This window comes from Pseudomonas sp. GW822-FHT01E03, assembly GCF_058802985.1.
In genome coordinates, this window is record NZ_JBXAOQ010000001.1 from 172,515 (window position 1) to 230,185 (window position 57,671).

Sequence of the window (57,671 nt, forward strand, 5' to 3'; positions counted from 1 at the left end):
GCCGGTGATCAGCAATGAGGTCAACGAGTCGACGGAAGTAGACGTCAGCGAACTGGTGTTTTCGGTGCTCGACTCGATCAAGGACCCGAACACCGTGCCCTTCGGCTCGGCGTTCCCCAGCCCGACGTTGTTTCCCCTGCAACGTTTGTCCCGCTCCCTGGCCAGCGCCAGCCGCGACATGGACCCGCGCATGGTGGTCACCGACATGTCGCCGGGCAACCCGCAACTGCGCCGGCAAATCGCCCTGCGCTATATGGTCGGCGGGCTGATGTTGCCCATGGAGGAACTGCTGATCACCAACGGCGCCCTCGAAGCCCTGAACCTTTGCCTGCAAGCGGTGACCGAACCTGGCGATCTGGTGGCCATCGAAGCCCCGGCGTTCTACGCCTGTCTGCAAGTACTCGAACGCCTGAAACTCAAGGCCGTGGAAATTCCCGTGCACCCGCGCGATGGCATCGACCTCGGCGTACTCGAGCAAACCCTGGAACGGCATCCGATCAAGGCCTGCTGGTGCATGACCAGTTTCCAGAACCCCATGGGCGCGACTCTGCCCGAGGCCAAGAAACAGCAGCTTGTGGAATTGTTGCGGCGCCACCAGGTGCCGCTGATCGAAGACGATGTCTACGCCGAACTCTATTACGGCCAGCAAGCACCGAAACCGGCCAAGGCCTTTGATACCGAAGGCCTGGTGATGCACTGTGGTTCATTCGCCAAGAGCCTGGCCCCTGGCTACCGCATCGGCTGGGTGGCTGCCGGGCGTTACGCACAGAAAATCGAACGGCTGAAACTCATGACCTCGCTGTGCGCCTCGATGCCGGCCCAGGCGGCAATCGCCGATTACCTGCAACACGGCGGCTACGACCGGCACCTGCGTAAATTGCGCCACGCCCTGGAAGACCAGCAAAGCGCCATGCTCGCCGCCATAGCCCGCTATTTCCCGGCGCAGACGCGGGTCAGTCAACCGGCCGGCGGGTACTTTCTGTGGCTGGAATTGCCACAGCAGATGGATTCGTTGAAGTTGTTCCAGATGGCATTGGCGCAAGGCATCAGCATTGCACCGGGGCCGATCTTTTCACCGACCCAGCGCTTCAGGAATTGTATTCGGTTGAATTACGGCAGCCCGTGGACCGAGGACTCGGAGAAGGCGATGGAGACGTTGGGGCGGATTGTGCGGTCGTTCTGACAGCGCCATGTCGTTTTATAAATTGCTATCGCGAGCAAGCTCGCTCCCACAGGTTTCTCTGTACACACAAGATTTGTGAGCACTTGAGATCCACTGTGGGAGCGAGCTTGCTCGCGATGAGGCCAGCGCAGACAACGCTTGTCTCAGGAACTAACGCCCACCACCAAGATCAACAAAAGTCCCCGTCGCATAAGAAGCCTTGTCCGACAACAACCAGACAATCGCCTCCGCCACTTCATCCGGACGCCCGCCCCGCGCCATCGGAATCGCCGATTCCAGCTTGCTGACCCGATCCGGATCGCCGCTCAAGGCATGGAAATCGGTGTAGATGTAACCCGGACGCACGGCGTTGACCCGAATCCCCTCACCCGCCACTTCCTTGGACAGGCCGATGGTGAAGGTGTCCAGCGCGCCTTTGGACGCTGCGTAATCCACGTACTCGTTGGGCGATCCCAAACGCGAGGCGACCGACGATACGTTGACGATGCTGCCGCCCTGCCCGCCGTGCCTGGGCGACATGCGCAGGATCGCGTGCTTGGCACAGAGCATCGGCGCCAGGACGTTGGTTTTCATGATTTTGAGAATGCGGAACTCGGACATCTCGTCGACCCGGGACTTCTGCCCGACGGTGCCGGCGTTGTTCACCAGCGCGGTGACCCGCCCCAGTTCACTGTCCACCCGATTGAACAGCGCGATCACTTCGTCTTCGATGCTGACGTCGGCCCGTACCGCAATGGCTTGCGCACCGAGGGCGCGGACTTGCTCCAGCACGCCGAATGCAGACTGTTCGTCCGCCTGATAGTTGATGCAGATCCGATAGCCCTGCGCGGCGGCCAACAGAGCGGTGGCGGCACCGATGCCGCGGCTACCGCCGGTGATGACGATGACTTTGTCCATGCGAGCTTTCCCCCAATCAAAGCTTAAGCGGTCGGGGGCAAGAATAACCGCCATTGGCGGTTTTTGCATGGCTTCACATCAGCTGTCATGTCATCGACATCTCGCGCCTGGCACTGGCTTTCAACTGCTCGACCAACTGCTCCCCGCGATGGATTTCCACCATGAAGCCTGCGGCCGGCAGCGGATGCCCCAGCAGGTAACCCTGCAACGAATCGCAGCCGAGCTGAGTCAGGAAGTCCTGCTGCACACCGGTTTCCACACCTTCGGCGACGATGCGCAACCCCAGCGCCTGACCGAGGGCGACGATGGCCGAAACGATGGCGGCGTCATCGCTGTCGCGCTCCAGGTCCCGGACAAAACCGCGGTCGATCTTCAGCTCGTTGGCCGGCAGGCGCTTGAGGTACATCAAGCTCGAATAGCCGGTACCAAAATCGTCGATGGACAGGTCGACACCCATTTCCGACAGTTCCTGCAGCACCGTCATGCTCGCATCGGCATCGCTCATGGCGGTGGTTTCGGTGATTTCCAGGGTCAGGCTGTTGGGTGGCAGATGGTGCGTCGCCAGCGCCTTGGCAACGCTCTGGACCAGCCCGGCATGGCAAAACTGAATGGCCGAAAGGTTCACCGCGATGCGCCAGTCGGTGTAGCCCAGCACGTACCACTCGCGCATCTGACGGCAGGCTTCGTTGAGCACCCACTCGCCGATCGGAATGATCAGCCCGGTTTTTTCCGCCAGCTCGATGAATTTGTCCGGCAACAGCATTCCTTGAGTCGGGTGTTCCCAGCGCAACAAGGCCTCGGCGCCCACTGGCCGGCCATTGGCGGCGTCGAACTTGGGCTGGTAATGCAGGCTGAATTCCTGCTGTTCCACGGCATTGCGCAGATCCTGCAGCAATTGCAGCTGCTTGCGGGCGTTGTTGTTCATCGAGACATCGAAAAAGCTGTAGCCGTTTTTACCCGCGCCCTTGGCGTGGTACATCGCCGCGTCGGCGTTCATCAGCAACTCGTGGGCGGACTGCCCGTTACCCGGGTAGAGCGCGATGCCGACACTGGCGGAAATGTGCAAATCATGTTCGGCAACCCGGAACGCGCGCGCGATCAACCCGACCTGACGGGCCGCCAGGTTCAAGGCGTCGTTCTGTTCGCTCAATTGCACCAGCAACACGAACTCATCGCCGCCGATCCGTGCCAGGGTGTCCTGGCTGCGCAAGTCTTCGCGCAGGCGCAGGGCCACTTCGCGCAACAACAGATCACCCATGTGGTGGCCGAAGGCATCGTTGACCGGTTTGAAGCCGTCCAGATCGATGAACATCAGGGCAAAGCACCCCCCTTCTTCCCGGACCCGCGACATGGCCTGATCGATTCGATCGGCGAGCAACGTCCGGTTCGGCAATCCGGTGAGGGTGTCATGCAAGGCCAATTGGGTCAGTTCACGGTTGGCCTCGGTCAGCGACTGGGCCAGGCTCGCGGTGCGAGCCTCCAGGCGTGCATCGAGGATCGAGGTCAGCAGGGCAATGCTCAGCACCGCCAACGTGGTGATCAGCACCAGGTTGTCCAGGCCATTGCCGCTCAATCCATTGACCGCCGCGCCACAAAAACTGCCGTCGGCAAAGCGTGCGGCGGCCATCCCGGTGTAGTGCATGCCGACGATGGCGATACCCATGATCACGGCGGCACCACCACGGATCAGACGGACATAAGGCGTGTGCTGGCGCAGATGGAAAGCGATCCACAATGCTGCGCCCGAAGCACCGACAGCGATCAGCAGCGAGGCGCCGAACAGCGTCGGGTCATAGTCGATGCCCGGTTGCATGCGCATGGCAGCCATGCCGGTGTAGTGCATCGCGCTGATGCCGGCGCCCATGACCAACGCGCCAAAGGCCAGTTGCCAGGCCGGCAATTGCGGCTGGCTGACCAGCCACAGCGCAAAACCGCTGGAGAGCACGCCGATCAGCAACGACAACAGGGTGATGGTGCCGTCGTACCCCAGGTCGATCGGCAACTTGAACGCGAGCATGCCGATAAAGTGCATCGACCAGATGCCGATGCCCATGGCAACGGCCCCGCCCGCAGTCCACAAATGCACGGCGCGGCCTTTGGCGGTGGCAATGCGTCCGGTCAGGTCGAGTGCGGTGTATGAGGCGAGAATCGCTACACAGAGCGAAATGATGACCAGGGTGGGGGAATAGCTGCCGATGAGCATGGAGACTTCTCGCGAAAGCCCCCTTGTTAATGGCTTTCATTCTCGGGCGGGGGCAAATGCGGCGATTGTACTGATTCCAAATGAGAACGCACTCACAAAATGAGCAAAGGGCCATCAGTCCGATGAAACGCTTGTTTTAAGGTTTTACATTAACTTGCTTCAAGCTGCTGGCACCTGACAAAACCTGTGGAAGCGAGCTTGCTCGCGATAGCGGTGGGTCAGGCAACATCCATGCTGAATGTGACGCAGCCATCGCGAGCAAGCTCGCTCCCACAGGGATTGCAGCTACGCTATCGGTTTTCGCTCACCTCAAGCTGCCCGTCCCAGCCACCCCCCAACGCGGCAATCAACTGCACACTGGCTATCAGGCGGCTTTGCAACAGGTCCAGGTTGCTGCGTTCATTGTTCAGCGCCGCCGCCTGGGTCACCACCACATCGATGTACGCGATCAAACCGGCCTTGTACTGGTTCTGGGTCAGGCGCAATGATTCACGGGCGGCATCCAGTGCCTGTTGGCGCACGACGGCTTCATCCTCAAGCACCTTGAGCTGCACCAGGTAGTTTTCCACTTCGCGGAATCCGTCCAGTACGGTCTGGCGGTACTTGGCCACCGTTTCGTCATAGGCCGCTTCACTGCGGTCGACTTCCGCCGAGCGCTGGCCACCGTCGAACAGGGTCATGGCCAATTGCGGTCCGACCGACCAGAAGCGGTTCGGCAGGCTGAACAAGTCTTTCGAGGTACTGCTGCTGTAACCACCGTTCAAGCTCAGGGTCAGGTCCGGGTAATAGGCAGCCTTGGCCACACCTATGTTGGCGTTGGCGGCCATCACCGAGCGCTCGGCCGAAGCGATGTCCGGGCGACGCTCCAGCAACTGCGAAGGTAGCGCCAGCGGTACTTGCGGCAATTGCGGGATGTCCTGGCTTTGCGCCAGGCTGAACTCGGCCGGCGGCAGGCCGATCAGCACAGCGATGGCGTTCTCCAACTGGGCGCGTTGCCAGATCAGGTCGATCATATCGGCTTCGGTGCTTTTGAGCTGTGTCTGGGCCTGGGCCACCGCGTCCTTGCCCGATACGCCTGCGCGGTACTGGTTTTCGGTCATCTTCAACGAACGCTGATATGCCTCGACCGTGTCCTGGAGCAAGCGTTTCTGGCCATCGATCACGCGCAGTTGCAGGTAATTCTGCACCAGCTCCGACTGTTGACTCAGGCGCATGGCCGCCAGATCGGCAAAGCTTGCCTGGGCATTGGCGGTATCGGCTTCGAGGCCTCGGCGCAGCTTGCCCCATACGTCCGCTTCCCAACTGACGCCCGCCTGGGCCGAGTACGTGTCACGAATACCGCTGGACGAACTGCTCAGGCTGGAGCTGCTGCTGCCGGTGCCCTGGCTTGAACGGTTCTTGCTGACGTTCAGGTCCACTGTCGGGAAAAACGCCCCGCGTGCACTGCGCACCAAGGCCTGGGCCTGGCGGTACTGCGCTTCGGACTGGGCGACGGTCTGGTTGGCGCTGTTGAGTTTTTCGATCAGGTCGTTGAGCTGCCGGTCGCCATACAACTCCCACCACGCGCCACGTGCCAGGGCATCGCTCGGGTTGGCCTGACGCCAGCCCTCCGCTGCCTTGTACTGCGCAGGCTCCGCGGTTTGCGGGCGCTGGTAATCCGGGCCGACGGCGCAGGCACTGAGCATCGCCACGCACAGTGACAGGCTCAACAGGCGCGAGCCTCGAGCCGTGATCAGCGGTGCAGCCAGGTTGAAAAGCGAACGGTCAGTCATAGCGGAGTTTCCAGAGCAACATCAGTACGCACCCCGCGCCATTTATTGAAGCGATGGCGCAGGTTGTCGAGATAGAGGTAAACCACCGGGGTGGTGTAAAGCGTCAGTACCTGGCTGAAGATCAGCCCGCCGATGATGGTCAGGCCCAGCGGCTGGCGCATTTCCGCCCCTTCGGCGCGGCTCAACAGCAACGGCAAGGCACCGAGGATCGCCGCCAGGGTGGTCATCAGGATAGGTCGCAAACGTTGCAGGCAGGCGCTGCGGATCGATTCCAGCGGTGCCATGCCCTGGTTTCGTTCCAGTTGCAACGCCAGGTCGATCATCAGGATCGCGTTTTTCTTCACCACGCCGATCAGCAGAAACAGCCCCAGCAACGAAATCAGGCTGAACTCGCCGCCCAACGCATAGATCGACAGCAACGCGCCGACCCCGGCCGACGGCAGGGTCGAGAGAATCGTCAGCGGGTGAATGTAGCTTTCGTACAGCACACCCAAGACCAGATACACCGCCACCAGCGCCCCCAGAATCATCCACGGCTGACTTTTTTGGGTCGCCGCGAAAGCGTTGGCTGTGCCGGCCATTTTCGCGATCACGTCTTCCGGCAGGCCGACCTTGGCAATCGCCCGCTCGATGGCGGCACCGCCCTGCTCCACGGTCACGCCTTCGGCCATGTCGAAGGCAATGCTCTCCGAAGCAAACTGGCCTTCGTGGCTGACCCGGTCGTTTTCCAGGCTGTTTTCGTAATGGGCGATGGTCGACAGCGGGATTCGCGCGCCGTCAGCGGTGATCACCTGGACTTGCGTGAGGGTGATCGGGTCCTGGGCGTATTTCGGATTGACCTCCATCACCACCTGGTACTGGTTAAGACTGTCGTAGATGGTCGAAATCTGCCGCTGACTGTAGGCGTTGTTCAGCACCGCCGTGACCATGTCCATGTCGACACCCAGGCGCTTGGCCTGGTCACGGTCGACGATCAGGGTCACTTGGCGGGCGCCCCGGCCTTCCCGCGCATCGATCGCCGTCAGCTCCGGCAAGGCCCTGAGCGCGGTGACGACTTTCGGATACCACTCGCGCAATGCCCCCAGATCCCCGCTCTGCAGGATGTACGAGTATTGCGAGGTGGTCTGCTCACGGCCACCACCGAATTGCAGGTCCTGGTCCGCCATGAGCATCAGTTGTGCCCCGGGAACCTTGGGCATTTCCTTGCGCAGGCGTTCGATGACTTTCTGCGCGGAAATGCTGCGCTCCTTGATCGGCTTGAGGCGCACCAGCATGAAGGCGTTGTTGGTGCCGTTATTGCCGCCAATGAACCCGGCGACGCTTTCTACCGCCTCATCCTTCAACACCGCCCGACGGAAAATCTCCATCTTCGGCTGCATCACACTGAACGACAGGCCGTCGTCGCCGCGCACGAAACCGATCAGCTGACCGGTATCTTGCTGTGGTAAAAATGTTTTAGGAACAACAACATACAACGCAATGTTCACGCCGATTGTCACGAACAGGCTGAGCAAGGTCAGGCGCTTGTGGCGCAGCACCCAGTCGAGACTGGTGGCGTATTTGCCGACCATCCAGTCGTTGGTCCGCCGGCTCCAGCGTTGCAGGCGGTTCTCCTGCCCCGGCGTGTGCGGCTTGAGCCAGCGAGCGCAGAGCATCGGGGTCAGGGTCAACGACACCACCAGCGAGACCACGATGGCCGCCGCCAGGGTGATGGAGAATTCGCGGAACAGGCTTTCGATGATCCCGCCCATGAACAGGATCGACAGGAACACCGCCACCAGCGACACGTTCATCGACAGCAAGGTAAAACCGACTTCCTGGGCGCCGAGGTACGCGGCCCTCATCGGCCGCACGCCTTCGTCGATGTGCCGGGAAATGTTCTCCAGCACCACGATGGCATCGTCCACCACCAGCCCGGTGGCCAGGATCAGCGCCATCAGCGACAGGTTGTTCAGCGAAAAACCGTAGAGGTACATCACGGCAAAGGTACCGACCAGCGACACCGGCACCGCCAGGGTCGGGATCAGCGAGGCACGGAAGTTACCGAGGAACAGGAACACCACCAGGATCACCAGCGCCACGGCGATCAGCAGGGTCATTTCCGCCTCGTGCAGCGTGGCCTTGATCACCGGCGAGCGGTCCATGGCCAGGTTCAGCTTGACGCTGGCCGGCAGCACCGCCTGCAACGCCGGCAGCTGGGCCTTGATCTCGTTGACCGTCTCGATGATGTTCGCACCGGCCTGGCGGTTGATCACCAGCAGCACTGCCGCGTCGTCGTTGAAGAAACCGCTGTTGTAACGGTCCTCGACGCCATCGCTGACCTTGGCCACATCCTTCAGGCGCAGGGCCGCGCCGCCGTTGTAGTGGATGATCAGCGACTCGTAGTCCTTGGCTTTTTCCAGCTGATCGTTGGCCTGGACCTGCCACAGCCGCTGATCGTCTTCCACCGAGCCCTTGGGCCGGCGCACGTTGGCATTGGCGATGGTGTTGCGCACATCGTCCAGGGCCACGCCGTACTGGTTCAATGACTGCGGTTCAAGCTCGATACGTACCGCCGGCAACGAACTGCCGCCGATTTGCACCTCGCCGACACCCTGCACCTGGGACAGGCTCTGGGACAGGATGGTCGATGCCAGGTCATAGAGCTGGCCTTTTTCCAGCACATCCGACGTCAGCGACAGCACCATGATCGGCGCCTGGGACGGGTTGACCTTCTTGTAGGTCGGCATGCTGCGCATCCCGCTCGGCAGCAGGGTGCGCGAGGCGTTGATCGCTGCCTGCACTTCCCGCGCCGCGCCGTTGATGTCGCGGTCCAGGTCGAATTGCAGGATCACCCGGGTCGAACCCTGGCTGGACCGGCTGCTCATGGTGTTGACCCCGGCAATGCTGCCGAAAGAACGCTCCAAAGGCGTGGCCACGGTCGACGCCATCACCTCGGGGCTGGCCCCGGGCAGGCTGGCCTGGACCACGATCACCGGAAAGTCCATTTGCGGCAGCGGCGACACGGGCAGCAAACCGAAGCTCACGCCGCCCAGCAGCATGATCGCCAGGCTCAGCAGCATGGTCGCGACCGGGCGCTTGATGAAAGGGCCGGAAAGGTTCATCGATGATTGCCCCCCGCACCAACCCACGAGCCCTGCTGCCCCCCTGTGGGAGCGGGCTTGCTCGCGAAGAGGGCCTTGCATTCAACATCCCTGTCGACTGACCGGACGCCTTCGCGAGCAAGCCCGCTCCCACAGGTTCTGCGGGGCGTCATACCGTCGCCTCCTGAGCGTCGGCCTTGCCAAAACGCCGACCGAGACGGTCGAAGTACAGGTAGATCACAGGCGTAGTGAACAGCGTCAGAATCTGGCTCAGCAACAGGCCGCCGACCATCACCAGACCCAGCGGTTGGCGCAGTTCCGCGCCGGAACCGGTGGCCAGCATCAACGGCACGGCACCGAACAAAGCCGCCAGGGTGGTCATCAGGATCGGCCGGAAACGCAGCAATGCCGCCTGATAGATCGCCGTTTGCGGGTCCATGCCCTGGTTGCGCTCGGCGTCGAGGGCGAAGTCGATCATCATGATCGCGTTCTTCTTCACGATGCCGATCAACAGGATGATGCCGATGATCGCGATCATGCCCAGGTCGTTGCCGCTGAGGATCAACGCCAGCAAGGCGCCCACCGCCGCCGAAGGCAAGGTCGAGAGAATGGTGATCGGGTGGATGTAGCTCTCGTAGAGCACACCCAGCACGATGTACATGGTCACCACCGCCGCCAGAATCAGCAGCAAGGTGCTCGACAACGAAGCCTGGAACGCCTGCGCCGCGCCCTGGAACTGGGTCTGCACGCCAATCGGCATGCCGATGTCCTTCTGCACCTGTTCGATGATCTCGACCGCATGCCCCAGCGCCACGCCGGGCGCGAGGTTGAAGGACATCATCACCGCCGGGAACTGGCCGATGTGGGTGATCGCCAGTTGCGCCTGACGCTCCTCGACATGCGCCAGGCTGGACAGGCGCACCTGACCGCCGTCGGTGGTCTTGACGTGAATCTGCTCCAGCGCCTGCGGGCCGATCTTCTCGCCGGACTGCGATTGCAGCACCACGCGGTACTGACTGGCCTGGGTGTAGATCGTGGAAATCTGCCGCTGACCAAAGGCGTCGTACAGCGCATCGGTGATGTTCGACACCGACACACCGACCCGCGACGCCGCATCGCGGTCAATCACCAGATAGACCTGCAAGCCCTTGTCCTGCAAATCGCTGGCGACGTCGGTCAATTCCGGCCGGTCGGCCAAAGCCTCGACCAGACGCCCGCTCCACAGGCTCAGCAGCTCCGAGTCCGGCGACGACATGCTGAACTGATACTGCGTGCGGCTGACCCGGTCTTCGATGGTCAGGTCCTGCACCGGCTGCATGAACAGGCGGATGCCGACCAGTTTGTCCAGTTCCGGTTGCAGGCGGGCAATCACTTGCATGGCGCTCAGGTCGCGGTCGTTGTGCGACTTGAGGTTGATCAGCAACCGGCCGCTGTTGAGGGTCGAGTTGTCGCCATCCACGCCAATGTAGGAGGACAGGCTCTCGACCGCCGGGTCGGCCAGGATGACCTTGGCCAGTTCCTGCTGGCGCTCGCTCATGGCGGCGAAGGAAATCGATTGCGGCGCCTCGGAAATGCCCTGGATGACGCCGGTGTCCTGCACCGGGAAGAAGCCCTTGGGCACCATCATGTACAGCAATACCGTCAGCGCCAAGGTGCCAATGGCCACCATCAAGGTCAGCGGCTGGTGCTTGAGCACCCACTGCAACTTGCGCCCGTAGGCGGCGATCATCCAGTCGATGAACGCACCGCTGGCACGGTAAAAACGGCCCTGCTCTGCTTCCTTGGGTTCGCGCTTGAGCAACCGCGCGCACATCATCGGCGTCAGGGTCAGGGAAACGACCAGGGAAATCAGGATCGCTACCGCCAGGGTGATGGCGAACTCGCGGAACAACCGCCCGACCACGTCCGCCATGAACAGCAGCGGAATCAGCACGGCGATCAGCGACAACGTCAAGGAGATCAGGGTGAAACCGATCTGCTTGGCGCCCTTGAGTGCCGCGTTCAGCGGGCTGTCGCCCTCCTCGATGAAACGCGAAATGTTCTCCAGCATGACGATCGCATCGTCCACCACGAAACCGGTGGCGATGGTCAGGGCCATCAGGGTCAGGTTATTGACCGAGAACCCAGCCAGGTACATCACGCCGAACGTACCGATCAGCGACAGCGGCACGGCCACCGACGGAATGATCGTGGCGCTGGCGCGACGCAGGAACAGGAAGGTGACCATGACCACCAGGGCGATGGCGATCAGCAATTCGTGCTGCACGTCCTTGACCGAGGCGCGGATGGTCTGGGTGCGGTCGGTCAGCACCACCACGTCGAGGCCGGCCGGCAGGTTATCGGTGATGCTCGGCAGCAGGGCCTTGATCCGGTCCACCACCTCGATCACGTTGGCACCGGGCTGACGCTGGATGTTCAGCAGCACGGCCTGGTTCTCGTTGGCCCACGCAGCGAGCCGCTCATTCTCGGCGCCGTCGACAATCTCCGCCACGTCCTTGAGCCGCAACGGCGCGCCGTTGGCGTAGGCCAGGATCAGGTTGGCGTAATCCTTGGGCGACGTCAGTTGATCGTTGGCATCGAGCATCGAGACCCGGGTCGGGCCGTCGAAGTTGCCTTTGGGCTGGTTGACGTTGGAGGCGCCGATCAGCGTGCGCACATCCGACAGGTTCAGGCCGTTGGCCGCCAAAGCCTCGGGATTGACCTTGATCCGCACGGCCTGGCGTTGACCACCGGCAATGCTGACCATGCCGACGCCACTGATCTGGGCAATCTTCTGCGCCATGCGCGTATCGACCAGATCGTTGAGCTTGGGCAACAACATGGTCTTGGAAGTGATGGCCAGGGTCAGCACCGGCGTATCGGCCGGGTTGACCTTGTTGTACACCGGCGGTGCCGGCAGGTCCTTGGGCAACAGGTTGGTCGCGGCGTTGATCGCCGCCTGCACTTGCTGCTCAGCCACATCCATGTTGATGTCGAGGCTGAACCGCAGGGTCAGCACCGACGCGCCGCCGGAACTGGTGGACGCCATTTGCGTCAGGCCGGGCATCTGCCCGAACTGCCGCTCAAGTGGCGCGGTCACCGCGCTGGTCATGACATCCGGACTGGCGCCGGGGTACAAGGTCATGACGCGAATGGTCGGGTAATCGACCTGGGGCAACGCCGACACCGGCAGCAATCGGTAGGCGATGACGCCGGCCAGGATAATCGCCAGCATGCTCAGCGTGGTGGCTACCGGGCGAAGGATGAACAGCCGCGAGAGATTCATGCGCCGCCCTTTTTCGCCTTGTCGGTGGTCGCAGGCTCAGCCGCGTTGACCGCCGATTTGCCTTGCAGGTGTTCGGTCGGCGAGGTCGGCACGTCCTGGCTGTCGTTGACCACCTCCACATCGCTGCCGTCTTTCAGGCGGTCAGTGCCTTCCAGTACGACCCGATCGCCCGCCGACAATCCTTCGGTGACCACAGTGTTCAGGCCGTCACTGGCGCCGACTTTCAACTGACGGATCTTGACCTTCTTGTCACCGTCCAGGACATAGGCGAACGTGCCGTTGGTGCCGAACTGGATCGCGGCGGAAGGCGCCAGTACCACGTTTTTGAGGGTGTCGGCCAACAGCCGCACATTGACGAACTGATTGGGGAACAGCGACTGATCGCGGTTCTCGTAACGGGCCTTGAATTTCAGGGTGCCGGTGGTGACGTCGATCTGGTTGTCCAAGCTCTGCAGCACGCCCGTGGCTTGCAGTTTGGTATCACCGCGGTCCCAGGCTTCAGCCGGCAGTTTGGCGCCGCTGCGATAACGGGCCAGCACGGTGTCGAGGCTGTTTTCCGGCAGGGTGAAGGCCACGCTGATCGGTTGGGTCTGGGTGATGATCGCCAATGCAGTGGTGTCGTTGGCCGCTACCAGGTTGCCGACGTCCAGTTGACGCAGGCCGACGCGACCGGTGATCGGGGCGCGGATCCTGGTGAATTCGAGGTTGAGCCTGGCGTCGTTGACCGCCGCCTGATTGGTCTTGACCGTGCCCTGGAACTGACCGACCAGCGCTTCGGCGGTGTCCAGGGTCTGCTTGGCAATACTGTCTTCGCGGTACAGGCCGCGATAGCGCTCGACGTCGACCTGGGCGTTTTTCAGCTGTGCCTGATTCTGCAGCAAGGTGCCTTCGGCCTGAAGCAAGGCATTCTGGTAAGGGCGCGGGTCGATTTCGACGAGCATGTCGCCGGCCTTGACCATCTGCCCTTCTTCGAAATAGATCTTGACCAACTCACCGCCAACGCGACTGCGGACATTGATGGTGTTGAGCGCCGTGACCGTGCCCAACGCCTTGAAATACAGCGGGAAGTCACCGGTGACTGCCGGAGCCACTCGCACGGGCACCGGCCCGGACGCGCCACCGAATCCCGGGCGCATCCCGCCCGACCTGCCGGTATGCCCGGCGACGGCTTTCTGCCCCGTAGCCTCTTTGGGTGCAGCGCTGCCGGGCCAGAATTTCCAGCACAGGCCAGCGATGACCAACAGGACAAGCAGGCCGAACAGCCAGCGACGAGGACTACGGGAAGCGGAGGATTGCATTGAGTGATCAACCATTGGGCGCGTGGGCTTTTTTACATGAGGCTGAACGATAAGCACTGGCGGGTTTTAAGCAAAGCGCCTTTACCGGCAATTTACCTTCGGCTTACGTAACAGGAGAATTATCCAAGACACTGAAACACAAATGAAAACGGCCTGGACAGGGCCAGGCCGTTAAACATTGTAAAGCCCGGCTTATTTCAGAACAGCAAGTGCCGCGTCATAGTTCGGCTCGTCAGCGATTTCGCCAACCAGTTCGCTGTGCAGCACGTTGTCGTTTTCGTCCAGAACCACGACGGCGCGGGCGGTCAAGCCTTTGAGCGGGCCGTCGGCGATGGCCACGCCGTAGTTCTGGATGAACTCGGCACCGCGCAGGGTCGACAGGTTCTGTACGTTTTCCAGGCCTTCGGCGCCGCAGAAACGGGCCTGGGCGAACGGCAGGTCAGCGGAGATGCACAGCACGACAGTGTTGTCGACGCTGCTGGCCTTGGCGTTGAACTGGCGCACGGAGGTGGCGCAGGTCGGGGTATCAACGCTTGGGAAGATGTTCAGCACTTTGCGCTTGCCGGCAAAGTCCTTCAGGGTGACGTCGGACAGATTGCCGGCAACCAGGGAAAAGGCTGGCGCCTTGGAACCGGCTTGTGGCAGTTGGCCGTTGACTTGAACCGGGTTGCCTTTGAGAGTGACTTGAGCCATGAACGGAGTCCTTCTGAACGTTGTGGTGGAGAATTTTGACGAGGCCGAAGTTAACCACGAAATTGTCCGACGACCTATGACCAAACATAAATTGTCATGTATCAGAGCACAAAACTGGATACAACCCACAATCCTGTGGGAGCGGTGCTACTTGAGTAACTGCAGCATATTGCGATGTCGCGCCTCGAAAATCCTCCGCATGTAGCCATTGACCAGCAACCACTCCAATGGCGCACCCCCCATCGCCGAATACGTCACCCGGTCGGTATATAGCGTACCGCCCTCTCCCGCCTCGACCCAATGTTCATGACGAAAGGCACGCATCGGTCCCTTTAGCATCTCGTCGATGAAATGCATTTCACCGACTTCACGGATCACCACCGTCCAGTCCGACGGAATCACATTGAACATCCAGTGGCGAAAGCGGAATTGCCGCCCGGCTTCAATCCGCAAGTTGTTCAGATCGATATCGCCCAGCGGGGTAATGCGTTCGGGAAAAATCCTTGGGAAATTGACGCCTTCCAGGCAGAAATCGAGGACCTGTTCGGGCGTGCGACCCGGGATGAGTGTGGTGAGTTCCAGAATTGGCATACAGGAAACATTCCTTTGATCGTTGGACAGGCGCGCCAGAGATACGGTGTAGCGAAATGGCGGTCGAAATGAAGCCTGCCAAAGTGTCTGCTACGACAATTTTTTCGAGGGGCTGTCGATTTGCAACGCAGCCATTCGACTATTAAGCGAGTCACTCAATTACAACGGAGACATCACCATGCGATTTATGATCATCATCAAGGCCAGCCAGGATTCCGAAGCCGGCGTGATGCCCAGCCAGGAACTGCTGACCGCCATGGGTAACTACAACGAAGAACTGGTCAAGGCCGGCATCATGCTCGCGGGCGAAGGCCTGCACCCGAGCAGCAAAGGCGCTCGTATAAAGTTTTCAGGTGACAAACGCACGGTGATCGACGGCCCCTTCATCGAAACCAAGGAACTGATTGCCGGTTTCTGGTTGTGGAAAGTGAAGTCCAAGGAAGAAGCCATCGAATGGGTCAAGCGCTGCCCCAACCCGATGCCGGGCACCGAGGCCGAGATCGAGATTCGCCAGGTGTTTGAAGCGGAAGATTTTGGTGCAGAGTTCACACCGGAACTGCGCGAGCAGGAACAGCGGGTTTGGGAACAGGCGAAGAAGAACTGAGGTTGACTGAACCGGCTATTGCTTGAGTTTCCTGTGGGAGCGAGCAGGCTCGCTCCTGCATCGGCTAGATAGTTACTTAACTTGTTTGGGCAAACGCTTGATCCGTATTAACTTTTTAGTACACGAAATTCACGAGAAACCGCCCACAAAACGAAAGAATTAATCCTTCCTACTGGTTAACCCGCGGTTAACTGCTAAGTTCATCTGACGAGTCCTACAGGCTTGATCGGAAAGGGATCACGCAGTTACGGCCAGATTCAGGGGCCGTCTGCCCAATCAGCCACCAGGGAACGGGGGGATTAATGTCTAAGAATTTGCGGAAGTACGCCTTTGTATGGGTGACTTCATTCGCACCTGCTTTTTGTGCTCACGCGGATAACGCCGAGACCGCCAACAAAAGCAACAACCCGCTGAACCTGGCACCCGGTATAAACCTGCAGGATTACTACACACCCAAGCTGTTCGATACCAACGCTCACACCAATGATGCGCTGCTGCGCGGCGCCCTTCCGATGGCAGCCAATGACGTCATAGGCGTCCCGCAGTTGCTGCGCGTCACGCTCCCCGTCAGCACCCGACCCGATCCGCACAACGGCTACAGCACCGACATCGGCGACCTGAACGTATTCGACATTTTCCTGCTCAAGACCAAAGGCGTGCAGCTGGGCATCGGCCCGCAAATCACTGCGCCGACCGCCGAGCAGGATGAACTGAGGTGGTCCGTTCTACGGGATTTTGCGTTTGTATCTGCCAAAACCGGAAGTCACCAACGGCCAATGGCACATGCCGTTGCTGACTCCTGTCACCCCAAAACAATAAACGGAGTCAGGCATGTTCAGGCCTCTCGTAGTGCGCCCCTTGTTGGCGCTGTGCATGGTCAGCGGTAGTCCATTGGTACTGGCGGCCGAGGGCGGTGTCGGTCGCCCCATCACCGGGCAGCAAGTGTTTTCCAACGCCGGGATCGTGCCCCCGGAGCCGGGTTGGGTCATGTCCCTGACCAGCATCTGGTACGACGGCGAACTCAAGGGCAGCGCTCAAGTGCCGATCGTGGGTGCCATCAGTACCGGGCTGGACATGAAGGTTTCCTACACCATGGCCAACTTCACCCATGTCTGGGACACCGGCAAGGGTCCCTGGAACTATGCCTCGGCCATAGGCGTGCCAGTGCAGTACACCGACATCACCGCCAACGTGACCGGTCCCCGTGGCCGTACCCTGGGCACCTCGGACACCGGCACCCAGTTCGCCGACATGCTGGTGACCCCGATTGCGGCCGGCTACCACTTCGACGAACTCAACCACATCTCGTTCTCGCTACCGATCTACGTGCCGACAGGCGCCTACAACGTCGATCGCCTGGCCAACCCCGGGCAGAACAATTACACCTTCATGCCTACCGTGGCGTTCACCCACCTGGATGGCAAGGGCGGCGAATTCACCCTGTCGAGCGGCCTGGAGTTCTACACCGAGAACGACGCCACGGATTATCGCAACGGCAACATTTTCACCCTCGATGCACTGTGGACCCATGGATTCGGCAACGGCTGGAACGCCGGCATGGTGGCAGGCTATATCCAGCAGGTCACCGATGACTCCGGATCCGGCGCAACCAGTGGCTTTCGCGGGCGCTCCGTGGGCGCTGGCCCGACAGTGGGCTGGACCGGCAAGTTCGCCGACGCCCAGGCCAATATCAGTGCTCGCTGGGTCCCGGAGTTCGATACCAAGAACCGGCCTGAAGGCAATGGTTTCAGCGTCAACATGACCCTGGCGTTTTTCTAGGAGACCCCATGACCGCACTCAACGACCTCAATGCCCTGCAAGCCAGCATCGCCGAAGCCGTGCTCGGCCAGGATCAGGTCATTCGACAAATCCTTGTGGGCCTGCTGGCCAACGGTCATCTGCTGCTGGAAAGCCTGCCCGGCCTGGCCAAGACCCGCACGGTGAAAGCATTGGCCAAACACCTGGACGCGAAGATGAGCCGCATTCAGTTCACCCCGGATTTGCTGCCGTCGGACATCACCGGCGCCGAGGTGCTGCATCAGGTCGAAGGCAAGAACGAAATCCGCTTCCAGCCCGGCCCGCTGTTCGGCAACCTGATTCTCGCCGACGAAATCAACCGTGCACCGGCCAAGGTCCAGGCGGCGTTGCTCGAAGCCATGGAAGAACGCCAGATCACCGTGGCCGGCAACAGCCATGCGCTGCCGGAACTGTTCATTGTGGTAGCGACTCAGAACCCGATCGAACAGGAAGGCACGTACCCGCTGCCGGAAGCGCAGATGGACCGCTTCCTGATGAAAGTGATGCTCGATTACCCGAGCGCGGAAAACGAAAGCCAGGTGCTGCGTCTGCTGCGCGAAGAAGAACAGGCCCTCGGCGCCAGGACCGCTGCGGTGCAGGGATTCTCGTTGTCTCAGGACGTGGTGTTCGCCGCGCGCCGAGAAGTCAGTGCCGTGCACGTCTCCCCGGCCATCGACCGTTACCTGATCGACCTGATCAACGCCACTCGCCACCCTGTCGATTACGACGCCGACCTCGGGCGCTGGATCAGCATCGGCGCCAGCCCTCGCGGCGGCATCGGTCTGGACCGCTGCGCCCGGGCGGACGCCTGGTTGCAGGGCCAGGATTTCGTTTCTCCGGACAACGTCCGCGCCGTGGTGCACCCGGTGCTGCGCCATCGTCTGCAACTGAGCTACGACGCGGTGGCCGATGGTGTGAGCGCCGATCAAGTGCTCGACCGTCTGCTCGATAAAGTGGCGATTCCTGCGTGAACACCGACGGCCTGGTGTATGTCTCTCTGGCGCAGTTGATGGCCCTGGAGTTCAAGGCCCGTGACCTGAGTTTTCTGGCGCGTCAGCCCCAGGGCAGCATCCTGGCCGGCAACCACGCTTCACGCTTGCGTGGCCGGGGCTTGAACTTCGATGAGCTGCGTCGATACCAGCCCGGCGATGACCTGCGCCACCTCGATTGGCGCGCATCCCTGCGCACCGGCAAACCGGTGGTACGGACATTCACCGAAGAGCGCGACCGCCCGGCGCTGATCCTCGTCGACCAGCGTATGTCGATGTTCTTTGGTTCGCAACGCAGCTTCAAATCGGCGGTCGCCGCCGAGCTCGGCGCCCTGGCGGCGTGGATGGTGTTCAACGCCGGCGACCGCGTCGGTGGACTGGTCTTCAACGATCAACGCATCGACAGCATCGCCCCGCTGCGCAGCCGCAAACGGATCGAAGCGCTGTGCAGCCGCATCGCCCAGCAGAACCAGGCGCTCAATGCCGCCAACCCGGACGCCGAGGGCGAAGACCAGCTCGACAAGGTCCTGCAGCATTGCCTGGCCGTGGCCGGTCACGATCACCTGATCTGCATCGTCAGCGACTTCGCCGGGGCCGGCGAACGCACCTTGCAACTGATGCGGCAACTGGCGGCGCACAACGATGTAATTGCCATGCAGGTGTATGACCCGCTGGCGCTAAACCTGCCGAAAAATGGCCGCGTGCTGGTCACCCAAGGGCAATTGCAGGTGGAGCTTGCGGTGGATCGGCAACAGGTGCACCAACCCCTCGGGGACTTTCTCAGCGGGCGGCTCAAGGATGTCGCGACTTTGCTGCGCCGCAGCCAGGTGCCACTGATGATGTTCAGCACCGCAACAGAAGCCCACGAACAACTGCGCGCCGAACTGGGCAAGCTTACCGGAGGGCGCCGATGAATCCCGCTATCCCGAGCATCGACCAGCTCAAGGAAATGGCGCTGCCGGCGCCGGTCAGTTATGCACCACAAACCTGGGGGTGGTGGGCGTTGCTGACGTTGTTGATCGTTACGTTGGTGGTGACCGGTGCGCGGCGCTACCGGCAATGGCGGCGCGATCGCTATCGGCGCGAGGCGTTGGTGCGGCTGGAGGAATTGCAGCAGCGCAGCAATGACCTGAGTGCGTTGCGTGAGCTTCCGGAGCTGCTCAAACGGGTCGCGATCTCTATGCCTTACGCAAAACCTGTGGGAGCGAGCTTGCTCGCGATGGCGTCCGGTCAGTCACCACCACCTTTGATTGCAAGCCCGCTCCCACAGGACTCTCCAGCGGGGTTGGGGAAAGAGGACTGGCAGGCATTTTTGCAGCGGCACAGTAAACAGCCGCTACCCGTCGACTTCAGCCAACAACTGTCGCTGCTGGCCTACGCCCCCGACGCAACATTGCGGGACATGCCCAATGAACAGCGCCAACAGCTGTTCAGCACCTGCAAAACCTGGGTGGAGCGTCATCATGTGGCAGCTTGATTACCCCTGGCTGCTAATCCTGCTGCCGCTGCCGTGGTTCGGCTATCGCTACCTGTCCGACTACCGCGAAGCGCGCAGCGCCGTGCGTGTACCGTTTTTCGGGGCGATGAGCCGCGCCGTCGGCCAGGCACCGAGCCAGGCCGGCACCCGCAGCAACGGCTGGCAATTGCTCCTGAATCTGCTGGTCTGGGCACTGCTGCTGGTGGCGGCGAGTCGGCCGGTGTTGGTGGAAAAACCCATCGAGCGCCAGCAGCCGGTGCGGGACCTGATGCTGGCCATCGACATTTCCCAGTCGATGGAAACCACCGATTTCACCGACGCCAACGGCCAGAAAATCAATCGCCTGGCCGCAGTCAAGGAAGTGGTGCACGGGTTCATCGACAAACGTAAAGACGATCGAATCGGACTGATCGTGTTCGGCACAGGTGCCTATCCACAGGCACCGCTGACCCTAGACCACGCCAGCCTGTCGCTACTTCTGGACGACACCGGCATCGGCATGGCCGGCCCCAACACCGCCATCGGCGACACCATCGGCCTGAGCCTGAAACTGCTGGCCCAGGCCCACGAGCAGGAAAAAGTGCTGATCCTGCTCACTGACGGCAATGACACCAGCAGCGCCATCACCCCGGATCACGCGGCCGCCATGGCCGCGGCCAAAGGCGTGGTGATTCACACCATCGGCATCGGCGACCCGACTGCCGAGGGCGAAGCCAGGGTCAACCTGCAAGGCTTGCAGGACATTGCCCAAGCCACGGGCGGGCGTTTCTTCCGCGCCGAAGACCGCAACGCCCTGGATCAGGTCTACAGCACTCTGGACAAACTCACCCCGCATCAGGTGAAAACCCTCAGCCACCAGCCCAAACGCGATCTGTTCTGGTGGCCGCTGGGCGCTGCCATTGCCCTGCTGGCGCTTTATCACCTGGGCGCCCTGCTGCTTCCACGGCTGATGCTCGCCCGTCAACGGCAGGAAGCCTGACATGGACATCAACCTCAGCGACTTCCATTTCCTGCGCCCACTGTGGCTGTTGCTCGCGGTGTTCGGCGCATTGCTGCCATTGCTGTGGCGGCGCAACCAGGACCTGCAACGGCGCTTGCGCAGCAACATCGCGGCGCACCTGCTGCCGCATCTGCTGATCACCCCGCAGGACCGGCAACGCCTGCGTCCCGTGCACCTGGTATGTGCGCTGCTGGTACTGGGCGCCATCGCCGCCGCCGGGCCGACCTGGGAGCAGGATCGGCCGGACTTTCTGGAAAACCGTGCGCCGCTGATCATTGCCATCGACCTGTCGCCCTCCATGGACGCCAGCGACGTTCCCCCCAGTCGCCTGGAAGCGGTCAAGCACAAGCTCCACGACTTGATCCAGCGCCGCGCCGGTTCGCGCAATGCCTTGATTGCCTACGCCGGCAGCGCGCATCTGGTATTGCCCGCCACCGACGATCCGGCGCTGCTCGATACGTTCATTCAGGCCCTGAGCACCGACCTGATCAGCAAACCGGGGAAAAATGTCAGCGCGGTCATCGATCAGGCCAAGCGCCTGCTCGCCGCCGAGAAAACGCCCGGCACTCTGCTGCTGATCACCGATGGCGCCGACATCTCGGCACTGGCCGGGCTGGACAAGCAACTGGCAGACAGTGCGCTGCAAGTGCTGATATTGGCGGCCGGCAGCAGCGACGGCGGGATCATCCGCGATGCCAGCGGCCAGACACGCACCGACAGCAACGGTCGCCCGCAACTCGGCAGCTTCGATCAGGACGCCCTCAAGCAGCTTGCCTCAACGCTGGACGCCCCGCTGGGCAGCCTGACCCTCAACGATGACGATCTGGACTGGATCGAACTGCACGCCGAGCAGCACTTCCAGGCAGCCAGTGACGAGCAGCGCGAATTGCACTGGAAAGACGCCGGTTACTGGCTGTGCTGGCCGCTGTTGTTGCTCGCCTTCTTCAGCGTACGCAAGGGCTGGAGCCTGAACTGGATGGCTGGATTCCTGCTGGTCGTGAGCCTGGGCCTGCAACCGGCGCCGGCACAGGCCAACGCACTGACCGATGCTTTTTTCACCCGCGACCAGCAAGGTCGCTGGGCCTTCGAACATGAGCACTACCCTCAGGCGGCGGCACTGTTTGTCGATCCGTACTGGAAAGGCGTGGCCGCCTACAACGCCGCCGATTTCGATCTGGCACTGGCCAGCTTCGCTCGGCTCGATACACCGCAGGCGTATTTCTACCTGGGCAACATCTACGTGCGCCGCTTCAAGTTCGATCAGGCCATCGCGTCCTATCAACAGGCGCTGAAGTTGCAACCGCAGTTTCCGGAAGCCACGGCCAACCTGGCCCTGGCCATTGCCTTGCAGAAAGACACCGAAAGCGCCGAGAAAAACACGCCAGAGGTCAAACCCGACGAAATCAAGATGGACAAGGCGCCGGGTAAAGGCCAAAGCAAAAAGGTGGAAACCCAGCAAGCGGCCTCGGATGAGCAATGGTTGCAGAACCTCACCACATCGCCGGCGAAATTCCTCAAGCAGAAATTCAGCTTGCAGGATCAGGCGGGGGCCAAGCCATGATCAGCCTCAAAAACCGCGTCGCCGCCATCGCGGGCAAGCCCGCTCCCACATTTGATCCAAGCACCCCACAAATCCACTGTAGGAGCGAGCCTGCTCGCGATGGCGCCAGATCAATCACCACAACACTCTGCGCCCTGCTCATTAGCCTGATCAGCCTCAACACATTCGCCGCCGACCCTCAGTTGAAAGTCCAGGCCACCCTGCAACCCGCCGACCCCGTCATGGTCGGCAGCCTGGTCAAGTTGCAACTCGATGTCTTCACCGACTCCTGGTTCACCAGCGCCCCCACCCTGCCCGACCTGAAACTGCCCGGCGCATTGGTGATGCCACCGGACGGCCATGCCCAGCACATCAACCAGACCTTCGACGGCCAGTCCTTCAGCGGCATGCGCTACAGCTACCTGATCACCCCGAACCTGGCCCAGGGCTACGATATTCCGGCACTGACGGTACAAGCCACACCGGGTCAGGCCAGTCACGAACTCAGCGCCCAAAGCCAGCCTTTGCATTTCAATGCCGCGCAACCACCGGGGTTCCAGCCCGGTGAGACAGTGCTGGTGGCTCAAGGGCTGCGGTTTACCCAGAAGACCGTCAATTCGGCCACGCCGCTGAAGGTCGGCGACAGCATCACCCGGGAACTGACCTTGCAGGCCGACGGTGCCCTGGCCATGTCACTGCCGACACCGACGCAGGATGTCATCAAGGGCCTGAGCCGCTACCCGAAAGCACCGCAGATCCGCAATCTGGATGACGGTCGCGGCAACTTCAATGGCGGCCAGCGCATCGACAGCGTGACTTATCGAATCGACACCGAAGGCCACTACAGCCTGCCATCCGTCGAAATCAAATGGTGGGATGCCAGCAGCCAGCAAACCCGCACGGCCACGGTGCCTGCCGTGACCTTCGATGCGGTGGCCAACAGCGCCTACAAGCCGGTGTTTTCCATCACCGAAGACCTGAAAAAACTCGGCCAGCAGAATCGCCTGCACCTTTCCGGGCACTGGTTCGGACTATTGACACTGGTGCTGGCGGTGGTGGCACTCGGCTGGTTCAGTCGCCCGCTCGTACACCGCACGCACCTCAAGTGGCAAGCTCGACGCCGCGCCCGACATGCCGCCTGGCTGGAGTCCGCCGACTACGCGTGGCGGCAGGTCCCGCCGCAGATCGAAGGCAAACCGGCGCAACTCAGCGCCCTGTACCTGTGGACCCGACGCAGCCGCCGGGGTCTGAAACTGACGAACCTCGGCCCGCGCCTGCAAACCTTCCTGCGCGCCTGTTATGGCCGCGAACCGGACAAAGACCAGGCGCTGCGCCAAATCAGGGAATCCTTGTCTACGCTGCATAGTCAGGCCGAGCGTAACAGGGAATCAGTCGCACCTGCCCTGCGCCCACTCAACCCGGTTCACGAGAAGGAATTCCCATGACAAATCCGATGACGTTGCGCCACCCGGGCTTCAAGTTTTTGCTGACCCTGGCCTTGAGCCTGCCGCTGCTGGTGCAGGCAGCCGAGCCACTGCCCTCCTGGAACGACGGTCCGTCGAAAAAGCAGATCATCGAGTTCGTGCAGACGGTCACCGATCAAAACAGCAAGGACTTCGTCAAACCCGAGGACCGCATTGCCGTGTTCGACAACGACGGCACCTTGTGGAGCGAGCAACCGATGTACTTCGAGTTGCTGTTCGCCCTGGAAGAAGTCAAACGCACCGCGCCGCAGCACCCGGAATGGAAAACCACCCAGCCGTTCCAGGCCGTGCTGGAAAACGATCACAAGGCACTGGCCGCCACCGGCATGGAGGGCCTGCTGAAGATCTTCGGTGCGACCCACACCGGCATGACCACCGAAGCGTTCGATGACTATGCCAAGACCTGGCTGAGTCAGGCCAGGCATCCGAAAACCGGCAAGCCGTACACCGAAATGATCTTCCAGCCGATGCTGGAGATGCTCGACTACCTGCGCGGCAAAGACTTCAAGACCTACATCGTCTCCGGTGGCGACACCGGGTTCATGAGAGCCTTCGCCGAGAAGGTCTATGGGGTACCGCCCGAGCAGGTTATCGGCACGACCTTCGTTACCAGCTTTGAATACAAGGATGGCAAGGCGTCGATCCTGCGCACGCCGAAACTGGCCCACAACGACGATGGCCCGGGCAAACCGGAAAGCATCGACGCGGTGATCGGTCGTCGGCCAATCCTCGCCTTCGGCAACTCCGACGGCGACCTGCAAATGCTCCAGTGGACCGCCGACGGTCCCGGCAAACGATTCATGGGCCTGGTGCATCACACCGACGCCAAACGCGAATGGGCATACGACCGGCAGTCGCAGATCGGTCGTCTGGACAAGGCCCTGGACGAAGCAAACAAGCGTGGCTGGACGGTCGTCGACATGGCGTCCGAATGGCGTCGTATCTACCCGTTCGATGCCGCCACTTCCGAGCAAGTGCAATAAAAAGACGTTACGCAGGACCGCAATAAACGTTTGTCGCAGCACGCGACGCAAGTGAGCATAAGGAGCCAGTCAGATGACTCGCATACGTAAGTGGATACCGAAACTCGCCCTGGTGGCGACTACGGTCATGGCGTTTTCGGCAACCGCCGGGGCCGCTGAGAAACCCAACATTCTCGTGATCTTCGGCGACGATATTGGCCAGACCAACATCAGCGCCTACTCCATGGGCGTGGTCGGCTACAAGACTCCGAACATCGACCGGATTGCCAAAGAAGGCATGATGTTCACCGACTACTATGCGGAGAACAGCTGCACCGCCGGCCGGTCGACATTCATCACCGGACAGTCGGCGCTACGTACCGGGCTGTCGAAAGTCGGGATGCCGGGTGCCCCGGTCGGCCTGCAAAAACGCGACATCACCATCGCCCAGGCCCTCAAGTCCCAAGGCTACGCCACCGGTCAGTTTGGCAAGAACCACCTGGGCGACAAAGATGAATACCTGCCGACCAACCACGGATTCGACGAATTCTTCGGCAACCTGTATCACCTCAACGCCGAAGAAGAACCCGAGCGTCCGTACTGGCCCAAGGACGACCCCGCGTTCGTCAAGGCCTACTCGCCGCGCGGCGTGATCCACAGCTTCGCCGATGGCAAGATCGAAGACACCGGCCCGCTGAACACCAAGCGTATGGAAACCATCGACGACGAAACCACCGCCGCCGCGCAGGCGTTCATCGAGAAACAGGCCAAGGCGGACAAGCCGTTCTTCGTCTGGATGAACACCACCCGCATGCACTTGTTCACTCACGTGCGTGAATCGATGAAGGGCCAGAGCGGCATGCCCGGCAACGATTATGCCGATGGCATGATCGAGCACGACGGCGACGTCGGCAAACTGCTGAAAACCCTCGATGACCTGAAAATCACCGACAACACCATCGTCGTCTACACCACCGACAACGGCCCGAACCAGTTCTCCTGGCCGGACGCGGCAACCACGCCGTTCCGTAACGAGAAGAACTCCAACTGGGAAGGTGCGTACCGCGTTCCGGCGATGGTCCGCTGGCCAGGCAAGATCAAGCCGGGCGAAGTGTCCAACGAGATGTTCTCGGGCATGGACTGGTTCCCGACCTTGCTGGCCGCCGCTGGCGATGCCGACGTGAAAACCAAGCTGCTCAAGGGGTGGGCACCGACTTCCGGCGGCACCAACTTCAAGGTGCATCTGGACGGTTACAACCAGTTGCCCTACCTGACCGGCCAGGCGCCCAAGGGTGAGCGCAAGGAGTTCTACTACTTCAACGATGACGGCGTGCTGGTGTCGATGCGCTTCGACAACTGGAAAGCCGTGTTCTGCGAACAGCGCGCACCGGGCGGCTTCAAGGTCTGGAGCGAACCGTTCGTATGCTTGCGCGTACCGAAGATCTTCAACCTGCGCATGGACCCGTATGAACGTGCCGACGTGGTTTCCGACCAGTATTACGACTGGCAAACCAAGAACGTCTACCTGGCGGCTGTAGCCGTCGAAAAATCGGCAACGTTCCTGCAGACCTTCATCGAGTATCCACCCAGCCAGAGACCGGCCAGCTTCAGCATCGACCAGATCCGTGCTGCGGTAGACGCCAAGATCGCTGAAAAAATGAAAGCTGCACAGTAAGACCGCTGGACCGCCGCTCGCCTTCATTGGCGAGCGGTACTGTTTCCGAGTTGGGACCGTATTGGCCCCAATCGCGGGCAAGCCCGCTCCCACATGGATTTTGTCGTACCGAAGATCCAGTGTGGGAGCGGGCTTGCCCAAGATGGGGCCCGTACAGTCGCAGTTTTCTTGAATTGCAAAGGCAATCCGCAATGACCTCACGTGTCGCCAGCAAATCGTCGGCCATACCTGCCCCGCAAGTCGCCTCCCCGGCACTGTTGATCCCTGCCCTGCTGCTGTTTGTCTCCGGCGCCGCGGCGCTGGTGTATCAGGTGCTGTGGATCAAGCAGTTGTCGTTGGTCGTAGGCGTCGAGGTCTATGCCATCACCACCGGGATCAGCGCGTTCTTTGCCGGGCTGGCCCTGGGTGGCTTGCTGTTCGGGCGCTGGGCGGACCGGATGCAGCAACCGGTTGTGCTGTACGCCGGGTTGGAAGTGCTGGTGGCCGTGCTCGGTGTCTCTGCAACCTTTGCCATGAGCCTGGCGGCCAGCCCGTTTGCCTGGCTGGAAGCACACGTGGGCTTGCTGGCCTGGGTGCTGCCGTTCGCGTTGGTGGGTATTCCCGCCCTGTTGATGGGCGGCACCCTGCCGGTGCTGGTTCGCTCCCTGGCCACTGACCCGCAACACCTGGGCAAGGCCGGCGGGCAGCTGTATGCGGCGAACACCGCCGGGGCCATCGCCGGCACCCTGCTCGCCGCGTTCGTGCTGATTGCCACCCTCGGTGTGCGCGGCAGCGCGCTGGCCGCCGCCATGCTGAACCTGCTGGCCGCCGCTGGGGCCTTGTGGTTCCAGCGCCAGCGCGTGGCACCCGTCGATGCCCCGGTGAAACATTACACTGAAAAAGCCCCCGACCGCCTGGCCCTGTGGCTGTATTCCATTGCCGGTGGTGTAGCCCTGGGCTACGAAGTGGTGTGGTCGCAATCGATCGTGCAATTCATGAGCACCCGCACCTACGCCTTTGCCGTGGTGCTGGCGACTTACCTCACCGGCTTGTTCCTGGGCAGCATGCTGTTGGCCCGTCGGGTCGATCGCCTGCGCGATCCCTGGGGGGTGTTCGGTGTGCTGATTGCCGCAGCCGGCGCGATTGCCTTGCTGGAAGTGGCGTTGCTCGGACGCTGGCTGGTGCTCGCCCAGACCCTGGCCGAATCCTGGGTATTGTCATTGGGCGGCAGTGAACTGGCTGGCATGAGCACGCGGTTTGCGGTGGCTGCCTTGAGCATCGTGTTTGTGCCGACCCTGTTGTTGGGGGCTGCGTTCCCCTTGGCCCTGCGCTTGAGCGTCGGCGGCGAACAGGTGGGGCGCCATGTCGGCGAAGTCGTCGCGTTCAATACCCTTGGCGGGATTGTCGGTGTGATGCTCTGCGGCTTTGTCCTGATCCCGATGCTGGGACTGGTACGGACCCTGGGCCTGCTGGCGCTGATTGCCGCCGGTATCGCGTACCTCGCCGTGCGCAAGGGCCATGGTGTGAAGAAAGGCCGGCGTCAGGCGGTGGTTGCCATTGGCCTGGTGTCCCTGGCGCTCGCCGTGTTCACGCCGGTCAACAAGCTCGCCAGCCTGCTGCCGGGCGCGCGCAACGGCACGCTGACGTTCTACGAAGAAGGCCGTGGCGGCACCGTCGCCGTGGTCACCCAGGGCAAGGGAGAAAGGGCATTCCAGCGTTTGTACATTCAGGGCGTATCCAATACCGGTGACGCCATGCCGTCCCTGCGCTACATGCGGATCCAGGCGCTGCTGCCCCTGCTGATCCACAACGGTGAGCCGCGCTCGGCACTGGTGATCGGGTTCGGTACCGGCATCACCGCGGGCGCCCTGACCCGCTATCCCGGCCTGGAACATCGCGTGGTCGCCGAACTGCTGCCTTCGGTGGTCAAGGCAGCCCCCTTGTTCAAGGGCAATTTCAACGCCGCGGCCGATCCGGGGGTCGATGTGCGCTTGCGTGACGGTCGTCAGGAACTGCTGCGCAATCCGCAGCGCTACGACCTGATCACTCTCGAGCCGCCACCGCCCTCCGCTGCCGGCGTGGTCAACCTGTATTCCCGGGACTTCTATCAATTGGCCGCCAGCCGTTTGCACAACCAGGGCCTGGTCGCCCAATGGCTGCCGCTGCCGACGCAGAACATCGACGACTCGCGCTCTCTGGTGCGCAGCTTCCTCGACGTGTTCCCGTACGCGACCCTGTGGACCAGCGAGTTCCACGAGATGCTGCTGGTGGGTTCGATGGAGCCGATTGAACTGGATGCGGCAAAGATCAACGCGCGCTTCCAGCAGGACAGCGTTCGTAGCACCTTGCAGGATGTCGGCGTCGGTTCGGCCGCAGCATTGCTCGCGACATGGGTGACTGATCGTGAGGGGCTTGAACGCTTCGCTGGCGATGCGCAACCGGTGACGGACGATCAACCGCGCATCGAGTACGCACCCTGGGTTCGCTCGAAAGAGATCAGCCGCGTGTTGCCCGCCCTGCTCGCCCTGCACCAGCCGCCAGCCGTGTTGAACGCCGACGCCGGGTTCATCGAGCGCATGAACGTCCACCAGCAACGCCTGATGCAGTTCTATCGGGCGAGCCTGCATGCGTACGACGGAAACCGTGACGCTTGGGCCAGGGATATGCGCGAGGTGATGCGTGGGGATTCCGGGAATCCGTATTACCGGTGGTTTGTCGGGGAGTGACGTGGCGCCTGACAGATCGCCTTCGCGGGCAAGCCCGCTCCCACAGGTTCGGTGTCGATCACAACATTTGTGCACGACACAAGACCTGTGGGAGCGAGCTTGCTCGCGATGGGGCCATCAGTCTCAAAACAATGCCATTTGACACACGCCGACCATCCGGCAAAGCTGCATCGAGCGCCATCGCGCGCCGCAAGGCAATCGCACCTGGACCATGGAAGTCGTAATGCCGAAGCATAAAAATAAAGCTGCAACCCCAAACCCTGATTCGCAACCGACCCTGATCAACCGTTATCTGTTCCCTGTCACCATCGGCATCCTGCTGCTGGCTGTGGCGGGTATTGGCTGGTTTTTGCTGGGCAGTACACCGACGCCGCTCAAGCCAGTCCCCGTCAGCGCGCCTGCCGTGCAACCGGCCAAACCGCAACCGGTCGCTGTCAAGCCTGCGAAAATGGTCGATGAGCAACAATGCCAGGGCTGCCACGGCGAGCAGGTCAAGGACTGGCAAGGCTCCCATCACCAACTGGCGATGCAGCAAGCCAACGCGGACACCCTGCTCGGCGACTTCAACAACGTCACCTTCAAGGCCGAAAAAGAGACCACGGTGTTCTCGCGCAAAGGCGACGAATTCTGGGTCAACACGCCGGGTATCGATGGCAAGAATGCCGATTTCAAAGTCGCCTACACCTTTGGCATCGCCCCCTTGCAGCAATACCTGATCGAGGTCGGCGAAGGCCGGCTCCAGGCCCTCGGCGTGGCCTGGGATACCGAGAAGCAGCGCTGGTTTCACCTCTATCCGGGTCAGGGCGTGACCTTCAAGAACCCGTTGCACTGGAGCAAGCCGAGCCAGAACGCCAACTTCATGTGCGTCGAGTGCCACACCACCGGTTACAAGCGCAATTTCGATGCGGCGAAAAACACCTTCGACAGTCACTGGAACAGCCTCGGTGTCGGCTGCCAGGCCTGCCATGGCCCGGCGTCCAATCACCTGGAATGGACCGCGAAGAAAACCGACCTGATCCACGTAGGATTTGCCGTCGACCTCAAGGACAAGAACGCCACCGCCGAAATCGAAACCTGCGCCCGCTGCCACTCTCGCCGCGCGCCCCTGGACGATGGCTACACGGTCGGCAAACGGCTGATGGACGACTACCTGCCGAGCGTCCTGACCCGCGAGTTGTACGCGCTGGACGGCAAGATCAAGGACGAAGTGTTCGAGCACGGCTCCTTTGCCCAGAGCAAAATGTTCGACAAGGGCGTGCGTTGCAGCAACTGCCACAACCCCCACAGTACACAGTTGAAGGCACCCGACAACGGCGTTTGCCTGCAATGCCACAACACCGCTGGCAAAACCACCGTGGAAGGCGTCGACGGCAAGGGTCTGCAAGCGAAAAACTACGATTCCATCGAACACACTCGCCACACCATGGGCCTGCCGGGTTCGCAGTGCGTGGATTGCCACATGCCCGGCAAGTTCTACATGGGCAACGACTTGCGGCATGACCACAGCTTCAGCATTCCCAATCCTGAGCGAGCAAAGAAACTCGGTACGCCTGACGCCTGCCTGACCTGCCACAAAGGCAAGGCCGGCGACAAGGTCACCGAGCAGTTCAAGCTGTGGAACACCGCCAATGCCAGCACGGTACAAGCCCCTCGCTACGACGACAGCCTGTGGCTGATTCGCAACGGCCAGCCCGGCGCCGCGCAGGCGTTGTTCGAGCAACTGCAACGCAGCAACCTGCCGGCGATTCAGCGCGCGACGCTGCTGGCCGAACTGCCGGCGTACCCGAGCGAGCAGGCGTTGAAACTGGCTACCAGGGACCTGGGCAACCCGGCGCCACAAGTCCGCGAGAGCGCGGTGCGGGCGGTCAGCGCCTTTCTGCCGCCAGCGGAGCGCGCGCCATTGCTGACGCCGTTGCTGAGCGACCCGGTGCGGGCTGTACGCATCGCCGTCGCCCGGGACCTGCTCAGCGTGGCGCGCAATGGCTTGGGCAGCGCCCAGGACGCCTGGAATGCCGCCATTGCCGAGTACGAAGCGGTGCAAAAGAGTCTGGCCGAACGTGCCGAGGCCAACCTGAACCTGGCCATGCTCTATCAGGCCGATGGTCGCAGCGCAGAAGTCGAAGCTTTGCTGCGTACCGCCCTGCAGCGCGATCCGGACTTCTACCCGGCGCTGGTCACCCTGGTGCAATGGCTGGAGGCCAACGGTCGCAGTCAGGAAGCCCATGCCCTGCTGGCGCAAAGCCTCAAGGACCACCCCGACTCTGGCCTGCTGCAACACACTCAGGGCCTGGCGCTGATTCGTGCGGGCCAGGCCGCTCAAGCCATGCCGTACCTGCGCAAGGCCGCGCAACTGGATCCCCAGAGCGGGCAGTTCGGCTATGTGCTGGCAGTGGCCCTGCATGACAGCGGCAAGATTGACCAGGCGTGCGCCGAACTGGAACGGCTGTTGAAGGTGCAGCCGGCCAATCGCAATGCCCGGTTGTCGTTGATCCAGTATTACCTGGACAACGGCCAGGAGCCCAAGGCGCAAGTGCTGTTGCAGGGCTGGAAGAAAATGAACATGGGGGATCCGGCGTTGAAGTGACGGGAGATTCTTGTAGGAGCGAGCTTGCTCGCGATGGCGTTACAGGCGACGCGTTTATCCAAAAAAATCGCGTTTTCGTTGACGTCCATCGCGAGCAAGCTCGCTCCTACAGGGGCCGAATTCAGCGGCGCCTGAACAACGGCCGCGGCTCAATCACCGAACGCCCGTACAACACGCTCATCCCCGCCAATCCCTTCAATGCATCTTCTGCGGATTTGTCTTCACGCACGGCAAAGCTGTCGAAACCGCATTGGCGCATGTGGCTGAGTTGATCGCGCAAGACATCGCCGATGGCGCGCAACTCACCGGCCCAACCCAATCGCGCACGCAGCAGATACGCCTGGCTGTACCCGCGGCCATCGCGAAAGCTCGGAAAATCCAGGGCGATCAAGGGCAGTTGGGTAAACCATGGCTGAAGGCTTTCCACTTCATCGTCCGGCCCCAGCCACACGCCGTTTTGCGACGGGTTTTCCAGCCAACGGCTCAGCGGCAGAATCGTTGCACCCACGGGCAGCGGTGCTTGCGGGTCGCGCACGAGCTTCCATGGATCATCCGCGACAATCCGCGCCACGCCCTCTTCCAGCCGCAACAGATTGTTCATGCCGACACCTCCAGCACTTTCGCATAGACAGCCTCCTTGAACGGCTCTAGCCCGATCCGTTGGAAGGCGTCGACGAACAGTTCTTCGCTCTCGCGATAACGCACGAAAGTGTCGATGATGCGCTCGATCACCTCGGGCACTTCGGCGGAGCTGAAGGACGGGCCAATGACCTTGCCCAACGTACTGTTCTTGCCCTGGGCGCCGCCGAGGGTGATCTGGTACCACTCGGTGCCGTTCTTATCGACCCCCAGAATGCCGATGTTGCCGATGTGATGGTGACCGCAGGCATTCATGCAGCCGGAAATATTCAGGCTGATATCGCCCAGGTCGTGCAGGTAGTCGAGGTCTTCGAAGCGTGCGGCAATAGCCTTGGCGATGGGGATCGACTTGGCGTTGGCCAGTGCGCAGAAGTCACCACCCGGGCAGGCGATGATGTCGGTGAGCAATCCGGCGTTGGCGCTGCCCAGATTGTGTCCGCAGGCCAGGCGCCACAGGGTGAACAGATCGGCCTTGGGCACGTCCGGAAGGACGATATTCTGCTCATGGGCAATGCGGATTTCACCGAAGCCAAAGCGCTCGGACCACTCGGCCACCGCCTCCATCTGCTCGGTGGTGACATCGCCCGGTGGCGCAGCGCTGCCGGGCTTGGTCGACAACACCACGCTGGCATAGCCCGATATTTTGTGCGGCTGCACGTTACGCTGCACCCAACGAGCGAACGCCGGGTTTTCGGCCAGGTGCGTGCCGAAATCGAGACTGGTGTCGGACAGATCACGATAGGGCGGTGCGACGAACGCACTGGCCACCCGCTCGAACTCGTCAAGGGTCAGTTGCGCCGGGCCATCCTTGAGGAACTGCCACTCTTCTTCCACTTCCCGGGCGAAGGCCTCGATGCCCAGGGCTTTGACCAGAATCTTGATTCGCGCCTTGTACTTGTTGTCCCGCCGGCCATGGCGGTTATACACCCGCAGCACCGCCTCTACGTAAGACAGCAGGTGCTGCCACGGCAAGCCTTCGCGGATCTGCACGCCGAGTATCGGCGTGCGCCCCAGACCGCCGCCCACCATGACTCGCAGGAGCATGTGTCCTTCGGAGCCTGGGTAAAGATAAAGGCCGATGTCATGCATCATGATCGCCGCGCGGTCCTGCTCGGCCGAGCAGATGGCGATCTTGAACTTGCGCGGCAGGAACAGGAATTCCGGGTTGATGGTCGACCACTGCCGCAGAATTTCCGCCAACGGTCGCGGGTCAATCATTTCGTCGGCCGCAACCCCGGCAAAGGCTTCGGTGGTGATGTTGCGCACACAGTTGCCGGAGGTCTGGATCGCATGCATTTCCACCTCGGCCAGGCGTTCGAGGATCGAAGGCACCTGGGCCAGTTCGATCCAGTTGAACTGCATGTTCTGCCGGGTGGTGAAATGGCCGTAACCGCGATCGTAATCCCTGGCGATGCTCGCCAACGTCCGCATCTGCCGGGCACTCAGCGTGCCGTAGGGAATCGCCACTCGCAGCATGTAGGCATGCTTTTGCATGTACAGGCCGTTCTGCAGGCGCAATGGCAGGAACTCTTCTTCGTTCAGCTCACCGGCCAGAAAGCGCTCGACCTGATCACGAAACTGCGCAACTCGTTCGAGCACCAATGCCCGGTCGTAGTCGTCGTACTGATACATCTGGCTACCTCATCAGAATTAGGCACAGAACCCTGTAGGAGCGAGCTTGCTCGCGATGGAGGTCAACGAAAACGCGAACCTCCTGGATAAACGCGTCGTCCTTGACTCCATCGCGAGCAAGCTCGCTCCTACAGGGGGCGCAAGTCGGGCTCTGCGGCTCGTTTCGAGGTAACGACTATGAGCTTGCGGCGCAGTACGTTACAGATTCACTTGAACTCTAAAAAACCGTATCAGATCACGCTGGACCGCCGCAGGAGTGTCGAAAAATCTGATCCGCACAAATGAATTTTTCCTGAGTCTGTTTTGTTTTTACCGGTGTTTTTACAGTGCACGACTTTGCAACCGTGGAAGCATTGACCATGAGCACAACAACTATCGGACAGGCCTATAACTACAAGGTCATCCGCCAATTCATCGTGGCGACCGTAATCTGGGGCATCGTGGGGATGGCGATGGGCGTGTGGATCGCCTCGCAACTGGTGTGGCCGCAGATGAACCTGGACCTGCCGTGGACCACCTTCGGCCGCTTGCGCCCGCTGCACACCAGCCTGGTGATTTTCGGTTTCGCCGGCAGCGCGCAATTCGCCGCCAGCTATTACGCGGTGCAACGTACCTGCCAGGTGCGGCTGTTCTCGGACACACTCGCTGCCTTCACGTTCTGGGGCTGGCAGTCGGTGATTGTGGTGATGCTGATCACCCTGCCGCTGGGCTACACCACCACCAAGGAATACGCCGAAATCGAATTCACCGGCGCGGTGTGGATGACCGTGGTCTGGGTTGCGTACGCCGTGGTGTTCTTCACTACCGTAGTGCAACGCAAGACCAGACACATCTACGTCGGCAACTGGTTTTTCGGTGCATTCATCGTGGTCATCGCCATGCTGCACGTGGTCAATCACCTATCGATTCCAGTCGACTGGTTCAAGTCCTATCCGGTGTATTCCGGGGCCACCGACGCCATGGTGCAATGGTGGTACGGGCACAACGCCGTGGGCTTTTTCCTGACCACCGGTTTCCTGGGGATGATGTATTACTTCGTGCCGAAACAGGCGGGCCGGCCGGTGTATTCCTATCGCCTGTCGATTGTGCACTTCTGGGCGCTGATCACCCTGTACATCTGGGCCGGCCCGCACCACTTGCACTACACCGCGCTGCCGGACTGGGCGCAGTCGCTGGGCATGGCCATGTCGCTGATCCTGCTGGCGCCGAGTTGGGGCGGAATGATCAACGGCATGATGACCCTGTCCGGTGCCTGGCATAAGTTGCGCACCGACCCGATCCTGCGTTTCCTCGTGCTGTCCCTGGCGTTCTACGGCATGTCGACCTTCGAGGGGCCGATGATGGCGATCAAGACCGTCAACGCCCTCTCCCACTATACCGACTGGACCATCGGCCACGTGCATGCCGGGGCGCTGGGCTGGGTGGCGATGATTACCTTCGGTGCGACCTATCACATGGTGCCGAAGGTATTCGGGCGCGATCAGATGCACAGCACGCCGCTGATCAACCTGCACTTTTGGCTGGCGACCATCGGCACCGTGCTGTACATCGCCTCGATGTGGGTCAACGGCATCACCCAGGGCCTGATGTGGCGCGCGATCAACGATGACGGCACGCTGACCTACTCCTTCGTCGAAGCCTTGCAGGCAAGCCATCCGGGATTCGTCGTGCGCTTTGCCGGCGGGGTGTTCTTCCTCAGCGGCATGCTGCTGATGGCCTACAACGTGTGGCGCACGGTGCGGGTAACGGACGTGGCGATAGCCGAACGCGAGGCGCGGTTTGCCTGATGATTGAAGTCATATTGAACATTCTGGGTGTGGCATTTTTGTGGTTCGCCGTCGAGTATTGTCTGCGCCACCAGACAGCCGAGAGCCTGGACGATGCAAGCCTGATCCCGTTTGCGGATGACCCGGAAGTGGCGCGGCGGGTGGAATTGGCGACCGGAAAAACCGTTAGAACACTGCCGCCGCAAGAGGCGAACCCGGATTGGGAAACCCTCGATATCTGATGTGGCACCGATTACTGTGGGGGCAAGCTCGCTCCCACAGGGTTGTATGTCGAGATTTCAGGCACGCTCCCGGGGAATCAGGCTTTGCAGTTGTTGCGCCAGGAAGTTTGCATCGAACTCAAAAGTGTCCGGGTCTTTCAAACCATTGGTCTTGCGCCACTGCCAGCCAGTGGATGGCGGCAGACACACCAGTGACACGCTGCCATAACGTGCTGCTGTAAAGCCCATCACCGCCACGGAAATCTGCCCGCCGACACCCATCACCTCCGGCACGAATTCCACCGGTTTGCCAGCGATCAGGATGCTCAGCTTTTCGGTCTTGAACGGAGAGCTCTCCACCAGAACACTCGGCCCCGACGCGACGTACACTTCGCGGTTCACTTCGAGCAGGTCAGGTGCCTTGACCGGTTCCAGCCACTGCTGGATCTGATCGAACAGCGCACCAATGCGCTTCGCCCACTCGGCCGATTGCGACTCGAACACTTGCTTTTTGTGCGCTTCGCTTTCGGCGTAGTGGCGAAGCATTTCGCCCAGTTGCTGTACATCGTCCATAGCGGTGTTCCTTTGGTTGAAGCGGTGTTGCGGATATCAAGCATGGCAGATGCGCGTGGCGGGCGTACGAGTAAAAGCGTGAGCGGTACTGCCACCGCCGGACCGAATGTGCAGGAGGCGGTGGCTTTCGCCCTGGGCGACTGACTCAACCGGCCTTGGGCGTGCGGCGCAGGCGCGCCATGCTCAAGGTGTCCACCAGCACACCGTCACGCACGGCGTAGTCACGGAACAGGCCTTCGGTTTCGAAGCCGAACTTGCGGTACAGGGAAATGGCCGCTTCGTTGTCGGCATACACCGAAAGCTCGATGCGCTGCAGATTCATCCAGTTGTCGGCGATATCCAGCGCCGTCGCGAGCAGCTTCGAGCCCACACCCTTGCCCTGCCACGCCACTGCAACGCCCATGCCGAAACTGCCAGCATGGCTGCGACGAATGCGTGAGAACTGCTCCAGGCCAATGTTGCCGATGACCGTGCCTTGATGCAGGGCCACCACTTTCACCAAGCGTTCGTTATCCAGCGCCAGGCGACTGCGCCAGAGTTCGGTGGACTGAAACGGCATTTGCAGGGTTTGACGGGCGATGGCCGGGTCGTTGTACAACGCCGCAACGCCTTCGATATGGGATTCGTTGAAGCGTTCGAGGGTAATAACGGGTTCGGTGGCTGGCATGGGTGAATCATCCTTGAAGCAGACATGGCCGTTCACTCTACAACGCGACCTTCGCGTGTGGCGAGAACCAATGTGGGAGCGGGCTTGCTCGCGAAGGCGGTTGACCAGTCGTCTTCAATGTCGGATGTGATGGCGCCTTCGCGAGCAAGCCCGCTCCCACATTTTAATCATGCTCAGCTTTCGAACCACTCCCGGCGCTCGCTGAAAGTGTTTTCGATCAATTCGACGATCACCCGTACTTGCTCGTCGTCCCTGGAATCAGCATTGATCGCCATCCACACCTGACGCCGCATAGGCTGGTCAAACAGGCCCGGCAAGGCAATCAGCCCGCGGTCGAAGTGGCTCATGTAGTGCGGCAGCAGGCCGATGCCGGCACTGCAACGGATCATCTCCAGCATCAGCTCCCAGGATTGCAGTTGCACCACCCCGGCCGGGCGCTGATCCACCAGCGTATTCCATGGCCGGAAGCTTTCAACCTGGCCGTCCTGCCGCCATTGCACCAGGAGAAAATCGGCCAGGTCATCCAGGCATTCCGGCCTGGAGGCAACCCGCGAGTAGCGCTTGGCAATGTGCGGCAGGTAATCGAGTTGCGCCAGGCGCCGGGGTTCGGTGGTGGCAAAGCTCGGTCCCGGCAACGGCGATCCGGTCTCGCCCAGCCACACCACCACGTCGGCGCTGACCGCCTGCAAAGCCAACTCGCTGTCGAGCGTCATGATCTCCAGCCGAACGCTGGCGTTGCGCCGCAGCAGTGCAACCAGGTCGCGCCCGAGAATGTCATGCAGGATCGAATCCGCCACGGCCAGGCGAATCAACGGCTGCTCGACCACCGGCAAACCGCGCTCATGGGCCAGGGCGATCAATTGTGCGTGCAAGCGCAAGCCATCGCGGCTGAGGCTCAAACCATTGTCGCTATGGTTGAACAGCGAACATTGGAGCTGCGTTTCCAGCAGCACCAGTTGCCTGCGCAGGCGGGTGGTCTTGATGTTGAGACTGCGGGCGGCCTGCATGAAGCAACCGCAACGGGCGCTGACGGTGAAACTCAGCGCCAGTTCGGGGTCGATAGCCGCCGCCAACTGGCGCCAGGACGCATTTTTATCAATAGCTACACGATATTCCGCAGCCCCCTGGTGGGCGCTGGCTTCCATTAATGACATCGAGGACTCCCTGTCGATCTGACACTGACAGGTGCATCCTGCGGATCGTTCATGAACCTGCTGTGACAATGACTCAGGCGCTGGGTGTCTGCCGAAAGCTCACGGCCAGGCGATTCCAGCTGTTGATGGTGGTAACGGCAATGGTCAGGTCGACCATTTCGCTTTCACTGAACTGCTCCCTGGCTTGCGCGTAGACATCGTCCGGCACATGGCTTTCGGAGAGCAAGGTGACCGCCTCGGTCCAGGCCAGCGCGGCTCTTTCCCGAGGATTGAAAAAGTTGCTGTCGCGCCAGACCACAATGGAATACAGACGCCGGTCGCTTTCGCCCAGGCGCCGTGCATCCACCGAGTGCATATCGGTGCAAAAGGCACAGCCATTGAGCTGCGAAGCACGAATCTTGATCAGGTGCAGCAGGCCCTGCTCGATACTCAGGCTGCTGGCCAGGGCCTCCATGGCGATCATGGCTTTCATCGCTTTGGGCGACGCGCTGTAGTAATCCAGGCGGGGGTTCATGGGGCGATCTCGTGCAGGCGTGATGTGAACTTCACGGTAGTCGCTGGCTCGGGGGCATGACAGATCCAATCAGGCGATTTCCCCGGGGACCACCGCCGCCAGACCAATTGACGGTTTTTCCACTGCACAACTTCTGTACCACAAGCGGATAGGGGTAATCTTGCGCGACGCACACGCGCCCAACAGCCCCGGAGCCTCGCCGGTATGGAACTACATGTTGTCATCAACGGTCGCAAGGACCTGGCCGGCCAGCTGTACAACCAACTGCGCAGCGCTATCGAGTCCGGTCGCCTGACCGCCGGGACACAACTGCCCCCCAGCCGCTTGCTGGCCGAACAACTGGGTATTTCGCGCAAGACCATTTCCGACACCTACGCCCAACTGACTTACGAAAACTTCCTCACCGGGGTGGTCGGCAAAGGCACCTATGTCAACGCGCGCTCGTCGAAGGTGCAGCGTAAACAGAACCACACCGAACTCGGCGGCTTCGAGGTGATCGAGTACTGGCGCAACCTGCCGGTGTTTCTGCGTCATCCGACCCTGGAAGGCTCGCTGCGCTACGACTTCATTGGTGGCGCCACCAGCAAGGGCCAGTTTCCCCAGGATGACTGGCGGCGCTGCACCTCTCATGCACTGCGCCAGATTGCCGGTTCCAAGGGCTTATACAGCCAGCCCGAGGGCTTGCCGGCGCTACGTAACGCCATTGCGCAGCACATCGCGTTCTCCCGCGGGGTCAATTGTCAGGATGAGGATGTGGTGGTGTGCAACGGTGCGCAGCAGGCGCTGGACCTGATTGCCCGGGTGCTGATCAGTCCGGGCAGCCTGGTCGCCATGGAGGACCCCGGCTACCCGCCGGCGCGCCTGCTGTTCGGCACCCATGGCGCCACGGTCATTGGCGTACCGGTGGACGCCGAAGGCATTGTGGTGGACCAGATTCCTCGCGGTACGCGCCTGATCTACGTCACCCCGTCGCACCAGTTCCCGCTGGGCATGCCGATGAGTCAGGCGCGCCGGGAAGCACTGCTGGCCAAGGCCCATGAGTTGGGTGCGATCATCATCGAGGACGACTACGACAGCGAGTTCCGCTATGAAGGCCGCCCCACCGATTCCCTGCAAAGCATGGATGAACGGGGAATCGTCGCGTACGTCGGGACGTTCTCCAAAACCCTGTTACCGGAACTGCGGCTCGGCTACGGGATCCTGCCGCCGGCGATCCTCGAGGCCGTGGTGCGCGCCAAGCAGCTCACCGACCTGCACACCTCGACCCTGCCCCAATGGGCGCTGGCCAAGTTCATCGCCGAAGGTTGCCTGCTCAAGCACATCCGGCGCTGCCATACGATCTATGCCGGGCGCCGCGAGCGGATCCTGGCGCGCATGGCCGGCGATCTTTCGCCCTGGCTGGAGGCGGTACCGTCCACTGCCGGCTTCCACATGGTGGTGATGTGCAAAGTGCCGATGGATATTCCATTGGTGATCGAACTGGCGAAAAAAGTCGAAGTCGGGCTATATGCCATCGACAGCTTTTTCTATCAGGAAACGCCCAGGGCCGGGCTTTTTTTCGGTTTTGGCGCCATCGAAACCCTCGACATCGACATCGCCCTGGACCGTTTGCGCGACATCCTGCAGCAAGTGGCCTGACGGATTGGCCTGCGGTTTTATCCGGGGATTGGCTATTGGCGGTCCCGGGGGCCGGGCCTATCCTGCATAGGCGTTATCCCTCAATGAGCAGGATTCGTCCGGCCTGATTCAGGAGTGTGAGCAATGTCCCATGAAGTGATCAATACCGTACAGGTACAAGCCGCCGCCGGGCGCTCGGATGAACTGGGTAAGCAACTGCAAAAGATTGTCGAAACCCTGCGTGAACTTCCCGGGTGCGAATCCTATATGGTCGACCGCTGCCCCGAGGACAGCAATCGCTGGACCGTCAGCGCCCACTGGCAATCGGAAGAGGCCATGCGATCGCATTTCAACAGCCCGCAAGTCCAGGGTTTCATCGACCTGATCGATTGCCAACTGGCCAACTCCGTCGACTTCAACAGCTTTCCGATCCGCTAGGCCCCCCCTTGTAGGAGCGAGCTCGCTCGCGATGGTCGTCAACGATAACGCGTGCTTCCTGGTTAAACGCGGCGAATCTGAATCCATCGCGAGCAAGCTCGCTCCTACAGAATTACCCCCCGCTGGAGCGAGCTGCCCAGACATTGGTCCCCTGGCCTTCCCGAATATTGGCTGTTTGATTGCCCCTCGCGGCGGACTAGATTGGTTCCTGACCACTTATCCAACGCAGGTAATGAACCATGAACGTATTGCGCTTCTGTGCCGCTCCCCTTGTTGCCCTGACCCTGACCATCGGTGCCCCGGCATTCGCCCATGAAGCCGGTGACCCCTCGGAAAAAGTCACGGTATTGCAGGACCACATGCTGAAAAACGTGCCGGGCAAAAAAGCGCTGATGATCGAAGTCGACTACAAGCCCGGCCAATCGTCCATTGCCCACAAGCACGACGGTACAGCCATGGCCTACGTCCTTTCAGGGTCTGTCACCTCTCACGTGAAAGGCGAGAAAGCAGTGACGTACAAGGCGGGCGAATACTGGTACGAAGCAGCCGGCTCCGAGCATCTGGTATCGAAAAACGCCAGCGTTACCGAGCCTGCCAAGTTGCTGGTGTTCATGGTGTTGTCGCCGGACGAACAGGTGCTGGTCCCCCTGAAAAACTGATCGCTGATCGAATAGCCATAAATAAACACGCCCAAATTCGCTATTCGGGCGTTTTTAATTCCCGGGGCAATTAACCCGACTTGTTTAAACCAAACAAAACTATGGGCCGGCCAATAAGCACGCAATTGGCTATTTCATTCTTCACTTTGCGGTTTAGTCTGGAGCAACTGCCGAACACTTGCGGCAATTCCAACTTCCTTACTGATGTTGTTTCACTGGAGTAACACAATGAAACTTGCATTTGTCAGTACGCTTACCCTATCAGCTGCGCTTTTGGCTGGCTGCTCGGTTCCCACCGCACCCTCTGCGGGGCCTTCGCTGGAAAGTGTGTTCACCGAACCGGTCGGCCGCAGCAACGCGACTCGTATTCCCAACGGCAGCAATGTGGCCCTGGGCGTGGTGTACAGCCAAAACACCCAGGCTAACCGTGCCTATCTACAGGATTACCAGGCCAATGCCGGCACGGGTTTCGGCCAGAGTCTGCTGGTACGGGAGATCCACGACGCCTATGTCGCCACCTCCAGACCCGACCTCGCGGTGGATTGGGTCAAAGCCTCGCTTCAACGCCAATTCGGATCGGTCACCGTGTACCCGGACATGCAGAGCCTCAAGGCGGCGAAACCGGATGTGGTAGCCATTGTCGACAGCCGCAGCCAATTGATCACCTCGCGCAGTTCGGACGTCGAGTCCAAAGTCAGTGCCGATTTCTATGACAGGCACTTCAACTACATTGGCACCGCACAAGGTTATGACGCCAGAGCGCTCAGCCCGGTATGGGCGGACTATAAACGCAGTGAAGAGATTGTTGCCGATATCAACGAGCAACAAAATGTGCAAGTAAGGGCATTGCAGAAGTTTGACCAGTCGCTCAGCAATTTATTGACTAGCCCGACAAGTAACGTCTCGATGATCCACCAGACCTCAGAGCGGAAATTGTATTAAGACTAAGGCAGATAATGTGAGTAAACCCTGACCAGGACAGGAAGGGTTTGCTCACAATTAATCAAAACCATGACTTTCGATTAGCGCTATCTTTAGATCCGCGTTAAAGCGCGACCAACCGTTTTCTACAGACAGGGAAGTCTCAATGACTAAAGACCAGGAAAGATCCTTCATTGCCCGCATCAAGTGCAATGGTGTCAACATGACATTTTTTGACCAGATATTGAACTCGAGGCATTTTGAACCTCAGAGACTCAAATCGCCGATCCCGCCAAATATAGTGTCTACCTTCGAAGCCTATGATCCTGTAAGCCGAGAACTGCTCCCTGTAGGTGGCAGAAAAAGGCCGGCCATGGTCATCCACTTCTGGTGTTATGACGACTACTACAACATGCAGATTTTGAGCGAAGCCTACTATCAAAAATATTTTAGCAAGAACGAACATGGCGTCCTGGGCGCCTTCCCGGCCGCCGGCGGTGATACCACCTCCTTCAATTTGCTGGACAGCAATCAGCAAATCATCACGCTTGATGATTTGAGCGGTGACACAGCCACCGTTCACTTGAAAGCACGCAACGCCGCCATTATCAAAAAAGAAATCTGGCGTGATCCGGCGTACAGCAGGTGCTTCACCGACAAGTCCGGCGACATTGCCAAGTTCGAGCTGGAAATTCTGGAAAGGCAGGTCTCTTCGCCCGCAAGCTCTACACCCTACAACTGAGTTCCAAACATGGGCCCGCGTGTTGTCTTGCCCCTTGAATGAAAAAAGCCCCGCATCTCTCGATGCGGGGCTTTTTCATTCAACGCCTGATCAGGCAGCCGGTTCCAGCTCGGCGGCGGCGACGGCGGCAGGCACCACCGCTTGACCGCTCAACGCCAGGTCCAGCAGTTCGCGGTTGGCCACCGCGTACATGGCGTAGTCGGTGCCGCTGGCGGCACGGATTTCCACCAGCATGGCACGCCAGCGTTCGATCATGCCTTCATGCTGCTGCATCCACAGGTCCAGGCGTGTTTCCACCTCCTGGGAACCGTCGCCCTGTTGCAGGACCGAGATGGTGATCGCACGTTGCTGCCAGTCGACATCATCACGGAACGCTTCACGGGCCAGGGCCTGCCAGTTGTTTTCAACCGGCAGAGCGCTGATCTGTTGCAGGTACCAGGTGATGTCCAGTGCACTGCCCACGGCGAAGTAGGCCTTGGCCACGTCGGCAGGATCCTGGCCGGTCACGTCGGAAGCCTCGATGATCGGCAGCAGCGTATACAGGTGCGTGGTGCCCGCCACCATGCGCGCCAGCAACTCCGGTACACCGGCTTCGACGTACGCCTGATAACGGGTCTGCCAGGTTTCGCGGATCTCGCCACTGAGCAATTCGTCGAGTTTGAGGCCCAACGCCGCCAGATGCGGACCGAAGTGCGCGACGTCACGGGCAGCGTTCTGCTCGTTGCGACGGGCACGCAGGAACCAGCGCGTGGCGCGACGGCCCAGGCGCATCAGCTCGTCCATCAGTTCCAGTTGTACGTCGGCGGAAACCTTGTAGTCCAGGTTTTCAATCTGACGGAACCAGTGCGGGAGGTGGAAAATGTCACGCACGATCACATAAGCACCGGCCACGTTCGCCGGGCTCATGCCGGTCGACTCTTTGAGTCGTTGAACGAAGGTGATGCCCATGTGGTTGACCAGATCGTTGGCAATCTGGGTGCTGACGATTTCGCGCTTCAGACGGTGACGACGCATCGCCGCGGAGAACTTGCTCACCAGTGTTGGCGGGAAAGCGGTTTCCATGTCGCGGGTCAGGTAGTCGTCGTCCGGCACCAGGGAGCCCAGCAACTGCTCCTTGAGGTCGATCTTGCTGTACGAGATCAGCACCGACAGCTCGGCACGGGTCAGGCCATGACCTTCGGCGATGCGCTCGTTGATCGCTTCTTCGGCCGGCAGGAACTCGATGGCGCGATCCAGCTTGCCGCGACCTTCCAGGTCGTTCATCAGGCGCTTGTATTCGGCAATCCGCGGCAATGCACGGCGGGCTGCCAACGACAGGGCCTGAGTCTGCTTGTAGTTGTTACCCAGCACCAGACCACCGACTTCGTCGGTCATGCTCGCCAGCAACTCATTACGTTGCTTGTCGGTCATGTCGCCGGCCTGAACCACTTCGTTGAGCAGGATCTTGATGTTCACTTCGTGGTCGGAGCAGTCCACACCACCGGCGTTGTCGATGAAGTCGGTGTTGGAACCGCCGCCATTGAGGCCGAACTCGACGCGACCCAGTTGGGTCATGCCCAGGTTACCGCCCTCGCCCACGACTTTGCAGCGCAGTTCGTTGCCGTTCACCCGCAGTGCATCGTTGGCCTTGTCGCCGACATCGGCGTGGCTTTCGCTGCTGGCCTTGACGTAAGTACCGATACCGCCGTTCCACAACAGATCCACCGGTGCCTTGAGCAAGGCGTTGAGCAGTTCGGTCGGGGTCAGCTTGTCGGCCTGGATATCGAAGCGTTCCTGCATTTGCGGGGAAATCGCAATGCTCTTCGCGCTACGGGAGAAAATGCCGCCGCCTTCGGACATGAGGCTGGTGTCGTAGTCCGACCAGGCCGAACGTGGCAGGTCGAACAGGCGCTGACGCTCGGCGAAGCTCGACGCCGGCTCAGGGTTCGGATCGATGAAAATGTGCAGGTGGTTGAACGCTGCGACCAGTTGCAGCTTGTCGGACATCAGCAAGCCGTTACCGAACACGTCACCGGCCATGTCGCCGACACCGACCACGGTGATGCTGTCTTCCTGGACATTGATGCCGCGCTCGCGGAAGTGGCGCTGTACGCCGACCCACGCGCCCTTGGCGGTGATGCCCATTTTCTTGTGGTCGTAACCGGCCGAACCACCGGACGCAAACGCGTCACCCAGCCAGAAACCGTAGTCGATGGCGATGCCGTTGGCGATGTCGGAGAAGGTCGCAGTGCCCTTGTCCGCCGCTACGACCAGGTACGGGTCATCGTCGTCATGACGCACGACGTTGGCCGGCGGCACCAGGGCGCCGTCCTTCAGGTTGTCGGTGATGTCCAGCAGGCCCGAAATGAAGATGCGGTAGCAGGCGATGCCCTCGGCCGCGATCTCGTCACGGCTGCCGCCCAGTGGCAGGCGACGCGGCAGGAAGCCACCCTTCGCACCCACCGGCACGATGACCGAGTTCTTCACTTGCTGGGCTTTTACCAGGCCCAGGACTTCGGTACGGAAGTCTTCTTCACGGTCGGACCAGCGCAGGCCACCACGGGCCACGTTGCCGAAGCGCAGGTGCACGCCTTCGACGCGCGGCGAGTAAACGAAGATTTCGAACTTCGGTACAGGCTTGGGCAGCTCGGGAATCAAGTGCGGGTTGAACTTGAAGCTGAAGTACGACTTGTTATGGCCGTTGGCGTCAGTCTGGTAGAAGTTGGTGCGCAGGGTGGCCTTGATCAGGTCCAGGTAGCGACGCAGGATGCGGTCTTCGTTCAGTACCTGGACATCGTCCAGGGCGCTGAGGATCGCGTGTTCCAGGCGTTGCTGCTTGTCCCCCAGATCTTCGCCGGTCAGCTTGCGCGCCAGGTAGAAACGGGTCTTGAACAACCGGGTCAGCTCGTGAGCGATATCGGTGTGGTTGTTCAGGGTGCTGGCGATATAGCCCAGGTCGAAGCCCAGACGGATCTGCTTCATGTAGCGGGCGTAGGCACGCAGCAGCGCCACGTCGCGCCATGGCAGGCCGGCGGTCAGTACCAGACGGTTGAACCCGTCGTTCTCGGCATCGCCACGCACGATGTGGACGAATGCGTCCTGCAGCGTGTCGTTGAGCTGCTGGATGTCGAGTTCCAGGCCTTCGGCGGCGGTGAACGCGAAATCGTGAATCCAGAACTCGCGGCCACTGTTGTGGCGCAGGCGATACGGGAACTCACCCAGCACGCGCAGACCGAGGTTTTCCAGGATCGGCAGCACGTCGGACAGCGCCAGCGGGGTATCGGCGTGGTACAGCTTGCAGTGCAGCATGCGCTGGCCGGAAACCTGACCCAGCGGCTGGTAGAAGCTCATCACCAGCGGATTTTTTTCGTTGAGGCTCAGCAGGTGCTGCATGTCGACCACAGCCGAGTGGGCTGCGAAACGCTCGCGGTAACCGGCCGGGAAGCCTTTCGGGAAGTCGGCCAGCACGTTGGTGCCATGGGCTTCACCGAAGCTTTCAACGGTCAGGGCGGCGTAGTCGTCCTGCCAGCTGCGGCAGGCCTGCACCACTTCTTTTTCCAGCAGCAGCGGGTCGATATCGAGGCGGTTTTTCGGGTCGACGCGCAGAATCAACTGCACGCGGGCCAGCACGGACTCGGAGAAGAAGGTCCAGAACTCGCAGTCCGAGGCTTTCAGGCGATCCATCAGCACTTGCTGGATCTTCTGGCGCACTTCGGTGGAATAGATGTCACGCGGCACGTAGGCCAGGCAGTAGCAGAAACGGCCGTACGGGTCTTTGCGCAGGAACACGCGAATCTTGTTGCGTTCCTGGATCTGCACGATCGACATCACGGTGCTGAACAGCTCGTCCACCGGGGTCTGGAACAGATCGTCGCGCGGCAGCACTTCGAGCACCTGCGCCAGTTCCTTGCCCAAGTGAGCCTTGGCCTGGAAACCGGAACGACGTTCGATTTCCTCGACCTTGCGGCGGATGTACGGGATCACCCGCACGCTCTCGCCATACACCGACGAGGTGTACAGACCCATGAAACGGCATTCCTTGATGACCTTGCCGTCGGCGTCGATTTCGCGGATCGACACGTAGTCCGGGTAAGCCGGACGGTGTACACGGCTTGGGTGCGCGGCCTTGGCGAACGACAGCAGGGTCGGTTCGCGCAAGTAGTTCACGGCGTAGTCTTCGATGCGCAGGTCATCGTAGGTCAGGCCGGCACGCAGCAGCTTGGTCAGGCCGAGGAAGGAGTCCTTGTCGTAGACGATATGGCCGCCATCGGCTTCGTCGCTGACCACGAACTCTTCGTAGCCGAGGAAGGTGAAGTGGTTGCCCACCAGCCATTCCAGAAAGCTCTTGATTTCGTTCTTCTCGTCGCCATCGACGGCGAACTGGCTGTTGTCCAGCTTGGTCAGGATGTCCTGGACCTTGGCCTTCATCGGCTCGAAATCGCCGACGGCCACGCGGACTTCACCGAGCACCTGCTCCAGCTCTTTGCTCAGCACATTGAGCTCGGCGGTGTTGGCGCAGCGGTCGATCTCCAGGTACATCAGCGATTCTTGCTGAATGTCGTCGCCCTGGGTGCCTTTAGGCAGGATTTCCAGCAACTCGCCCTTGCTGCCACGACGCACGCTCAGCACGGTGGTTTGCAGGGTATGGATGCTGTAGCCGCGGCGGTTCAGCTCGGTACGCACCGAGTCCACCAGGAAAGGCAGGTCGTGGTGCAGCACTTCGACCGCGGTATGGGTCGACTGCCAGCCGTGGCGTTCGTAATCAGGGTTGTAGACGCGCACTTGCGGCTGCGCGTGATCAAAGCGCTCAAGCATGCGCCATGCAGAAAGGGTGCAGCCAGCAAGGTCGGACAACCGACGCTGGGTCAGCTCGTCAAGGGAAATGATGCCGAAGAATTGTTCAGAAAACAGCGCCACTTGTGGCAGTGCCTGTTCACTGATGTGCTGCGCCAGTGCCGCTTGCAGTTGGTGCTGGAAGTCGGCTTTGCTGGCTGCGGTGAAGAACGCCATCTGTGGTACTCCGCTTGGGCTTGTTATTGATGAAAGCGTCGCGTGCAAAACCGCTTTCGGGGTGGTCCGTCACCCGGTTCCTGATTCTCGGGCAGAGGAAACAGGGTGACAGGTGGGTGAAGCTGGACGAGACACTCAGGTCACATTCACCTTCCGTGAATGGGCATCTGCAAAAACGACTGGACTGCGTGCAGCGCAATGTCTTTACGGGTGCTCATCCGTTGCGCAGCTTAACGAGTGCGGCAAGGCCCGTGCTTGCGGTGCTGCGACATATTCGGTCAACGGTACGCTGCTCAACGCATGCGCATCGAACAACACTAGCATTCGCACAGGAAAATGACGGTTTTCCGTCCGGCTTTACGGGACATGCGTACCAGAAATGACCAGTAACACTCTGGCCGTCCACGACCCGGTCATTGACACTCGGACAAGCAGAAATGTGCGCGGGCTGGCAGAATCGCCCGTTATTGCGTTTACCACGCTCGTCGAACCAGGAATTTCCCATGAAAATGAAAACTGCCCTCTTGATCGTCAACCCTTGCGACGACGAAGAAGACAACATGGCCATGCTCTGCTGCCACAGCGACCAGGGCGAAATGTTCCTGATGAGCCGCTACCCGGATGAAGACGAGCTGGAAATCACCCTCGACGGCGAGCCTTCGACCCTCGACGGCGTGAAAGTCACCCTAAGCCCTTCCCTGCTGAAGATCGAAATTGCCGCGGCTGATGCCGATGCGCTCAACGGCGACGATGTACTGGAAATCACCTTTGATGCCGACATGGTGGATATGGATGAAGTTGAGCTGACCTTGAAGAACATTCTTGATGGCACTGGCACCTTCATTAGCCAGCTCTGAATATCAGCGCCTGTTCCGACCTCATCGCGAGCAAGCTCGCTCCCACATTTGATTGCATGCCTCAGTGACGGCGTGGTCCCCCGTGGGAGCGAGCTCGCTCGCGATGGCGTCAGTAAGCCCGCCACAATACTGAAATGGAACGAACCTCCAACAATTTCACCCATCTTTTCCCGCACTTTGCGCAAAATGCCGTTAGTCGCCACCCCCCGCGATGGATTAAAGTAACGCCCCCAGCCCTGGCGCATTTCGAACGTCCTCGGCCACCCTTTTGCAGGAACAGTCATCGATGGAACATCGTGAAGCGCTGCTAGCGCTGCGAACCTTTCTTTCAACGCAGATTCTCGGCCAGGAAAAACTCATCGAGCGATTGCTCATCGCCCTGCTCGCCGACGGCCATATGCTGGTCGAGGGTGCTCCTGGCCTGGCCAAGACCAAGGCCATCAAAGAACTTGCCGAAGGCATCGAAGCGCAGTTCCACCGCATCCAGTTCACTCCTGACCTGTTGCCGGCCGACATTACCGGTACGGAAATCTACCGCCCGGAAACCGGCAGCTTCGTGTTCCAGCAAGGCCCGATCTTCCACAACCTGGTATTGGCGGACGAAATCAACCGTGCCCCGGCCAAGGTCCAGTCGGCCTTGCTCGAAGCCATGGGCGAGCGGCAAGTCAGTGTCGGGCGCAGCACCTACGAGCTGTCGCCGCTGTTCCTGGTGATGGCCACGCAGAACCCGATCGAGCAGGAAGGCACCTACCCGTTGCCGGAAGCCCAGCTTGACCGGTTCCTGATGCACGTGAAAATCGGCTTTCCCGATGCCACTGTCGAGCGCCGGATTCTGCAGCAAGCCCGTGGAGAAGCCCTGAACGGCGAAGCGAAGCCTGAGCGTCGGGTTACTCAACAGACGATTTTTGTCGCGCGCAAGGAAATCCTCGGTCTGTACATGGCCGACGCCGTGGAGGAGTACCTGGTACAACTGGTCATGGCCACCCGCACCCCGGCCAAATTCGATCCGGAGATGGCCGAGTGGATCGCCTACGGCGCCAGCCCCCGAGGTTCGATTGCCCTGGACCGCTGCGCCCGCGCCCACGCCTGGCTGGCCGGGCGTGATTTCGTCAGCCCGGAAGACATCCAGGCCGTGCTGTTCGACGTGCTGCGCCATCGCATCATTCTTTCCTTTGAAGCCGAAGCCGCTGGCATCGATCAGGACCGTGTGGTCCAGCGGATTCTCGACGTCGTAGCCGTCGCTTGACCCCGATGAACGCCAGCCTGCCGCCCGAGCCGGGCATCCGTGTCAGCCTCGCCGACCTGATCGAGATGCGCCATCGCGTGCGCGAAGTGCAGCTGTTTTCCACGCCTGGCCAACGCAGCCCGCTGATCGGCCTGCACCATTCCAAATTGCGCGGGCGTGGCGTCGACTTCGATCAGGTGCGGGTCTATCAGGCCGGCGACGATGTGCGCACCATTGACTGGCGCGTGACCGCGCGCACCCAGGAGCCCCACACCAAGCTGTTCCACGAAGAACGTGAGCGGCCGATTTTCATCATGGTCGAACAAAGCCACCGGCTGTTTTTCGGGTCGGGCCTGATGTTCAAGTCGGTGCTCGCCGCCCAGGCCGCGAGCCTGATCGGTTGGGCAGCCCTGGGCCACAACGACCGGGTCGGTGGGCTGGTGTATGGCGACAATGAGCACTATGAAATCAAGCCTCGGCGCAGCAAGCAAAGCCTGCTGCAGTTGCTCAACCGGCTGGTGCGGGTCAACCGGTCGCTGACCACCGAAGGCGAGCCGGACCGCGACGCCTTTGGCATTGCCTTGCGCCGAGCACGTGAGGTGTCACGTCCGGGCAGCCTTGTCATTGTGATTTGCGACGAACGCGCGCTATCGGAAAGCGCCGAGCAACAGCTGAGCCTGTTATCGCGTCATTGCGACCTGTTGCTGCTGCCGGTGTCCGATCCGCTGGATCATGCCCTGCCCGCCGCCGGCCTTTTACGTTTCGCCGAACGTGGAGCGCAATTGGAACTCGATACGCTGAATTTCGACCTGCGCCAGGCTTACCGGGCCCAGGCTGAAGCGCGTATCGCGCGCTGGGAGCTGCTCGCGCAAAAACTGCGGGTGCTGATGATGCCGTTGAGCACTCAGAGCGAGATGGTCGAGCAACTGCGCGAGTACCTGAACCCACAGAAACCGGGGAAAGGTCGATGAGCAGCCTTGATCAACTGCAACCACTGATATCCCCGCCACCGGTGGAATTCTGGCCTCCGGCACCGGGTTGGTGGTTGCTGCTTCTGTTGGTGCCGCTGATCGGTTTGGGCCTGTGGAAGCTGCGTCGCTTTATTCCGGACAGGCGCCCCGTGGCGCGTGCAGAACAGCCGCTTGACCCGGTGCGTCTTGCTGCCCTGGCGGAGCTGGCCTTGATGCCCAAACCCTACGACGGTGCGCCGGCCGGTGCCTGGCTGCAGCAACTCAACGGTTTGCTCAAACGCCTGTGCCGCAACCACTACCCCTACAGCCAGAGCCACACCCTCAACGGGCGAAAATGGCTGGCGTTCCTCGACAATCGCTGCCCGGCCGCCGGCCTGACTCGCTGGATGGTGCTGGTCGAAGGCGCCTACAAACCCGAATGCAAACTCGACGACAAGGCCATCGCCGGCCTGACCCAGGCCGTCGACACATGGATTCGCAAGCATGTTTGAGTTCGCCTGGCCGTGGATTTTTGCCCTTCTGCCGCTGCCGTGGCTGATGCGCATCGTATTGCCGGTGGCCGACAGTGGCGAACCGGCGCTCAAGGTCAGCTTCCTCAGCGACCTGGAAGGCCTCGCCGGGCGTCGCGCCCGGGCCAACCTGCCGGCATGGCGCCAGCAGGCACCGTTCATAGTGCTGTGGCTGTTGCTGCTGGTCGCGGCGGCCCGCCCGCAATGGCTCGGCGAACCCTTGCCGATTGCCGCCAGTGGCCGTGACTTGCTGGTGGCGGTGGACGTTTCCGGTTCCATGGACTTCCCTGACATGCAGTGGCAGGACGAAGAAGTGAGCCGACTGGCGTTGGTCCAGCACCTGCTCGGCGATTTCCTCGAAAGCCGCGAAGGTGACCGGGTCGGACTGATCCTGTTCGGTAGCCAGGCCTACCTGCAGGCGCCGCTGACCTTCGACCGCCACACCGTGCGCGTCTGGCTCGATGAAGCGCGTATCGGCATTGCCGGCAAAAACACCGCCATCGGCGATGCTATCGGCCTGGCCCTCAAGCGCCTGCGCTCGCGTCCGGCAACAAGTCGCGTGCTGATTCTGGTCACCGACGGCGCCAACAATGGCGGTGAAATCGACCCGTTCACCGCCGCCCGGCTGGCGGCCAAGGAAGGCGTGAAAATCTATCCGATCGGCATTGGCGCCGATCCAGAGCAAAGCGGTTCCGTGGGTTTCCTCGGCGTGAACCCGAGCCTGGACCTCGACGAGCCGTCCCTCAAGGCCATCGCCGAAGTCACCGGCGGTCAGTACTTCCGCGCCCACGATGGCAAGGAACTGCAATCGATCAAGGACACCCTTGACCAACTGGAGCCCGTGACCCAGCAACCGACCCAGGCCCGCCCGGCCCAAGCGTTGTATCACTGGCCGCTGGCCCTGGCGCTGTGGTTGAGCATGCTGCTGCTGGCCCCCGTACTCTGGCCGGACAACCCCTTGCAACGCCTGTTTACCAGGGATCTGTTTTTGCAAACGCAATTGCTGCCTGACTGGCGCCAGCGTCTCAAACGCCTGCGCCTGCGGAGGCGCCGATGAGTGTACTGTGGCCGTACTGGTTCCGCCCCTGGTGGCTGCTGTTGCTGCCGGTGCTTGGCTGGTTGCTCTGGCAACTCTGGCACCGCAAGAAGCGCGCCGGGCGCTGGCAAATGATCCTGCCTGCAGCCTTTCACACGACATTGCTCAGCGGTGGCAGTGGACGTGACAGTAAATTGCCCTGGATCGCCCTCGGTCTCGCGTGGCTGTTGACCGTGCTCGCCCTGCTGGGTCCGGGCTGGCAGCGTGTCGAGCAGACCAGTCAAAAGCCCGCCGATCCGCTGGTGGTGATTCTCGAGCTGACCCCGGAAATGCTCGCCACCGACGTCACACCCAACCGACTCGAACAGGCACGACGCAAGGTGCTTGATCTGCTGCAGATTCGCAGCGACGCGCAAACCGCCATCGTCGTCTACGCCGGCAGTGCCCACACACTGGTGCCGCTGTCAGATGATCTTTCCACCAGCCGCAATCTGTTGGATGCACTGAAACCGTCATTGATGCCAGCGGCCGGTCATCGCGCCGATCTGGCGGTGCTCAAGGCCCTGGCGTTGCTCGAACAGGCTGCTTTGGGCGATGGCCGGATCCTGCTGATTGGATCGTCCCTGACCGACCAGGAGCGACTGGGCATCCGTCGCGCGCTGAACGGCAAATCGACTCAATTTTTGATGCTCGGCATCGGCACCGCCGAAGGCTCGCCGATCACCCAGGAAGACGGCAGCTTCCTCAAGGATGAACAAGGCGCCATTCTCGTGCCGCGCCTGGACGAGCCCGGCTTGAAAAATTTTGCCAACGACCTGGATGGGCGCTATCGCCAGGCGCGCCTGGACGATAGCGACCTGCACGCCCTTGGCCTGCTCGACGGTCCACGCCACTTGCGCAACGACGGTCAGACCTTGCGCCTGGACACCTGGGCCGATCAGGGGTACTGGCTGCTGCTGCCACTGCTGCTGCTCGCGGCCTGCGCGGGGCGTCGCGGTTGGCTGCTGTGCCTGCCGCTGCTATTGGCGCTGCCTCAACCGAGCTACGCCTTCGACCTCGCGGACCTTTGGCTGCGACCAGATCAACAAGGCTTGCATTTACTCAAGCAAAAGCGCCCTGCGGAGGCCTCCCGACGCTTCGAAAATCATCAGTGGCAAGGCGTGGCGCTCTATGAGGCCGGCGACTACGCAGGCGCCGCCGAGCGGTTTGCCGAAGGCGACGATGCCCACTCCCACTACAATCGAGGCAATGCCCTGGCCAAAAGCGGTGAGCTGGAGGCAGCCCTGGACGCTTACGAACAGGCACTGGAACGTCAACCGGATTTGCGTCCGGCACTGACCAACAAGGCGCTGGTCGAACGCCTGCTCAAGGAGAAAAATACTCCTCCTGAACCAGACACCGCCAGCAACGCCCGGCCCGAAGCCGAATCGCCGGAGCCACCGCCCGGTGCCGCCGCACAACCCTCGAGCAGCGGCGAACCGAAAACCGAGGGGCAACCGACCCGCCCGGGTGAGGAACAACCACCCACCACACCGCCGGAACCGGGGGGCAACGAGGTTCCGGGCAGCGAACTGGGTGACGAACAACACACCACACCGCCCTTGCGCCCAGCCACCGACAGCATCGAAGGTGAGCAGCGCCAGGCACTGGAGCAATGGCTGCGACAGATCCCGGATGACCCCGGTGAACTGCTCAGGCGCAAATTCTGGTACGAACAGCAACAACATCAGGATCAGGAAGAAACTCGATGACCCGCTTCACCGTTTTATTGCTCGCGCTGCTGCATGGCCTGTTGTTCTGCACCGTACAGGCACAGGCAGCAGAACTGGTCGCCAGTGTTGATCGCAGTCGCCTGAGCTCAGGCGAGACGGTCGAGCTGACCCTGGAATCCAGCGATGTCACTCAGTTCGGCAAACCGGACCTGGCGGCGCTGGAGCCGTTGTTCGAAGTGCGCGGCACACGCCAGGTCAACCAGCTGAACACCCTGAGCGGAGAAAACCAGGCCACCACCCGCTGGATCGTCACCCTCCTGCCCCGGCAAAACGGCAGCGTGGTGATTCCGTCATTGCAACTGGGGGAACTGCAGAGCCAGCCGATCACCCTGCAAGTGGTCGAGAGCGAAACACCGGACGACCCGAACCAGCGGGCCGCGGTGTTCATCGATGCCAGCCTCGATCAAACCAGCGTGTACGTGCAGGCCCAGGCAGTCCTGACCCTGCGCATCTACCATTCGGTGTCGCTGTACGACGACAGCAGCCTGCCACCCTTGCAGATACCTGACGCACGCATCGAACAATTGGGCGACTCACGCACCTACGAAAAGGACATCGACGGCCTGCGCCATGGCGTGATCGAAATGCGCTACGCGATCTACCCGCAACACAGCGGCGAACTGATCATTCCGGCACAGGTTTTCAACGCCGCGCTGGTCGACCCACAACCGGTACAGGACGCAGCCCAGGGGCCAAAAGCCGGCAAGCTGATGCGCGTCACCTCGGCCGAACTGCTGTTGACGGTCAAGGCCAAACCCCTCACCTATCCGGCCGACGCGCCCTGGCTGCCTGCCCGCAGCCTGACCCTGAGCGAAATCTGGAACCCGGAGCCGGATCACACTCAGGTCGGCGATTCGCTGACCCGCAGCCTGACGGTGAAGGCCGAAGGCTTGTCCAGCACCCAACTGCCACCGCTGCCCGGCACCGACGTCGGCGGCCTGCGCCGCTACCCGGATCAACCGGTGCTCGGCAACCAGAACAGCGAACGCGGCCTGGTCGGCAGTCGTGAAGACCGCGAGGCCCTGGTGCCGACAAGGACCGGCGCCATCGAGCTGCCCACCGTCGACGTGGTCTGGTGGAACACCTTCGAAGATCATCTGGAACACAGCAGCCTGCCTGCTCGCACGCTGCACGTGGTGGCCAATCCGAGCCTGCTGGTCGACACCCCGGCCGGCGCCTCACCGATCGATGCCAGCGCCGACAGCGAAGCACACTGGCGCTGGAAGCTCAGTACCTTGATCCTGGCCTGCACCACCCTGCTCGGCTTTGGCCTCTGGTGGCGTGGCCGCTGGCAACCGGCGGTGGCGCGTGTCGCGCAAACCGGCCCGAGCCCGCGCACCGTGCTCGACGACCTCAAGCGCGCCTGCCAGGCCAACGACTCCCACGCCACCCGCCAGGCCCTCGACGCCTGGGCCCGCCAGCAGCCGGAAACCCTGGCCGACATGGCCGCCCGCTTCGTACCTCTGTCCGATGCCCTCGACGGCCTGAACGGCGCGCTGTACAGCGAAACCGGCCAGTACTGGCAAGGTGACGAACTGTGGCGGGCGATCAAGGCGATCCCGATGGCCGAACGGGTTCAGGACCCTGTCGGTGACAGTGGGTTGCCGCCGCTTTATCCCAAGTAAACAGCGGCCTGGCGACAAAGATGCATTTGTGGCGAGGGGGCTTGCCCCCGTTCGGGCGCGAAGCGGCCGTAAATCCGGGCGGCTCGGTGTACCAGAAAAAAATCTGGGGCCGCTCCGCAGCCCAACGGGGGCAAGCCCCCTCGCCACAGGAAAGCCCCCTCGCCACAGGCAGCCGTCCTCGCCACAGAACTCCCTGCCATAAGAAGTTTGGTGTGCAACCACTCCCGACCGGTTTACCAGTAAACTCTTCCCCCTTTCGCCGCCTTCATTTTTCACGCGGCCATTACCTATTTTGTAGCGGAGTTCGCCTTGCGCTTGTTTCACACCTCCGACTGGCACCTCGGGCAGAACCTGCACGGCCAGGATCGCGATTTCGAACACAGCTGTTTTCTCGAGTGGCTGTTGCGTCAATTGAAGCTCGACCAGCCGGATGTGCTGTTGATCGCCGGCGATATCTTCGACACGGTCAATCCGCCGGTCAAAGCCCAGGAGCGTCTCTACGACTTCATCGTCAGCGCCCACGAACAGCAGCCGTTGCTGACCATCGTGATGATTGCCGGCAACCACGATTCCGGCTCGCGGATCGAACTGCCCGCGCCGTTGATGCGCCGCTTGCGCACTCACGCGCTCGGTCGTGTGTTGTGGCTGGATGACGGGCAACTGGATGCCGAGCGTTTGCTGTTGCCGCTGCCGGATGCCAAGGGCAAAACCGTCGCCTGGTGCCTGGCGCTGCCGTTCCTGCGCCCTGCCGAAGTCACCGGTGCGCATCTGGGCGACAACTACCTGCGTGGCATTGGCCAGGTCCATGAATGGCTGATCGAGGCGGCGAACGCAAAGCGCAAGAAAGGCCAGGCACTGATCGCCATCAGTCACGCGCACATGGCGGGCGGTTCGGTGTCGGAAGACTCGGAGCGCAGCCTGATCATCGGCAATGCCGAAGCCCTGCCCGCCAGCCTGTTCGGACCGAGCATCAGTTACGTTGCCCTCGGCCACTTGCACAAGCCGCAGAAGGTCAACGGCGAGGAGCGCATCCGCTACAGCGGCTCGCCGATTCCGTTGTCGTTCTCCGAGATCAGCTATCAGCACCAGATCCTCGACATCAAACTCGATGGCGAAACCCTGGTCAGCGTCGAGCCGAAACTGATCCCCCGCGCGGTCAACCTGCAACGCATCGGCCCGGCGCCATTGAGCGAGATCCTGGTGCAACTGGCAGACCTGCCGAACATCGACCTGTTGGCCGACATCCAGCGCCAGCCATGGCTGGAGGTGCGGGTGCGCCTCGACGAGCCGCAGCCCGACCTGCGCAATCAAGTGGAAACAGCCCTGCAAGGCAAGGCCGTGC

The 57,671-nt window shown here is 61.2% G+C and carries 43 protein-coding genes and 2 pseudogenes (2 of these 45 cut by a window edge); 30 read left to right on the forward strand and 15 right to left on the reverse strand.

Features of this window, described 5'->3' with window-relative positions; genetic code table 11:
• Positions 1-1,183: the 3' portion of a GntR family transcriptional regulator MpaR gene (gene mapR, locus AC1RP7_RS00755; protein ID WP_057714966.1), read on the forward strand. Its footprint begins 227 nt before the window's first position; the window shows 1,183 of its 1,410 coding nt (coding positions 228-1,410); the start codon falls outside the window, past its left edge; its stop codon occupies positions 1,181-1,183.
• A 150-nt stretch (positions 1,184-1,333) separates the two neighbouring features.
• Here mapR and AC1RP7_RS00760 read toward each other — a convergent pair whose 3' ends face one another.
• From AC1RP7_RS00760 to AC1RP7_RS00795, 8 genes are all read right to left on the reverse strand, one after another.
• Entirely contained in the window at positions 1,334-2,080 is a 747-nt protein-coding gene (locus tag AC1RP7_RS00760) for an SDR family oxidoreductase (RefSeq protein WP_057714967.1), read from the reverse strand.
• A gap of 85 nt (positions 2,081-2,165) precedes the next feature.
• Positions 2,166-4,283: a putative bifunctional diguanylate cyclase/phosphodiesterase gene (locus AC1RP7_RS00765; RefSeq protein WP_223502208.1), complete on the reverse strand. Its 2,118-nt coding sequence runs from the start codon at positions 4,281-4,283 to the stop codon at positions 2,166-2,168.
• A 290-nt stretch (positions 4,284-4,573) separates the two neighbouring features.
• A complete protein-coding gene (locus tag AC1RP7_RS00770; RefSeq protein WP_057714969.1) occupies positions 4,574-6,055 on the reverse strand; it encodes an efflux transporter outer membrane subunit in 1,482 nt (493 codons plus the stop codon).
• Positions 6,052-9,159, reverse strand: coding sequence for an efflux RND transporter permease subunit (locus AC1RP7_RS00775; protein WP_090455060.1), 3,108 nt, complete (start codon positions 9,157-9,159; stop codon positions 6,052-6,054). The genes AC1RP7_RS00770 and AC1RP7_RS00775 overlap by 4 nt, the downstream gene beginning before the upstream one ends.
• A gap of 148 nt (positions 9,160-9,307) precedes the next feature.
• Positions 9,308-12,403, reverse strand: coding sequence for an MdtB/MuxB family multidrug efflux RND transporter permease subunit (locus tag AC1RP7_RS00780; protein ID WP_493180858.1), 3,096 nt, complete (start codon positions 12,401-12,403; stop codon positions 9,308-9,310).
• A complete protein-coding gene (locus tag AC1RP7_RS00785) occupies positions 12,400-13,716 on the reverse strand; it encodes an MdtA/MuxA family multidrug efflux RND transporter periplasmic adaptor subunit (RefSeq protein WP_057714972.1) in 1,317 nt (438 codons plus the stop codon). The genes AC1RP7_RS00780 and AC1RP7_RS00785 overlap by 4 nt, the downstream gene beginning before the upstream one ends.
• Before the next feature lie 177 nt (positions 13,717-13,893).
• Positions 13,894-14,394 carry a thiol peroxidase gene (tpx, locus tag AC1RP7_RS00790; protein WP_057714973.1) on the reverse strand — a complete coding sequence of 167 codons (501 nt, stop codon included), beginning with the start codon at positions 14,392-14,394 and terminating at the stop codon, positions 13,894-13,896.
• A 147-nt stretch (positions 14,395-14,541) separates the two neighbouring features.
• Positions 14,542-14,985, reverse strand: coding sequence for an SRPBCC family protein (locus AC1RP7_RS00795; protein WP_493180857.1), 444 nt, complete (start codon positions 14,983-14,985; stop codon positions 14,542-14,544).
• 178 nt (positions 14,986-15,163) lie between these two features.
• On the opposite strand from AC1RP7_RS00795, the gene AC1RP7_RS00800 reads away from it, so the two are divergent.
• The 14 genes and pseudogenes from AC1RP7_RS00800 (at position 15,164) to AC1RP7_RS00865 (ending at position 31,802) form a co-directional block, all read left to right on the forward strand.
• Positions 15,164-15,589, forward strand: a complete 426-nt coding sequence (locus AC1RP7_RS00800; RefSeq protein ID WP_057714975.1) for a YciI family protein — start codon at positions 15,164-15,166, stop codon at positions 15,587-15,589.
• A gap of 302 nt (positions 15,590-15,891) precedes the next feature.
• Positions 15,892-16,302, forward strand: a pseudogene (locus AC1RP7_RS00805) (hypothetical protein); the annotation flags it as partial.
• Between the two features lie 4 nt (positions 16,303-16,306).
• Positions 16,307-16,408: pseudogene (locus AC1RP7_RS00810) on the forward strand (DUF1214 domain-containing protein); the annotation flags it as partial.
• A gap of 12 nt (positions 16,409-16,420) precedes the next feature.
• Positions 16,421-17,368 (forward strand): SphA family protein, encoded by a 948-nt coding sequence (locus AC1RP7_RS00815; RefSeq protein ID WP_340316342.1) that lies wholly within the window; start codon positions 16,421-16,423, stop codon positions 17,366-17,368.
• A gap of 8 nt (positions 17,369-17,376) precedes the next feature.
• Positions 17,377-18,357 carry an AAA family ATPase gene (locus AC1RP7_RS00820; RefSeq protein WP_493180856.1) on the forward strand — a complete coding sequence of 327 codons (981 nt, stop codon included), beginning with the start codon at positions 17,377-17,379 and terminating at the stop codon, positions 18,355-18,357.
• Complete coding sequence (locus AC1RP7_RS00825) at positions 18,354-19,289, forward strand: DUF58 domain-containing protein (protein ID WP_090455051.1); 936 nt, start codon at positions 18,354-18,356, stop codon at positions 19,287-19,289. The genes AC1RP7_RS00820 and AC1RP7_RS00825 overlap by 4 nt, the downstream gene beginning before the upstream one ends.
• Complete coding sequence (locus AC1RP7_RS00830; protein ID WP_493180855.1) at positions 19,286-19,852, forward strand: DUF4381 domain-containing protein; 567 nt, start codon at positions 19,286-19,288, stop codon at positions 19,850-19,852. Before AC1RP7_RS00825 ends, AC1RP7_RS00830 begins: the two co-directional genes overlap by 4 nt.
• Positions 19,839-20,831: a vWA domain-containing protein gene (locus AC1RP7_RS00835; RefSeq protein WP_493180854.1), complete on the forward strand. Its 993-nt coding sequence runs from the start codon at positions 19,839-19,841 to the stop codon at positions 20,829-20,831. Before AC1RP7_RS00830 ends, AC1RP7_RS00835 begins: the two co-directional genes overlap by 14 nt.
• Position 20,832: 1 nt before the next feature.
• Positions 20,833-22,413 (forward strand): VWA domain-containing protein, encoded by a 1,581-nt coding sequence (locus tag AC1RP7_RS00840; RefSeq protein WP_493180853.1) that lies wholly within the window; start codon positions 20,833-20,835, stop codon positions 22,411-22,413.
• Positions 22,410-23,837: a BatD family protein gene (locus tag AC1RP7_RS00845; RefSeq protein ID WP_493180852.1), complete on the forward strand. Its 1,428-nt coding sequence runs from the start codon at positions 22,410-22,412 to the stop codon at positions 23,835-23,837. Before AC1RP7_RS00840 ends, AC1RP7_RS00845 begins: the two co-directional genes overlap by 4 nt.
• Positions 23,834-24,859 (forward strand): HAD family hydrolase, encoded by a 1,026-nt coding sequence (locus AC1RP7_RS00850; protein ID WP_340316332.1) that lies wholly within the window; start codon positions 23,834-23,836, stop codon positions 24,857-24,859. The genes AC1RP7_RS00845 and AC1RP7_RS00850 overlap by 4 nt, the downstream gene beginning before the upstream one ends.
• A 73-nt stretch (positions 24,860-24,932) precedes the next feature.
• Positions 24,933-26,513: an arylsulfatase gene (locus tag AC1RP7_RS00855; RefSeq protein ID WP_057714984.1), complete on the forward strand. Its 1,581-nt coding sequence runs from the start codon at positions 24,933-24,935 to the stop codon at positions 26,511-26,513.
• 191 nt (positions 26,514-26,704) lie between these two features.
• Complete coding sequence (locus AC1RP7_RS00860) at positions 26,705-29,218, forward strand: spermidine synthase (RefSeq protein ID WP_493180851.1); 2,514 nt, start codon at positions 26,705-26,707, stop codon at positions 29,216-29,218.
• A 223-nt stretch (positions 29,219-29,441) separates the two neighbouring features.
• Positions 29,442-31,802 carry a tetratricopeptide repeat protein gene (locus AC1RP7_RS00865; protein WP_493180850.1) on the forward strand — a complete coding sequence of 787 codons (2,361 nt, stop codon included), beginning with the start codon at positions 29,442-29,444 and terminating at the stop codon, positions 31,800-31,802.
• Between the two features lie 121 nt (positions 31,803-31,923).
• Here AC1RP7_RS00865 and AC1RP7_RS00870 read toward each other — a convergent pair whose 3' ends face one another.
• Both AC1RP7_RS00870 and AC1RP7_RS00875 read right to left on the reverse strand, forming a co-directional pair.
• The gene (locus AC1RP7_RS00870; protein ID WP_057714987.1) at positions 31,924-32,403 is read right to left on the reverse strand and encodes a DUF934 domain-containing protein; all 480 of its coding nucleotides are present in this window, start codon (positions 32,401-32,403) and stop codon (positions 31,924-31,926) included.
• Complete coding sequence (locus tag AC1RP7_RS00875) at positions 32,400-34,073, reverse strand: nitrite/sulfite reductase (RefSeq protein ID WP_493180849.1); 1,674 nt, start codon at positions 34,071-34,073, stop codon at positions 32,400-32,402. Before AC1RP7_RS00875 ends, AC1RP7_RS00870 begins: the two co-directional genes overlap by 4 nt.
• A gap of 359 nt (positions 34,074-34,432) precedes the next feature.
• Here AC1RP7_RS00875 and ccoN point away from each other — a divergent pair, with 359 nt between their 5' ends.
• Entirely contained in the window at positions 34,433-35,860 is a 1,428-nt protein-coding gene (ccoN, locus tag AC1RP7_RS00880; protein WP_493180848.1) for a cytochrome-c oxidase, cbb3-type subunit I, read from the forward strand.
• Complete coding sequence (locus AC1RP7_RS00885) at positions 35,860-36,081, forward strand: cbb3-type cytochrome c oxidase subunit 3 (RefSeq protein WP_150813829.1); 222 nt, start codon at positions 35,860-35,862, stop codon at positions 36,079-36,081. The genes ccoN and AC1RP7_RS00885 overlap by 1 nt, the downstream gene beginning before the upstream one ends.
• 57 nt (positions 36,082-36,138) lie before the next feature.
• Here the strand turns inward: AC1RP7_RS00885 and AC1RP7_RS00890 are convergent, their stop codons facing one another.
• The 4 genes from AC1RP7_RS00890 to AC1RP7_RS00905 all read right to left on the reverse strand — a co-directional run bounded on the left by AC1RP7_RS00890 (position 36,139) and on the right by AC1RP7_RS00905 (position 38,968).
• Complete coding sequence (locus tag AC1RP7_RS00890) at positions 36,139-36,633, reverse strand: hypothetical protein (protein WP_154908955.1); 495 nt, start codon at positions 36,631-36,633, stop codon at positions 36,139-36,141.
• Positions 36,634-36,778: 145 nt separating this feature from the next.
• Positions 36,779-37,300 (reverse strand): GNAT family N-acetyltransferase, encoded by a 522-nt coding sequence (locus AC1RP7_RS00895; protein ID WP_407515389.1) that lies wholly within the window; start codon positions 37,298-37,300, stop codon positions 36,779-36,781.
• A gap of 173 nt (positions 37,301-37,473) precedes the next feature.
• Positions 37,474-38,454 carry a LysR substrate-binding domain-containing protein gene (locus AC1RP7_RS00900; RefSeq protein ID WP_493180847.1) on the reverse strand — a complete coding sequence of 327 codons (981 nt, stop codon included), beginning with the start codon at positions 38,452-38,454 and terminating at the stop codon, positions 37,474-37,476.
• 73 nt (positions 38,455-38,527) lie between these two features.
• A complete protein-coding gene (locus tag AC1RP7_RS00905; RefSeq protein WP_057714994.1) occupies positions 38,528-38,968 on the reverse strand; it encodes a carboxymuconolactone decarboxylase family protein in 441 nt (146 codons plus the stop codon).
• Between the two features lie 204 nt (positions 38,969-39,172).
• Here AC1RP7_RS00905 and pdxR point away from each other — a divergent pair, with 204 nt between their 5' ends.
• The 5 genes from pdxR to AC1RP7_RS00930 all read left to right on the forward strand — a co-directional run bounded on the left by pdxR (position 39,173) and on the right by AC1RP7_RS00930 (position 43,345).
• Positions 39,173-40,606 (forward strand): MocR-like pyridoxine biosynthesis transcription factor PdxR, encoded by a 1,434-nt coding sequence (gene pdxR / locus AC1RP7_RS00910; protein WP_057714995.1) that lies wholly within the window; start codon positions 39,173-39,175, stop codon positions 40,604-40,606.
• A 123-nt stretch (positions 40,607-40,729) separates the two neighbouring features.
• Positions 40,730-41,023 carry a putative quinol monooxygenase gene (locus AC1RP7_RS00915; RefSeq protein WP_057714996.1) on the forward strand — a complete coding sequence of 98 codons (294 nt, stop codon included), beginning with the start codon at positions 40,730-40,732 and terminating at the stop codon, positions 41,021-41,023.
• Positions 41,024-41,262: 239 nt separating this feature from the next.
• Entirely contained in the window at positions 41,263-41,682 is a 420-nt protein-coding gene (locus tag AC1RP7_RS00920; protein ID WP_340316314.1) for a cupin domain-containing protein, read from the forward strand.
• A 228-nt stretch (positions 41,683-41,910) separates the two neighbouring features.
• Positions 41,911-42,624 (forward strand): ATPase, encoded by a 714-nt coding sequence (locus tag AC1RP7_RS00925; RefSeq protein ID WP_493180846.1) that lies wholly within the window; start codon positions 41,911-41,913, stop codon positions 42,622-42,624.
• A gap of 145 nt (positions 42,625-42,769) precedes the next feature.
• Positions 42,770-43,345: a hypothetical protein gene (locus tag AC1RP7_RS00930; protein WP_493180845.1), complete on the forward strand. Its 576-nt coding sequence runs from the start codon at positions 42,770-42,772 to the stop codon at positions 43,343-43,345.
• A gap of 90 nt (positions 43,346-43,435) precedes the next feature.
• On the opposite strand, the gene AC1RP7_RS00935 is transcribed toward AC1RP7_RS00930, so the two are convergent.
• Positions 43,436-48,334, reverse strand: a complete 4,899-nt coding sequence (locus tag AC1RP7_RS00935) for an NAD-glutamate dehydrogenase (protein ID WP_090455035.1) — start codon at positions 48,332-48,334, stop codon at positions 43,436-43,438.
• Between the two features lie 503 nt (positions 48,335-48,837).
• On the opposite strand from AC1RP7_RS00935, the gene AC1RP7_RS00940 reads away from it, so the two are divergent.
• The 8 genes from AC1RP7_RS00940 to AC1RP7_RS00975 form a co-directional block, all read left to right on the forward strand.
• Complete coding sequence (locus tag AC1RP7_RS00940) at positions 48,838-49,191, forward strand: hypothetical protein (protein WP_057715001.1); 354 nt, start codon at positions 48,838-48,840, stop codon at positions 49,189-49,191.
• 286 nt (positions 49,192-49,477) lie between these two features.
• Positions 49,478-50,437, forward strand: coding sequence for an AAA family ATPase (locus tag AC1RP7_RS00945; protein ID WP_057715002.1), 960 nt, complete (start codon positions 49,478-49,480; stop codon positions 50,435-50,437).
• Positions 50,438-50,442: 5 nt separating this feature from the next.
• A complete protein-coding gene (locus tag AC1RP7_RS00950; protein ID WP_057715003.1) occupies positions 50,443-51,387 on the forward strand; it encodes a DUF58 domain-containing protein in 945 nt (314 codons plus the stop codon).
• Positions 51,384-51,878, forward strand: a complete 495-nt coding sequence (locus tag AC1RP7_RS00955; protein WP_349733939.1) for a DUF4381 domain-containing protein — start codon at positions 51,384-51,386, stop codon at positions 51,876-51,878. Before AC1RP7_RS00950 ends, AC1RP7_RS00955 begins: the two co-directional genes overlap by 4 nt.
• Complete coding sequence (locus tag AC1RP7_RS00960; RefSeq protein WP_159389844.1) at positions 51,871-52,953, forward strand: vWA domain-containing protein; 1,083 nt, start codon at positions 51,871-51,873, stop codon at positions 52,951-52,953. The genes AC1RP7_RS00955 and AC1RP7_RS00960 overlap by 8 nt, the downstream gene beginning before the upstream one ends.
• Entirely contained in the window at positions 52,950-54,683 is a 1,734-nt protein-coding gene (locus AC1RP7_RS00965) for a VWA domain-containing protein (RefSeq protein ID WP_493180844.1), read from the forward strand. Before AC1RP7_RS00960 ends, AC1RP7_RS00965 begins: the two co-directional genes overlap by 4 nt.
• Positions 54,680-56,329, forward strand: coding sequence for a BatD family protein (locus AC1RP7_RS00970; protein ID WP_493180843.1), 1,650 nt, complete (start codon positions 54,680-54,682; stop codon positions 56,327-56,329). The genes AC1RP7_RS00965 and AC1RP7_RS00970 overlap by 4 nt, the downstream gene beginning before the upstream one ends.
• Positions 56,330-56,638: 309 nt before the next feature.
• Positions 56,639-57,671, forward strand: the 5' portion of a protein-coding gene (locus AC1RP7_RS00975) for an exonuclease SbcCD subunit D C-terminal domain-containing protein (protein ID WP_493180842.1). It continues 212 nt past the right edge of the window; only the first 1,033 of its 1,245 coding nucleotides appear in the window; the start codon lies at positions 56,639-56,641; its stop codon lies off the right edge, out of view.

What these genes read in the sequence shown, in the direction of transcription:
- AC1RP7_RS00760 (WP_057714967.1), bottom strand. Translation starts at nt 2,080, where the DNA reads ATGGACAAAGTCATCGTCATCACCGGCGGTAGCCGCGGCATCGGTGCC.
- AC1RP7_RS00765 (WP_223502208.1), bottom strand. Translation starts at nt 4,283, where the DNA reads ATGCTCATCGGCAGCTATTCCCCCACCCTGGTCATCATTTCGCTCTGT.
- AC1RP7_RS00770 (WP_057714969.1), bottom strand. Translation starts at nt 6,055, where the DNA reads ATGACTGACCGTTCGCTTTTCAACCTGGCTGCACCGCTGATCACGGCT.
- AC1RP7_RS00775 (WP_090455060.1), bottom strand. Translation starts at nt 9,159, where the DNA reads ATGAACCTTTCCGGCCCTTTCATCAAGCGCCCGGTCGCGACCATGCTG.
- AC1RP7_RS00780 (WP_493180858.1), bottom strand. Translation starts at nt 12,403, where the DNA reads ATGAATCTCTCGCGGCTGTTCATCCTTCGCCCGGTAGCCACCACGCTG.
- AC1RP7_RS00785 (WP_057714972.1), bottom strand. Translation starts at nt 13,716, where the DNA reads ATGGTTGATCACTCAATGCAATCCTCCGCTTCCCGTAGTCCTCGTCGC.
- tpx (WP_057714973.1), bottom strand. Translation starts at nt 14,394, where the DNA reads ATGGCTCAAGTCACTCTCAAAGGCAACCCGGTTCAAGTCAACGGCCAA.
- AC1RP7_RS00795 (WP_493180857.1), bottom strand. Translation starts at nt 14,985, where the DNA reads ATGCCAATTCTGGAACTCACCACACTCATCCCGGGTCGCACGCCCGAA.
- AC1RP7_RS00800 (WP_057714975.1), top strand. Translation starts at nt 15,164, where the DNA reads ATGCGATTTATGATCATCATCAAGGCCAGCCAGGATTCCGAAGCCGGC.
- AC1RP7_RS00815 (WP_340316342.1), top strand. Translation starts at nt 16,421, where the DNA reads ATGTTCAGGCCTCTCGTAGTGCGCCCCTTGTTGGCGCTGTGCATGGTC.
- AC1RP7_RS00820 (WP_493180856.1), top strand. Translation starts at nt 17,377, where the DNA reads ATGACCGCACTCAACGACCTCAATGCCCTGCAAGCCAGCATCGCCGAA.
- AC1RP7_RS00830 (WP_493180855.1), top strand. Translation starts at nt 19,286, where the DNA reads ATGAATCCCGCTATCCCGAGCATCGACCAGCTCAAGGAAATGGCGCTG.
- AC1RP7_RS00835 (WP_493180854.1), top strand. Translation starts at nt 19,839, where the DNA reads ATGTGGCAGCTTGATTACCCCTGGCTGCTAATCCTGCTGCCGCTGCCG.
- AC1RP7_RS00840 (WP_493180853.1), top strand. Translation starts at nt 20,833, where the DNA reads ATGGACATCAACCTCAGCGACTTCCATTTCCTGCGCCCACTGTGGCTG.
- AC1RP7_RS00845 (WP_493180852.1), top strand. Translation starts at nt 22,410, where the DNA reads ATGATCAGCCTCAAAAACCGCGTCGCCGCCATCGCGGGCAAGCCCGCT.
- AC1RP7_RS00850 (WP_340316332.1), top strand. Translation starts at nt 23,834, where the DNA reads ATGACAAATCCGATGACGTTGCGCCACCCGGGCTTCAAGTTTTTGCTG.
- AC1RP7_RS00855 (WP_057714984.1), top strand. Translation starts at nt 24,933, where the DNA reads ATGACTCGCATACGTAAGTGGATACCGAAACTCGCCCTGGTGGCGACT.
- AC1RP7_RS00860 (WP_493180851.1), top strand. Translation starts at nt 26,705, where the DNA reads ATGACCTCACGTGTCGCCAGCAAATCGTCGGCCATACCTGCCCCGCAA.
- AC1RP7_RS00865 (WP_493180850.1), top strand. Translation starts at nt 29,442, where the DNA reads ATGCCGAAGCATAAAAATAAAGCTGCAACCCCAAACCCTGATTCGCAA.
- AC1RP7_RS00870 (WP_057714987.1), bottom strand. Translation starts at nt 32,403, where the DNA reads ATGAACAATCTGTTGCGGCTGGAAGAGGGCGTGGCGCGGATTGTCGCG.
- AC1RP7_RS00875 (WP_493180849.1), bottom strand. Translation starts at nt 34,073, where the DNA reads ATGTATCAGTACGACGACTACGACCGGGCATTGGTGCTCGAACGAGTT.
- ccoN (WP_493180848.1), top strand. Translation starts at nt 34,433, where the DNA reads ATGAGCACAACAACTATCGGACAGGCCTATAACTACAAGGTCATCCGC.
- AC1RP7_RS00885 (WP_150813829.1), top strand. Translation starts at nt 35,860, where the DNA reads ATGATTGAAGTCATATTGAACATTCTGGGTGTGGCATTTTTGTGGTTC.
- AC1RP7_RS00890 (WP_154908955.1), bottom strand. Translation starts at nt 36,633, where the DNA reads ATGGACGATGTACAGCAACTGGGCGAAATGCTTCGCCACTACGCCGAA.
- AC1RP7_RS00895 (WP_407515389.1), bottom strand. Translation starts at nt 37,300, where the DNA reads ATGCCAGCCACCGAACCCGTTATTACCCTCGAACGCTTCAACGAATCC.
- AC1RP7_RS00900 (WP_493180847.1), bottom strand. Translation starts at nt 38,454, where the DNA reads ATGTCATTAATGGAAGCCAGCGCCCACCAGGGGGCTGCGGAATATCGT.
- AC1RP7_RS00905 (WP_057714994.1), bottom strand. Translation starts at nt 38,968, where the DNA reads ATGAACCCCCGCCTGGATTACTACAGCGCGTCGCCCAAAGCGATGAAA.
- pdxR (WP_057714995.1), top strand. Translation starts at nt 39,173, where the DNA reads ATGGAACTACATGTTGTCATCAACGGTCGCAAGGACCTGGCCGGCCAG.
- AC1RP7_RS00915 (WP_057714996.1), top strand. Translation starts at nt 40,730, where the DNA reads ATGTCCCATGAAGTGATCAATACCGTACAGGTACAAGCCGCCGCCGGG.
- AC1RP7_RS00920 (WP_340316314.1), top strand. Translation starts at nt 41,263, where the DNA reads ATGAACGTATTGCGCTTCTGTGCCGCTCCCCTTGTTGCCCTGACCCTG.
- AC1RP7_RS00925 (WP_493180846.1), top strand. Translation starts at nt 41,911, where the DNA reads ATGAAACTTGCATTTGTCAGTACGCTTACCCTATCAGCTGCGCTTTTG.
- AC1RP7_RS00930 (WP_493180845.1), top strand. Translation starts at nt 42,770, where the DNA reads ATGACTAAAGACCAGGAAAGATCCTTCATTGCCCGCATCAAGTGCAAT.
- AC1RP7_RS00935 (WP_090455035.1), bottom strand. Translation starts at nt 48,334, where the DNA reads ATGGCGTTCTTCACCGCAGCCAGCAAAGCCGACTTCCAGCACCAACTG.
- AC1RP7_RS00940 (WP_057715001.1), top strand. Translation starts at nt 48,838, where the DNA reads ATGAAAATGAAAACTGCCCTCTTGATCGTCAACCCTTGCGACGACGAA.
- AC1RP7_RS00945 (WP_057715002.1), top strand. Translation starts at nt 49,478, where the DNA reads ATGGAACATCGTGAAGCGCTGCTAGCGCTGCGAACCTTTCTTTCAACG.
- AC1RP7_RS00950 (WP_057715003.1), top strand. Translation starts at nt 50,443, where the DNA reads ATGAACGCCAGCCTGCCGCCCGAGCCGGGCATCCGTGTCAGCCTCGCC.
- AC1RP7_RS00955 (WP_349733939.1), top strand. Translation starts at nt 51,384, where the DNA reads ATGAGCAGCCTTGATCAACTGCAACCACTGATATCCCCGCCACCGGTG.
- AC1RP7_RS00960 (WP_159389844.1), top strand. Translation starts at nt 51,871, where the DNA reads ATGTTTGAGTTCGCCTGGCCGTGGATTTTTGCCCTTCTGCCGCTGCCG.
- AC1RP7_RS00965 (WP_493180844.1), top strand. Translation starts at nt 52,950, where the DNA reads ATGAGTGTACTGTGGCCGTACTGGTTCCGCCCCTGGTGGCTGCTGTTG.
- AC1RP7_RS00970 (WP_493180843.1), top strand. Translation starts at nt 54,680, where the DNA reads ATGACCCGCTTCACCGTTTTATTGCTCGCGCTGCTGCATGGCCTGTTG.